This is a genomic window from Brachybacterium phenoliresistens (genome assembly GCF_000576425.1).
GTDB lineage: Bacteria > Actinomycetota > Actinomycetes > Actinomycetales > Dermabacteraceae > Brachybacterium > Brachybacterium phenoliresistens.
In genome coordinates this window covers 112538-168627 of sequence record NZ_KK069990.1, presented here as the reverse complement: position 1 = coordinate 168627, position 56090 = coordinate 112538, and the positions used below count along the sequence as shown (strand labels likewise).

The following is a 56090-nucleotide window of genomic DNA, read 5'->3' as shown; positions in this document are numbered from 1 at the left end:
CGCCGAGGACGTCGAGCGCCTGACCCGCACCGCCCAGCTGTTCCGGGAGATCAACCTGGGCGCCACCGCCATCGGCACCGGGATCACCGCCGATCCGCGCTACGCCCAGATGGCCACGGCCGAGCTCTCCCGCATCACCGGCATGCCGTTCGTCGTCTCGGCCGACCTCGTGGAGGCGACCAGCGACACCGGCGCCTTCGTGACCTTCTCCGGGGTGCTCAAGCGCATCGCCGTGAAGATCTCCAAGATCTGCAACGACCTGCGCCTGCTGTCCTCTGGACCGCGCGCGGGCCTGGCGGAGATCACCCTGCCGGCCGTCCAGCCGGGCAGCTCGATCATGCCCGGCAAGGTCAACCCCGTCATCCCGGAGGTCGTCAACCAGGTCGCCTTCGAGGTGATCGGCAACGACCTCACGGTGACCTTCGCGGCCGAGGCCGGTCAGCTGCAGCTGAACGCCTTCGAACCGGTGATCTGCTTCAACATCCTCGAGTCCACCCAGGTGATGACCGCGGCGATGACGACCCTCGCCGAGCGCTGCATCCGCGGCATCACCGCCAACCGCGAGGTGCTGGACGGCTACGTGCGCAGCTCCATCGGCCTGGTCACCGCCCTGGTTCCGGTGATCGGCTACGCCTCGGCGACCGAGATCGCCCGCGCGGCCCTGGAGACGGGACGCCCCGTGGCGGACCTCGTCCTCGAGGCCGGCCTGCTGGACGAGGCGCACCTGCGCACCCTGCTGTCCCCGGAGTCGATGACCACCCCGCACCGGGCCACCCCCACCGGGACCATCCCCGTGGTCCACGATCCCGCCACGGAGTCCGGGGAGATGGCGCATCTCACGATCGACGATCCGGGGTCCACCGTCTGAGGCGGCGCCCCGGGCCTCCCCCGGCCCGTCCTCCGGCATCCCCAGGCGTGGCGCCCCGTGCCCCGGCCCGCGCGCAGGAGTAGCGTGGCGCTCGCCGGATGTCGATGCCGGGAGAGAAGGGGACGATTCGTGGAGCAGAACGCAGGGGGAGGCCGTCACGAGAGGGGCCCGTCGCGGCGGGGACTCGTGATCGGAGCGACCGGAGCGCTGGTCGTCGCCGGGGCGGCCGGGGCCGTCGGGGCCGGCGCGCTCATCAGCGGCCATGATCTGGGGCTCGGCGGGCTGCTGGGCGGCTCCGGCGGCGGCCCCAGCGACGGCGGCGGAGAGGGCGACCCCACCACCCCGCCCCCGCCGGACCCGGCCGGTGACCTGCGCGCCCTCGTCGCCGAGCTGCCGGACCAGGCCGCCCACGTGCCCGAGGCCGCCACGCTGGACCTCAACGGCGTGCTGCAGCGCGACATCGTCGTGCCGCTGGCCCCGGGGGCCCGCGGGCTGAACGAGGCCGTGGACATCTGCATCAACAAGCTCCTTCGCGAGGCGCTGTACGCCGGCGATCCCGCCGCGCTGAGCGTCGCCGGGCGCGTCGTGGCGGCGGGCCCCGGGATCCTCGGCGTGCTGCTGGACGTCACCGATGGGGCCGGCTCCTCGACCGCCCTGGTCTGGTACCGCGCCGAGGGCGACCGCGCCCTCGCCTCCCCCGCCCTGATCGAGTACGCGCAGTGGCACGCCTTCACCCAGCTCGTCGCGCAGGCGGGAGCGGAGGCCGGACTCGACGCCGATCCCCTCGCCGAGCAGCTCCAGCAGCAGCCGCGCCCCTGGGGCAACGGGCCCTCCCTGCTGCCGGCCGCGGACGGCTCGCTGCACGTGCTGTTCCCCGCCGCGAGCGTCGGCGGCACCCGGCAGGAGGCGCTGCTCACGCTGCCGGCCGCGAGCGCGGAGCCGCTGTGGTCGGAGGTCGGCCTGGCCGTCGCCCAGGTCGTCGCCTCCCCTGCCGACTTCGACCCTGCCGCCGTCTCCGTGCCCGGCGGCGACGAGGTCAAGGGCTCGAAGTACTGGGACCTTCCCGACGTCGTCACCGAGGCCCAGCCTGCGCGCGAGAGCGACGGGGCCGGTCCCGTCACCCAGCTCGCCCCGCTCAGCGGCCCGGGGGTGCGCCCCTCGACCGCCGTCGCCCCCGATGCGGGCCGCCTCGACGCGGTCGCCCTGACCTTCGACGACGGTCCCGCCCCGGATCTCAACGAGACGCTGCGGGAGGCGCTGCTGTCCGCGAAGCATGCGGCGACGTTCTTCATGATCGGCCAGTCCGTCGCCGATTGGCCGGACCTGGTCACCCAGACCTCGGCCGACGGCTACGAGATCGGCTCCCACTCCTGGTCGCACCCGCAGCTGACGCGTCTGGGCGCGGAGAAGCTCGCCGGGCAGCTGAGCCGTCCCGCCGAGAAGATCGCCGAGGCCACCGGCCGCAAGCCCTACGTCATGCGGCCGCCCTACGGGGCCCGGAACACCGAGACCGACCGCGCCTGCGGCGTCGAGGGCGAGAGCGTGCACATCTGGGACGTGGACACCCTGGACTGGCAGACGAAGAACCGGCAGAAGAACATCGACGCCGTGGTCAGCGGGACGCGGCGCGGCTCGATCATCCTCATGCACGAGATCCACCAGGCCTCGGTCGACGCGGTCCCGGAGATCCTCGACTGGTTCACCGAGCGCGGCATCACCACGCTGACCTGCGCGGAGCTCGGCCAGAACCAGATGTTCGCCGGGAAGCACTACATGGCGGGGCTGGTCGACGCCGAGACCGAGGAGCGCACCCCGAAGGTCGAGCCGGATCCCTCCGACGGCGGGGGCGAGTCCGGCGACACGGCCGGCGACACGTCCGGCGGCGCCGAGGACGGCGAGGGCTGAGCCTGCTGCGCCCGGGCCGGGCGATCGTGCCCGGGCCGCGCCCGGAACGGGGCGGCCGGGGCCCGGGCCCGGAGAGCACCCGCAGACAGGACGGGGCGGGACCGCGATCGGTCCCGCCCCGTCCTGTCTGCCCGTCTCAGCGGGCGCGTCCCGAGGGGACGCTCACTCGTCGGCCTCCTCGGCCTTGCCGCGCATGACCAGCCGCGGATCCGGGGTGCCCACGACCTCGTGGTCCTTGTCCTCGTACTCGAACTGCGAGAGGAAGTAGCGCATGGCGTTGATGCGGGCGCGCTTCTTGTCGTTGGAGCGGATGATGGTCCACGGGGAGAACTTCTTGTCCGTGCGGCGGAACATCTCCTCCTTCGCCTCGGTGTAGGACTCCCAGCGGTCGAGGGACTCGAGGTCCATCGGCGAGAGCTTCCACCGGCGCACCGGGTCCAGCTGGCGGATCGCGAAGCGCGTGCGCTGCTCCTTCTGCGACACCGAGAACCAGAACTTCGTGACGTGGATGCCGGAGTCGACGAGCATGCGCTCGAAGTGCGGCACCTGCGACATGAACGTCTCGTACTGCTCCGGGCTCGCGAAGCCCATCACCCGCTCCACCCCGGCGCGGTTGTACCAGGAGCGGTCGAACAGGACCATCTCCCCCGCCGTCGGCAGGTGCTGCACGTAGCGCTGGAAGTACCACTGCCCCCGTTCGCGGTCGCTGGGCTTGTTCAGCGCGACCACGCGCGCGGTGCGCGGGTTCAGGTGCTCCGTGAAGCGCTTGATGGTGCCGCCCTTGCCCGCGGCGTCCCGCCCCTCGAAGATGATGATGGCCTTCTGGTCGTTGTCCTCGAGCCAGTACTGGAACTTCAGCAGCTCGACCTGGAGCTTGTACTTCTCGAGCTCGTACACGTCGCGGTCCATCCGCGTGTCGTACGGGTACCCCTCCTGCCAGGTGTACACGGGATTGCCCTGCGGGTCGATGAGGTCGGGGTCCGGCGTGTGGCCGTCCTGGACCGAATAGCCCTCCTCGCGCAGATGCTCGATGTACTCCCGCAGGCTCGTGTTGTCCGGGATCTTCACTGCGCACACTCCTCGCATCCGGGTCGCGGGCGGACCGCTGTGCGGACCGCCCGCGACCATGTCATCGGCGTCAGACTACGGGGCGGAGATGTCGCCGAGGTGAACTCCGCGAAGGTCCCCGCCCGCGGGGATCAGTGCGCGAAGTGGCGCGTCCCCGTGAGGTACAGCGTCACCCCCGCGGCGCGGCAGGCCTCGATGACCTCCTCGTCGCGGATCGAGCCGCCGGGCTGCACGATCGCGCGCACGCCGGCGTCGATGAGGATCTGCGCCCCGTCGGCGAAGGGGAAGAACGCATCGGACGCCGCGACGGCGCCCCGGGCGCGCTCGGGCGCCTCCTCGCCCTCGGCGTGCTCGCCCAGGGAGTTCGCGCGCGAGACGGCCAGGCGGCAGGAGTCCAGGCGGTTGACCTGCCCCATGCCGATGCCGACGGCCGCGCCGTCCTTGGCCAGGAGGATCGCGTTGGACTTCACCGCGCGCACCGCGCGCCAGGCGAAGGCGAGGTCGACGAGGGTGGCCTCATCGGCCGCCTCCCCGGCGGCGAGCGTCCAGGCGCCGGGCTCGTCGCCCTCGGCGTCGATCGCATCGGCGTCCTGGATCAGGCTGCCGCCCCAGATCTCGCGGACCTCGACGGGGCGGCGGTAGGCGCCCTGGAGGCGGAGGATCCGCAGGTTCTTCTTGCTGCGCAGCAGCTCGAGCGCCTCATCCTCGTAGCCGGGCGCCAGGATGACCTCGGTGAACACGGGCTTGACCTGCTGGGCCATCGCGAGGGTGACGGTGCGGTTGGTGGCGATCACGCCGCCGTAGGCGGAGACCGGGTCGGTGCCGTGGGCGCGGGCATGGGCCAGGGCGATGTCCTCGCCCTCGGGGGCCACGGCGATGCCGCAGGGGTTGTTGTGCTTGATCACGGCCACGCAGGGCAGCTCGTGGTCGTAGGCGGCGCGCACCGCGGCATCGGCGTCGACGTAGTTGTTGTAGCTCATGGCCTTGCCGCCGAGCTGCTCGGCGCCGGCGATGCCGGGCTCGTCCTCGTCGGAGACGGCGACGCGGGCCCGCTGGTGGGGGTTCTCGCCGTAGCGGAGGCTGCGCAGCCCGACGGACTCGGCGTCCTCGTCGCTCATGTCCAGGATGTACGTCTCCGGGTCGAGGTCCTCCTCGTCCTGGTCCTCGGCGTCGGCGACCGGCAGGTCGAGCTCCTGGAGCTGCTCGAGCATCCAGTCGCTGATCGCGGAGTCGTACTCGGCGGTGCGGGTGAACGCCACCGCGGCCAGCTCCTGGCGCTCGTCCAGGCTGAACCCGCCGGCCACCACGGCCTCGGCGGCGGTGCGGTAGTCCTCGGGATCGACCACCACGGCGACGGAGGCGAAGTTCTTCGCGGCGCCGCGCACCATCGACGGGCCGCCGATGTCGATCTTCTCGATGATCTCGGCGAAGGTGCCGCCGGCGGCGACGGTCTCCTCGAAGGGGTACAGGTTCACGACGACCAGGTCGAAGGGCGCGATGCCGTGCTGCTCGAGCTGGGCGACGTGGTCCTCCAGGCGGCGGTCGGCGAGGATGCCGCCGTGGACCTTGGGGTGCAGGGTCTTCACGCGCCCGTCGAGCATCTCCGGGAAGCCGGTCACGGCGGCGACGTCGACGACGTCGATCCCCTGCTCGCGGATGGTCGCGGCGGTGGAGCCGGTCGAGACGATCTCGACGCCGGCATCGGCCAGCGCGCGGGCCAGCTCGGGCAGTCCGGTCTTGTCGTACACGGAGACGAGGGCGCGGCGGATGGGCTGCTTGTCGGTCACGATGCTCCTTGGGTGAGGCGGTTCGGCGGGTCGGTCGGCACGGGCGGGCGGTGCGGCGGGATCGGTCAGCGGGGCCGGGTGAGATCGGCGACGACGTCGACGAGCATGCGGCGCTCGAGCACCTTGATGCGCTCGTGGAGGGAGGCCTCGTCGTCCTCGGGCAGCACCTCGAGCGCGGCCTGCGCCAGGATCCGGCCGGTGTCGACGCCGGCGTCGACCTCGATCACGGAGGCCCCGGTCACCTTCACGCCGTAGGCGAGGGCGTCGCGCACGCCATGGGCCCCGGGGAAGGACGGCAGCAGCGCGGGGTGGGTGTTGATGATGCGGCCGGGGTGCGCCTCGAGCACGGCGGGGCCCAGCAGCTTCATGAACCCGGCGAGCACCACCAGCTGCGGCGCGTACCGGGAGATCGCCGCGGCGAGAGCTCCATCCCAGGCCTCCCGGTCGGGGAAGTCGCCGAGCCGGACGATCTCGGCGGGGATGCCGGCGGAGGTCGCGTGCGCGAGGCCCGCCGCCTCCCTGTCGGCGATCACGCCGACGATCTCGAAGCTGCTGTCGCCCGTGCGGGACGCCTCCAGCAGGGCAGCGAGGTTGCTGCCGGTTCCGGAGATGAGGACGACGACGGGTACAGGTGCCACGCTCTCCACAGTAATCCAGGGCCCGGTCACCGGGCCCGGATGGCCGATGGGCGGGCGGGCCCGTCCCGAGGCGTGGATGCTGCGGCGCCGAGGCGTGGACGCCTCCGTGCGGAAGGTCGCGTCGTGGACTCGGCCCACGACCGCGCGCAGAGGGCTCAGCCGCCGACGAGGCGTCCGATCCAGCCCGAGACCGACTGCTGCGCCTGCTGCTCGCACTCCGCGCGCGCCTGCTCGGTGATCGCGCTCTGGCGGCACTCCTGCATCTCGACCATCGGCTGGTAGAAGATCGCGCTGGTCAGCGACGACAGCAGCATCATGCCGACGGCGGGCAGGCCGAAGACCAGAGCGATCACAGCGGTCGTGCGGCGGCCCTCGCGCCAGCCGCGGATCGCCACCAGCACGAGGAAGACCCCGGCCACGAGCCCGGTCACCCCGGCCAGCAGCGCGTACGGCAGCGGGGACATCATCAGCACCCAGGAGGCGAGAAGGCTGATCGTCAGCCCTCCCAGCGCGCGGCGGTACGCGGTGGCGGAGGCGGACGGTTCGGGCGCCGGTTTCGAGGAGGTCACCCGGCCATTGTGCCCTGCGCTCCTGGGGCGGACCCGGGACGGCGACCCGGCGACCGCCCGCGGCGCGGGGCCCTGCGCGGTACACCGGTCCCCCCGGCGGGGCTCCTCTCCCTGACCTCGGTACGGCCGATGGCGCCGGGGGCGGCGTTCTCCTGCACGCCTCGACTGCACCGACTGCACATTCCCGCAAGGAGAGATATGTGCAGCCCAAGACATTCTCGCAATACGGTCGATGCTTGTCACTTCTTCACAATAGATCGGGGGGATCTTCGCCGGTTCTCTGCGCGACGGAACCGGCCCCAGCATGCACGGACCGACTCCGCTTCTCCTCCCCACACCCGCCTTGTCCACAATTCCCAGGAGTTTTCCTCTGAGGCTTGTGGGCGGGCCCGGAAAGGAGGACAATGGACCCATGTACCGCTCCAGCGTCGCCGAGGTTCCGGATTCCGGGAAGACCCGCTCCGGGGATTCCTCGGCGCCCTCGGGTGCGGAGGGCGATGCCCTGCACCGGGCCGCCCAGGCTGTCGCGGCGCTGGATGCCTCCCCGGGGGCGCGGGACGTGCTCGGCGCGGTCCTGACCACCGTCCTCGCCGCCTTCGCCCGGACGCCCGGGGTGCACGATCCCCTGCCGGACACGGCGCCGGGCTCCCCGCAGGAGGCGCTCGCGGTGGTCGGGGGCCTCAGCACCCTCTCCTCGGGGCTCGCGGCGCTCGAGGCCCGGTGGCAGACCACCGCCGCCCGTCGCATCCGCGAGGCCGATGCCGAGCGCGGCGTCGCCCGTGCGCGCCAGGGCGCCGGCGCGGCCCAGGAGCTCGCGCTGGCCCGTCGGGTCTCCCCGGCGGCGTCCTCCTTCTCCCTCGCCGCCTCCCAGCGGCTCGTGACCCAGATGCCGCGGACCCTGAGCGCGCTCGCCGACGGGCGCTGCACGCAGCGGCAGGTCCGGGCGATCTGCCGCGGCGTCTCCCGTCTCGCTCCGGAGGCCTGCCAGCAGGTCGACGAGCAGATCCCGGCCCTCCTGCCCCGCCTCGACGGGATGGGCGAGGACCGGATCACCGCGCTGGTCTCCGAGCTGGTCCAGGAGCTCGCGCCCGAGGGGGCGCGGTTCCGGGCGGCGAGCGCCGCCCGAGGGCGCGGCGTGAGCATGTCACGGCGCGAGGACGGCATGGCCGCGGTGAGCGTCCGGATGCGGGCGGTGGACGCCTCCGCCGTCATGACCGCGCTGCGCGCCGAGGCCGAGTCCCGCCGCGCCGCAGGCTCCACGTACGGGGTCCGCGCCCTCGAGGCCGACGTCCTCGTCGAGTCCGTGCTGGGCCACGTCGCCTCGCTGGGCACCGGTGCCGGCTCCCATCGCCTCGACGTCGGCGTCGAGATCACCGACCGCGCCCTCTTCGATCCCCACGACATGACCTCCACCGCGCGCCTGGAGGGCTACGGAAGCATCCCGGCGCACATCATCCGCGACACCCTGCTCGGCCGGCCTCCCGGCACCTTCGACTCCGACCCGGACCGGGTGCTGGACGGACAGGCCGATGCGATCTTCCGCCGCCTGTACACGCATCCGGCCACCGGCGAGCTCATCGCCATGGAGTCCGTCGGCCGCACGTTCACCTGCGGGCTGGCGCGCATGATCCGGCGACGCGACGCCACCTGCCGGATGCCCTGGTGCAACGCGCAGGTGCAGCACCTCGACCACGTCGAGGAGCACTCCCGCGGCGGCCCCACCAGCTTCGCCAACGGCCAGGGCCTCTGCGCACGGTGCAACCTGCTCAAGGAGCAGGGGCACTGGACCGTGCGCCCTTCCGACGGCGCGATCATCCTCGGGCCGGCCGCGACTGCCGCCGCAGCGGAGGGCTCCTCGACCGCGTCCGTGTGCTCTCCCGTCCCCTCGCTGGCGCCCGGCGACCCGGCTCCGCCCTGCGGGGCTCCGCCCGACGCGGAGCGTCCCTCGGCCGATCCCCCGGCGGAGCAGATCGAGGACGGCGCCGTGCCGCAGCGGCTCTTCCTGGACCGGCGGCCGGGGACGATGATCACCTGGCAGAGCCCGCACGGGGCGATCGGGCAGTCCGCCTCACCGCGCCTGCGCCCGCCGGTGTCGCGGCCGCGGACCCCGTCCATGCGGCCGCCCGGGGAGCGATCGGATCCGGGCCCGGAGACCGGACCTCACGGGACGCAGGAGCTCCCGCCGGGAGCCGAGCCCCCGTCCTGATCGCCGCAGGCGCTGCGGGCGGGCCCTGCCTGTCCTCGGGGTCAGGAGATCACGAGGTCAGCGAGAACGGTCGTCCGACCACACGTCCACGTCCTCCTCCGCGCCGTCGCCCACGGGCGAGGCCGGCGCGGCATCAGCATCAGCATCAGCATCGGCATCGGCATCGGCATCAGCATCAGCAGGATCGTCGTCGCCCGCCGCCTCCGGTTCGGGCTCGTCCTCCGTCGTGCCTCGGCCTCCCAGCCCGATGCGGGACGCGAGGCGGGCGAGGCGGCCTCCGCCGGTCTCCGCCTCTCCGCCGGACGGCTCGCCGTCCTCCTCGGCGTCCTCCCCCGCGACGGCGGCCGCCGGAGCGGGCTCGGACGCGTCCGCATCGCCGCTCTCCTTCGCCTCGGCCGCCTCGACCCGCTCGCGCAGGCGCGCGACGCCGTCCTGCACCAGGGTGACCAGGCCGGTGGCGAGGACGCAGAGCACCAGCCCCGTCGAGGCGACCACGACGATCAGCAGCGGCAGCAGCAGGTCCTGCACCTGCGGCCCGAGATGCACGAGCCTGCCCTGACCGATCGACCCGGTGGAGAGCCCTGCCAGCAGCACCACGCCCACCATCACCACGGCCGGGTAGGCGACGTAGGCCGTGATCCGGTCGCGCAGGTCCTCGCTCTCGAGGTCGCGGACCAGCTGCACCGCACCGACGGCGACGATCGCGGCCGGCAGCACCACCAGCGCCCGGAGCGCCGGCGGCGCCGACCCCGGGTCGGGAAGCGCGCCCAGCAGCGGGAACAGCGGCATCACCCCGGTGTCGAATCCGCCCAGGTCCAGGCCGGTCCCGGTGCCCAGCGTCACCGAGCCTCCCAGCAGCACCGTCAGCGCCCACAGCGCCAGCAGCGGCAGCATCGCCAGCTGCAGCAGCGTCAGCACGAGCCCGCCCCACAGGCCCGCGTCGAGCTGCGCGAACAGGGCCGCGACGTTCCGGAACCGCAGCACCACCATGGCCATCAGGCCGAGCATGCCCAGCGCCGCGAGGCCCAGCAGCGCGATCGCGGAAGACCGGGCCACGGCATCCCAGGGGCGCGGGAACAGGTCGAGGATCCGCACGGCGGGCACGCCGTCGCGCTCCTCCCGGCGGATCGACAGGGCCAGCCCCGACAGCCCGCCGAGCACCGCGACCAGGGCGCCGGAGACCACCGCGGACGTCGCCACGGGATCCATCAGCTGGCCGCGTCCCAGCTCCGCGAGCACTCCCAGCCCGCCCGCATAGACCACGACGGCGGCGCCGAGCGCCGCCCCGGCATCGCGCAGACCGCGGGGCCGCAGCCCGCCGGTGTCCCCCACCAGCTGCAGTCGCCGGCCGGTGCGGAGCATCCCCGCAGCGCAGAGGGCCACGAACACCAGGGTCAGCCCGAGCGGCGTGAGGGTCAGCACCCCGTCGATCACGCCGGTGGACAGCACCGTCCCCCCGCCATGGCCGACGACCAGCACGTTCAGGGCGATGAGGACGGCGTCCAGCACGGTCATCGAGGAGCGCGAGGCCGCGAGCTGCGCGATCAGGGAGGGCACCAGGACGATCGCCACGGCGGAGCCGAGGGCCCCGAGCCCGGACGTCGCGCCGGCGATCATCGGGGAGACGCTGCGCTGGAGGGGATTGCTCACGGGAAGGACCGTCCTCGGGGTGGGAAGCGCTGGGACCTGGACCGCCCAGCCGGAGAGCGACCCCATCGTCGCACCCGCGACGCGCCCGGTCTGGGAGGTCCGTCTGTGTGCTGCGCCGCGACCGCCCCCGTCACGGCCCCGGCCCCAGCTCCCGGGCGCATAATGGCCAGGATGTCCACGATCCAGATCGCCACCGCCGACCAGGCGCGCGAGGTCACGCTGTCCGTGCGCACCCTCCGTCTCGAGGAGCACGTCGACCTCGGAGGCCATGTGCCCCGTGATGCCTCGGCGGCGTGGATCCACCACGGGCAGGGGATGGTCGCCCGGGGTGAGGCGGTGCGGATCGTCGCCTCGGGGCCGGGACGCTTCGCCGATGCCGGCGCGGCCTTCCGCGCGCTGGCCGACCGGGCCGTGGTCGACGACGAGGTGTCGGTGCGCGGCAGCGGTCTGGTGTCCTTCGGCACCTTCTCCTACGCCGACTCCTCCCCGCGGCCCTCGACGCTGACCATCCCCGCCGCGGTGCTGGGCAGCGTGGACGGGGAGGCGTTCCTCACGCTGATCGCAGCCTCGCGCCACCCCGACGCCCCGCCCGCGCTGCCGCCGGCCCGTGACTGGCGCGAGCTGTTCTCCGCCGTCCCCGACGGCCCGCGAGCGCGCATCGACCTGGACCCCGACCACGCCCCCGACGACTACCAGGGGCTCGTGGCACGGGCCGTCGCGCACATCCGCGCCGGGGACGCCGGGAAGATCGTCCTGTCGGAGTCCTCCACCGCCACCGCGGACGTGCCGCTGGAGCCCGCGGTGCTGCTGCGGCGCCTCACCCGGCGCTATCCCTCGACCTGGGTCTACCGGGTGGGCGATGTGATCGGCGCGAGCCCCGAGATGCTCGCGCAGACCGAGGGGGGACGGGTCTTCAGCCGGGTCCTGGCCGGGTCCCGTCCCGTCGCCGACGGCGAGGAGCTCGCCGAGCAGGACCGTCGCGCCTTCCGCTCCGACGCCAAGGAGCGCGAGGAGCACCGCTTCGCGATCGACTCCGTCACCGAGCGCCTCGCGGGCCTCGCCGAGGACGTCGCCGCCTCCCCCGAGCCGTTCGTGCTGCGCCTGCCCGGCATCGAGCATCTCGCCTCCGACGTCTCCGCGCGCCTGCGCGAGAACGTGACGAGCCTGGACGTGGCCGCCCGGCTGCACCCCTCCGCCGCGGTCTCCGGCACCCCGCGGGAGGCGGCCGATCGGATCATCGGCCAGCTCGAGCCGCGCGACCGCGGCGGCTACGCCTCCCCCGTGGGATGGATGGATGCCGCCGGCGACGGCCAGTGGGCGATCGCCCTACGCATGGCGCACCTCGTCGACGAGCGCACCGTGCGCCTGCAGGCCGGCGGCGGGCTGGTCGCCGCATCGGATCCCGTCACCGAGCACGCGGAGGTGCTCGCCAAGTACCGGCCGATGCTCTCCGCGCTGCGCGGAGCCTGAGCCCCGCAGCAGCGGCGCGCGTCCCGGTCAGTCCGCGGCGGTCAGGGTGACCTGGACCTCCCGCTCCTCGCCGTCGCGGAGGAAGCGCACCGTGTGCGTGGAGCCGACCTCGAGGCCGCGCACCACGCCGGTCAGGGCGGCGGCGCCGGTGATGGGCACGCCGTCGGCCTCGGTGATGAGATCCCCCTCGCGCAGCCCGGCCTCCTGCGCCGCCGAGCCGCGCTCGATCCCGACGATCTCCGCCCCGGTGGAGGTGACGTCCCCGGTGGTCGCGGAGCCGTCCCGGGCGGAGACGCCGAGGAAGGCGTGCCGGGCGGTGCCGGAGTCGATGAGCTGGTCGGCGATCAGGCGCACCGTGTTCGACGGGATCGCGAAGCCCAGTCCGATGCTCCCGGCCGTGCCGGACTCGTCCGTCGCCAGCCCTGCGATCGAGGAGTTGATCCCGATCACCTGGCCCTGGGCGTCCACCAGGGGGCCGCCCGAGTTGCCGGGGTTGATGGCGGCGTCGGTCTGCAGGGCGGAGGTGTAGGCGGCATCGGCCTCCGGCTGCTGAGGATCCCCGCCGGACTCGCTGGTGGTGGTCACCGGCCGGTCCACCGCCGAGATGATGCCGGTGGTCACCGTGTTCTCGAGGCCCAGCGGCGTGCCGACGGCCATCACCGCCTGGCCGACCACGACGCCGTCGGAGTCGCCGAGCTGGGCGGGCTGCAGGCCCTCGGGCGGGGAGTCCAGCCGGATCACGGCGATGTCCGTGGACGGGTCGGTGCCCACCACGCTCGCGGTGAGGATGCGGCCGTCGGTGAGGCTGACCAGGATCTGCCCGGCGCCGGCGACGACGTGGTTGTTGGTGATGATCGTGCCGTCCACGGAGTAGATCACCCCGGTGCCCTCGGCGGTTCCCGAGCCCGTGCTCACCTGGATCGCCACGGTGCTGGGCGAGACCGCGGAGGCGACGCTCTCCCAATCCGGGCCGCCCGAGGTGCTGGACACGGGCACGGAGGTCGTGGCCTGCTCGGTCGCGGCGGCGGTCGACGGCGCGGAGGCGCTCGGTCCGGCGAGCGAGGGAGAGAGGAGGGTGTCGTAGGCGACCACGCCGCCGAGCGTCGCCCCGGAGCTGAGCACGGCGCCGGCGAGCACGAGCCCGACCACGCCGCCCCACGTGGGGCCGCGTCGAGCCGGCGGCGCCGCGGCCGACGGCGCGAGCTCCGGCTGCGGGCCGAGGCCGTGCGGTCCCTCGGCCCCGAGCGGCGCGTCCGGGCCGTACCGCGACGGTGCGGCGGTGCTGTGCGGCGCGTCGGCGCCGGGGGCCCGGTCGTCGTCCGCGGAGCGCTGTCCCTGCGTGTTCGGGTTCTCGTCCCAGTTCCACATGCCTGGCATCACACCATCGCAACCCCAGCGTCCCCTTCGACGCAGCTGTGGCTCTGCTGTGCGACCAGCACCCTCCGTCCCGTCGACGCCCCGGCCGGCGCCGGGGCGGTCAGCAGCGCGGGCAGCTCCGAGGCCGCGACGGTGCGGGCCGTGACCCCGAGGGCCCGGGCGGCGGCGGCGATGTCCGTGCCATGGGGGGTGGTGAAGAACCGTCGCATCAGGTCCGCGGGGGCGGCGGCGTGCTCGAGACCGGTGAAGATCCGCCCGCCGCCGTCGTCGACGACCACCACGTCGAGATCCGGTACGGCCTCATCGGGGCCGATGACCAGCCCGGTCAGGTCGTGCAGGGCGGTGAGGTCGCCCATCAGCGCGCGCACCCGGCCCGGGGCGCCGCGGCGCGCGAGGGCGTACCCGGTGGCGGTGGAGATCATCCCGTCGATCCCGGCGAGACCGCGGTTGGCCACGACGGTGCCGCGCATCGGCCCGGCGTGCTGCTCGAGGTCGCGCACCAGGCTCGAGGAGCCCAGCACCAGCACATCCTGCGGCCCCGTCGCCTCCCAGACGGCGAGCGCCGCCCGCACCTGCCAGGGCAGCTCCACGGCGGGGGCGGCGGAGGCGGCCGATGCCTCCTGCCAGGTGGAGAGGTAGGTCTCACGGCCCTCGGGATGCGGGTCCCGGGCCTGCACCGCCGGCACGACCCGGCGGGCGCGGCGGGCGGCATCGGCCCAGCGGTCGGTGGGATCCACGACCAGGACGTCGACGTCCGCGGCGCCCAGCAGGGCGCCGAGGACGGGCCGGGACAGCGTGGGATGCCCCAGCACGATCGCCTGCCGCGGCCGCAGCGGATGGTCCGGCTCGGCCATGGCCTCGGCCAGCAGCCGCGGGTAGCCGGGGATCGCGCAGTCGCCGGAGCGGGCGCCGGAGCTGGGCTCGGCCAGCAGCGGGAGCCGATGGCGGCCGGCGAGCTCGAGGGCCGCCCCGCCGGCGCCGTCCCCGGCGACGACCACGGCGCGCTCGGCGAGCTCGACCGTCTCCGGACGGGGCGGGGCGGCCGGAGCCCTGCGGGTGAGGACGATGCGCTCGCGGGCCCCGTCGATCGGGCCGACGGCAGGGGCTGCGTCGGTGGCAGGGGCGGCGGCAGGGGCGGCGGCGGCAGGGGCGGCGGCGGAGGAGCCGGCGGCGCCGGGCACGGAGCCGCCGCGCGGGACGAGGGGGTCGCGCAGGCCGAGGTTCACGTGCACCGGCCCCGGGTCCGCGCCGGTGGCGATCGCGACCGCCCGGGCGAGGGTGCTCACGGCGGTGCGCAGCTCGACGGCGGTGGCCGCCTCCCGGGTCGGGGCAGGAAGGTCCGCCGACCAGCGCACCGCCTCGCCGTACAGGCCCGCCTGCCGGGTGGTCTGGTTCGCCCCGGTGTCGCGCAGCTCGGCCGGCCGGTCCGCGGTCAGCACGATCAGCGGCACCCGGGAGTGGTGGGCCTCGAGCACAGCGGCGTGCAGATGCGCGGTGGCGGTCCCCGAGGTCGTCGCGACCACGCCCGGATGCGCGGGATCCTGCCGCGAGATGCCCAGCGCGGTGAAGGCCGCCGCCCGCTCGTCGATGCGGACGTGCGCGCGGATCCGCGCCTGCACCTGCGGGTCGGCGAGCCCGTGGACCAGGGGCGCGGACCGCGACCCCGGGGCGAGCACCGCTTCGCGCACCCCCAGGGCCGCCAGCGCCCGCCAGATCGCGACCGCCTCGTCGACCGCCCCGGAGCCGGTGGGGGCGGGAGCATCGATCGAGGTCTCGGGCCACGGAGCGGCCCCGTCCGCGGGGTCGACGGCGTGCGGGGGCACGGAGGGCGAGGTCATAGGAGCCAGCGTAGTGCGCGCGGCGGGGCGTGCTCGGGCCGCGCGGCGCCGGCCCCGTGGGGCGCTCAGGCCGCGAGGCGGGCGGTGCACTCCTCGAGCCGGCGCTGCCACGACCGCGCCCGGACGGCCGATGCCGCGTGCCGCGCGAGCAGCTCCGGGTCGACCGCGGGCCGGGTCACGGGGATGCTGCCGGCCTCGGAGCGCAGTGTCTGCTCCGTGAGGTCCCCGGTGAGCAGGGAGGCGGTCGCCAGGCCGCAGGCCGAGGGCAGCTCGGGCAGGGCGGCGGCGAGGGCGATCCCGGCCCCGATGCCGACGCTGGACTCCAGGGCGCTGGAGACGACCACGGGGAGCCCGGCCTCCTGCGCCAGCTGCAGGCAGCGTCGCACCCCGCCGAGCGGCTGCACCTTCATCACCAGCAGGTCCGCGGCGCCGGCGCGGGCCACGCGCAGGGGGTCCTCCGCCCGGCGCACCAGCTCGTCGGCGGCCAGCGGCACGCCGACCCGGCGCCGCAGCGCGGCCATGTCCTCGAGCGAGGCGACGGGCTGCTCGACGTACTCGAGGCCGCCCGCGGCGCGGTCCAGGACGGGGATCGCGGCGAGCGCCTCCGGGAGGGTCCAGGCGGCGTTGGCGTCGATCCGGATCCGGGCGTCGGGGCCGAGCTCCTCGCGGACGGCGGCCAGCCGCTCGGCGTCCGCGTCCAGGCTCGTCCCGGGATCGGCGACCTTGACCTTGGCGGTGCGGGCGCCGAGGGAGGCGGCGATGCGGCGGGCCTGCTCCGGCGCCACCACGGGGATGGTCGCGTTGACGGGGACGCGCCCGCGCCGCGGAGCGGGCCGCTCGTGGAGGGCGTCCTCGAGGGCCGCGCGCAGCCACGCCGAGGACTCGCCGGCGTCGTAGTCGGCGAAGGGGGAGAACTCCGCCCACCCGGCCGGTCCGTGCAGCAGCACTCCCTCGCGCACCGTGATGCGCCGGAACCGCGTGGTCATGGGGATCGACCAGGCCGCCGCCCCGTCGATCCCGAGCGCGCGCAGGGCCGCGGGGACGCGCAGCCGCGAGGCCTCCGGGTCCGGGGCGGGAGCGGGGGCGGCATCGGCCGCAGCGCCGGGGCCGGGGGCTGGGACGGCACCGGGAGCGGGAGCGGGACACGGGGCGGAAGGGTCGCGATCAGGGGCGGGGTCGGTCACGACGCCACCCTACGGCCGGCCCGCCGGCCGCCGCCGGGAGAGGGCACGGAGAGGTCACGACGCCCGGGGACGCCGGCAGGTCCTCCCCGGTGCCGGGGAGGGGACGTAGTCTGGGCGCATGCGCGAGATCCAGCAGTCCATCATCGAGGAGATGGGCGTCAAGCCCGTCATCGACCCGGAGCAGGAGGTCCGCGACCGCGTCGACTTCCTCGTCCAGTACCTGCAGGCCACCGGATGCGGCGGCTTCGTCCTCGGCATCTCCGGCGGCGTCGACTCGACCCTCGCGGGTCGGCTCGCGCAGCTGGCCGTCGAGCGCCTGGCCGCCGAGGGCGTGGACAAGCAGTTCATCGCCGTGCGCCTGCCCTACGCCATCCAGCACGACGAGGCCGACGCCCAGGCCGCCATGGACTTCGTGGCCGCCAAGCGCGAGGTCACCTTCGACATCGCCCCCGCCACCGACGCCCTGGCCGAGCAGTTCCGTGCCGCGACCGGCACCGAGATCCGCGACTTCGACAAGGGCAACGTCAAGGCGCGCATGCGCATGGTCGCCCAGTACGCGCTCGCCGGCGCGCAGAACCTCCTCGTGCTCGGCACGGACCACGCCGCCGAGTCCACCACCGGCTTCTTCACCAAGTTCGGCGACGGCGGGGCGGACGTGCTGCCGCTGTTCGGCCTGGACAAGGGTCAGGTGCGCGCCCTGCTCGAGCACCTCGGCGCCCCCGAGGCCCTGTGGAAGAAAGTCCCCACGGCGGATCTGCTCGACGGCATCCCCGGCCGCACCGACGAGGACGAGCTCGGCATCACCTACGACGACATCGACGCCTACCTCCAGGGCGAGGAGATCGACGAGGAGGTCGCCGCCTCCCTCGAGCGCCGCCACCGCCTCACCCGCCACAAGCGGACCACGCCCGTGACGATCTTCGACACCTGGTGGAAGAGCTGATCCGAGCGCTCCGCGGCGCGGCGATACCCTGAGCCCATGCCCGCAGATCCGCTCCCGCTCCCCGCCCAGGTCTCCGACGTGTTCGACCCCGCCCGCTGGCGGGACATCGGCGAGCAGGAGCTGGGCGGGCCGCCGCTGCACGATGTGACCTACCACCGCGCCGTCGACCGCTCCGACCCCTCCGCCCCGCGCGACCTGCCCTGCGTGCGGATCGCCTTCGACCGGCCCGAGGTGCGCAACGCCTTCCGCCCCGGCACCGTCGACGAGCTGTACCGGGCGCTGGACCACGCCCGCCTGGACACGGGGGTCGGCGTGATCCTGCTGACCGGCAACGGCCCCTCCCCCAAGGACGGCGTGCACGCCTTCTGCTCGGGCGGCGACCAGCGCATCCGCGGCCGCGCCGGCTACGAGTACACCGAGCAGGAGGATTCCGCCGAGGCCCGCTCCGGCAGCGCGGGCCGCCTGCACATCCTCGAGGTGCAGCGCCTGATCCGCACGATGGGCAAGGTCGTCATCGCGGTCGTCAACGGCTGGGCCGCCGGCGGCGGGCACTCGCTGCACGTGGTCGCCGACCTGTCGATCGCCTCCGCCGAGCATGCGCGGTTCAAGCAGACCGATGCGAACGTCGGCTCCTTCGACGGCGGCTACGGCTCCGCCTATCTCGCCAAGCAGGTCGGGCAGAAGCGGGCCCGCGAGATCTTCTTCCTCGCCGAGGAGTACTCCGCCCAGCAGGCCTGCGACTGGGGCGCCGTGAACCGCGTGGTCCCCCACGCCCGCCTGGAGGAGGAGGCGCTGGCGATGGCCGCGACCATCGCCACCAAGTCCCCGCAGGCGATCCGCATGCTGAAGTTCGCCTTCAACCTCGCCGACGACGGGCTGATGGGCCAGCAGGTCTTCGCCGGGGAGGCGACCCGCCTGGCCTACATGACCGACGAGGCCGTCGAGGGGCGCGACGCCTTCCTCGAGCGCCGCGACCCCGACTGGTCCGCCTTCCCGCACCCCCAGGGATGAGCGGCGCCGCGACCCCTGCCGCCTGGCTGCGGCCCGCCCCGTGGGACGGCACCGCGGCATCCCTCGCCGAGCATGTGCGCGCCATCGGCGCCGTGATGGACGGCTCGGCCCGGCTGTGGCTGGGTCCCTTCGCCCCGCCCGCACGGCTGCCGGAAGGCTTCGAGGAGACGGCCCTGGTGGTGCCCACCTCCGGGTCGACCGGCACGGCCAAGGCGGTGGCCCTGAGCCGCCGGGCCCTGCTCGCCTCCCAGGATGCGACCGCCGCGCTGCTCGGCGCGACCGCGGCGCCTCCGGCCGCGGCCGAGGCGCACGGCCACGGCTTCTGGCTGCCGCTGCTGCCGCCCACCCACATCGCGGGCGTGCAGGTGATCGCCCGGGCGCATCGGACCCGACGGCTGCACGGCCTGGACCGGCCCGCCCTGCCGCAGCCGCTGCCGGATCTGTCCGCCGGCTTCGACGCGGAGCTGTTCGCGCGGCTCGCCGCGCCCGCGCTCGCGCAGGCCGAGGAGGCCGGCCTGCCGGCCCTCACCTCGCTGGTGCCCACCCAGCTGGGACGGGTCCTCGCCGACGACCGTGCCACCGCGCTGCTGTCCCGCTTCGCCGCGGTGCTGGTCGGCGGCGCCGCGACCGCCCCGTCCCTGCTCGCCGCCGCCCGGGAGGCCGGGGTGGCGGTGCGCACCACCTACGGCTCCTCCGAGACGGCCGGGGGCTGCGTGTACGACGGCGTGCCGCTGCCGGGGGTCGAGCTCTCCCTCGCCGACGACGGCACCGGCCGCCTCCGGATCCGGGGGCCGATGCTGGCCCTGGGCTACCTGCGCCCGGACGGCACGGGCGACGGGGCCGGCGTCCTCCACGAGGACGCCCCTGCCCGCCCGGCGGCTCCCGAGGAGTCCGCCGCGTCCGCGGAGCCCCTGCCGGCGCGCCGCGTGCTCACCACGAGCGACCTCGCCCGCCTCGACGGCAGCCGCCTGCGCATCCTGGGGCGGGCCGACGACGTCATCATCACCGGGGGCCGCAAGGTGCTGCCGCAGGACGTCGAGTCCGTCGTGCTCCGCGACCCCGAGCTCGCGCCGCTCGTGCGCGCGGTGGTCGTGGTGGGCGTGGAGGATCCCGAATGGGGGCAGCGACTGGAGGCGCTCGTCGTCCCCGCGGGCGCCGAGGGCGATCCGGCCGCCCTGCCCGCCCGGATCCGCGCCGTGCTGCGCGGGGGTCCGCTGCCCGCCCATGCCGTGCCCAAGACGGTGCACCTGGTCCCGGAGCTCCCGCTGCGGGGCATCGGTAAGATCGACCGGGCCGCCGCCCGCGAGATCGCGCAGGCGTCCTCGCGGTCCTGAACCGCTTCCCCTCCATCGAAAGGTCTGCCGTGGCCACCCTCCAGCAGTGGGTGCAGGGCGCCCGTCCCCGCACCCTGCCCGCCGCCCTCTCCCCCGTCGCCGCCGGTACCGGGGCCTCGATCTGGGTGACCGGGCTGTACTGGGAGCACGTGATCCCTCGCGCCCTGCTGGCGCTGGGCGTGGCCGTGGCGCTGCAGATCGGCGTGAACTACGCCAACGACTACTCCGACGGGATCCGCGGCACGGACGACGACCGGGTGGGCCCGTTCCGCCTGGTCGGCTCCGGGGCCGCGGAGCCGGCCGCGGTGAAGCGGGCGGCGCTGCTCTCCCTCGCCGTCGGGGCCGTGCTCGGGCTGGTGCTCGTGGCGATCTCCGGCATCTGGTGGACGCTGGTCCTGGGGGCCGCGGCGATCGCCGCCGCCTGGTTCTACACCGGCGGGAAGCGGCCCTACGGGTACCTCGGCCTCGGCGAGGTGTTCGTGTTCGTGTTCTTCGGCCTGGTGGCCGTCGCCGGCACCGTCTACGCGATCACCGGCGCGGTGAGCTGGGTGGCGGTCCTGGTGGCCTGCGCGATCGGTCTGCTGGCCGTCGCGATCATGCTCACCAACAACCTCCGCGACATCCCCACCGACCGCGGATCCGGGAAGCGGACCCTCGCGGTGCGCCTCGGGGACCGCGGCACCCGGATCCTGTTCGCCGGGGTCACGCTCATGCCCTTCGTCCTGATGATCCCGGTGATGGTCGCGGTCCCGTGGACGGCGCTGGTGCTGCTCGCGCTGCCCCTGGCGATCCTGCCGGCCCGCGTGGTGCTGCGCGGCGCCGCCGGACGGGCCCTCATCCCCGTGCTCGGCGCGACCGGGCGCCTCGAGCTGGTGTTCTCAGTCCTGCTTCTGCTGGGGTTCGTCCTCTGAGCCGTCCGGGTCCCCGGTCGAGTCCAGCAGGGCGTCCTCCTCGGCGGCGTCCTCGTCCGGCGCCTCCCCGGAGCGGCGCTCCCGGCGGGCCTCATCGGCCGCCTTCCAGCGCTGGGCGGCGCCCTCGCGCGGACCGCGCAGCAGCAGGATCGACAGCAGCATCGCGATCAGCGCGGCCAGCGCGCCGGCGAGCAGATAGTGCATCCCCGCGTAGATGAGCGCGACCCACACGAGCAGGAAGATGCCCAGGCGCAGCACCGAGTAGAGCAGGACGTCTCGCATCGGGCCAGGGTAGCGGTGCCGCCTGGGACGCGCCCAGCACGCTCCCCGGCCCGGAGGGCACAATCGCCCCCATGAGTCTCGTGCCCTCGCAGCTGTCCGCCCGCGCCGTCGACGCGGTCCGTGCCCTGGCGGGCCGGGACGCCGAGGGCGAGGATCTCGACGAGATGCTCAAGCAGATCCAGCGCACCTTCGTCACCTTCCGCCTCGAGTACAAGTTCGGGCTGGACGAGATCACCACGAAGGTCGGGATCCTGCGCGAGCAGTTCGACCTGACCTACGACCACTCCCCCATCGAGCACGTCAAGACGCGACTGAAGTCGGTGGACTCGATGATCGAGAAGACCGTCCGCAAGAACTGCGAGCCGACGCTCGAGGCGATCCGCGCGAACATCCTCGACATCGCGGGGATGCGTGTGACCTGCCCGTACGTCGAGGACGTGTATCTCGTGGCCGATGCCCTGCGCCGGCAGGGCGATCTCACCCTGCTGCAGGTCAAGGACTACATCGCCGAGCCCAAGCCCAACGGCTACCGCTCGCTGCACCTCGTCGTCGAGGTGCCGGTGTTCCTGGCCGACCGCACCGTCCAGGTCCCGGTGGAGATCCAGATCCGCACCATCGCGATGGACTTCTGGGCCAGCGCCGAGCACGAGCTGCGCTACAAGTTCGCCGGGGACGTGCCGCCGGAGCTCTCGCGCACCATGAGCGAGATCGCCGGCACCGCCCGCAGCCTCGACGAGCAGATGACGGCGCTGCGCGCGGAGCTCGCCCCGCCCTCGCCGCGGCCGGGCCCCGACCAGGAGGACCGCTCCCGCGATCGCTGAGCGGACCGGGACCTCCCGCCGTCACCGACCGGTCCTGCGGCGCCTACACTCGAAGCATGCCCCGCGCGATCCTCGCCCTCGTCTCCATCGCCCTGTCGATCTTCGCCCTCGCGGACTGCATCCAGACGACGGACGATCGCGTGCGCGGCATCCCGAAATGGGCGTGGATCGTGCTGATCGTCATCATCCCGTGGATCGGTCCGATCACCTGGCTGCTGGTCGGCACGGACCGGTCCGGACCGGCCGGGGCGGGGCGTCCCGGCCGTCCGCGCCGCGAGGGGCCGATGGCCCCCGACGACGACCCGGAGTTCCTGCGCAGCCTGGACGAGCAGATCCGCCGGGAGCGCCGCGAGCGCGAGAAGGGCTCAGGAGCGGGCGAGGACGGCGACGGCGGGAGCACGCCGTCCGGCGAGGACGGCGAACCGCGCAGCACCTCCTGACCGCCGGCGGCGCGCCCGTCGGCGTCCTGCAGCGGCCCCGGGGACGGCGCCGGTCACAGACCCGAGCAGCCGGTCACGGAGTCGAGCAGCCGGTCACAGACCCGAGTACGAGTGCAGACCGTTGATGACCGTGTTGACGACGGTGTAGTTGAAGATGACGCAGACGAAGCCGGCCAGGGCGAACCAGGCGGCCTTGTTGCCGCGGAAGCCGCGGGTCGCCCGGGCGTGCAGGTAGCAGGCGTAGACGACCCAGGTGATGAAGGTCCACACCTCCTTGGGATCCCAGTTCCAGAAGCGGCCCCACGCCTGGTTGGCCCAGATCGCGCCGAAGATCAGGGTGAAGGTCCAGCCGACGAAGGCGACCGCGTGGATGCGGTAGCTGAGGGCCTCGAGGGGCTTGGCCCCGGGCAGCCGGTCCAGCACCGAGCCGACACGGCCCCAGACCGGGGCACCGGCGCCCGCGTCCTGGCCCTCGGCCTGCGCGGCCGGGGCATCGGACGCCCCCGCGGCCCCCAGCCCGGCGCGCGCCGCCTCGTAGCGGGACTGGATCAGCTGCAGCACGGCGACGAGCGCGCCGAGGCCGAACAGGCCGCTGGACAGCACCGCGATGATCACGTGGATGACCAGCCAGTGGGAGTTCTGCAGGCTCGGGGTGAGGGTGGCGGCCGGGACGATCCAGAAGGTCTGTGCGACGAGCATGACGATCAGGACCGGCAGGATCACGAAGGTACCCAGCAGGCGCAGGTCCCCGCGGCGGATCGAGAAGATGAGGAACATGAGCACGACGACCGCGGCGCCGCTCATGGAGAACTCGTACATGTTCGCCCACGGCACGCGCTGGGTGACGACCCCGCGCAGCACGATGCCGGCCAGGTGCAGCAGCACCGCGACGCCCGTCATGCCGTAGGCGAAGGTCAGCGCGCTCATCGTGCGCGGCGCCGGGGCGCCGCCCCCGTCCCCTGCTCCGGCCGACGGGAAGACCCCGCCGCCGGCCTCCGGGACCGCTGCCGACGCGGCCCCGACCAGCTGCTTCTGCGCGAGGCGCTGATCGCTGCGGCGCTGCGAGGCGGCCGCGAGATCCGCGGAGAATCCGATGAGACCGAGGATGTACACCACGATCGCGACGACGATCAGGAGGTTGGACACCTCCGCGAGCTGCTCGTTCACGATTTCCTGCTCCTTGACGTGGGCGCCGGCGGCGCGGGGGCGGCGAGGCGTGCGGCGAGTTCGCGCACGTCCTCATCCAGTCGGGGGTCCTCGCTGCGTGCGAGGCCGGCCACCTCCAGGATCGCACCATCGGCGTCCGGTCTCACCCGCACCCACACACGGCGGCGCGGCACGAACAGCGACAGGATCAGCCCGCCGGCGGCGGACAGCGCCATCACCAGCGTGAACTTCTGGAAGGGGTCGTGCTTGATGTCGAAGGCCGCGTAGCGGCGCACGCCGTCGAAGGACAGCGTCGAGCCGTCCTCGAGGGCGTACTCCTGGCCCGGGTACAGGCGGATCAGCACGGGGCTGCCGTCCTCGCCCGTCACGGGCTCGAGGCTGGAGACGTCGATCTGGTAGGCGTTCTGCGGGACCCCGGCATCCAGCCCGAGGTCGCCGGTGTACACCGTCAGCGCGAGCTGCGGGTCGATCAGGGCGGGGAACTGGGAATGGGGCCCGGACTCGTCGATCTCCCCGGTGGGCAGGAAGAACCCGACCACGGCCATCTGCTCGGGCTGGGCGTCGGGCGCCTTGAGGACGAGCTGGCTGGTGTAGCCCATGTCGCCCATCGGGATCGTGATCAGCGGCCCTTCGGCGACCACGGCGCCCTCGGCGTCGCGCAGCGTGATCTCCGGGGCGTAGCCGTTGCCCAGCAGGTACAGGCTCGCGCCGGGGACCTCGAGCGGCTGGTTCACCCGCACGGTCTGCTCCGCGGTGCCCGTGTCCGGCGTGGTCACGGTCATGTCGGCCTCGAACAGGGTGGGCTGGCCGAACTGGTGCTCGTTGGTGCTGGTGGAGTACTCGGCGCGGAACTCGTCCAGGGTGAAGCGGAACTCGGGCAGGTGCGAGGCATCGAACCAGGGCCCCGGGTCGAAGGAGTCGTACTGGGTGAGGGAGTTGGAGAACCCCTCCCCCTCGACCACGGTGATCTGCCCGCGGTACTGGGTCAGGTGCCCGCCCGCCACGCCGATCAGGACGCCCAGCAGCGCGATGTGGAAGATCAGGTTGCCGGTCTCGCGCAGGTAGCCGCGCTCCGAGCTCACCGACCGCGCGCGCTTCTCCTCCTGCACGACGGTCCGGTAGCGGCGCCCGCGCAGATCCGCCCGGGCGCGCTCGACGAGCTCGTCGGCATCGACCCCGGGCAGCTGCACCCGGGTATGGCCGACGAAGCGGCCCAGCTTCGCCGGGGTGCGCGGCGGCGCGGCGCGCAGGTGGCGCAGGTGGACCAGGGCCCGCGGGATCACGCATCCGATGAGCGAGATGAACAGCAGCAGGTAGATCGCGCTGAACCACGGCGAGGAGTACACGTCGAACAGGCCCAGGGTGTCCAGGATCTCGGCGAGCTTGCCGTTCTCGGCCAGGTAGGCCTCGGTCTCGCCGGGGTTGACGTTGCGCTGGGGGTACAGCGACCCGGGCACGGCGGCGATCGCGAGCAGCATGAGCAGCACCAGGGCCGTCTGCATGCTCGTGAGCTGCCGCCACAGGAACAGCGCCGTGCCGCGCAGGCCGAGCTTCGGCATCGCCGGCGGGGCGTCGCGGCCCGAGGTGAAGTCCTCTGCCGCTCCGGCCCGGCCGGGACCCGGGGTCCTCGCCCGGGCGGTCTGCTCGCCGCCGTCCGGGCCGCGCTCCGCGGCCGCGTCCTGGTCCTCGCTCTGCGTTCCCACCGTCGTCCCGTCCTCCTGCGCGTCCATCACACCACCGGCTCGAACCCGGCGATGGCGACCTGCAGGGTCGACATCCATGTGCTCCACTGCCCCGTCAGCAGCAGCACCCCGATCGCGATCAGCAGGGCGGCGCTGACCAGGCCGATGGACCGGCGGTGGCGCGCCAGGGCGCGGCTGGCGCCGAGCGCCCGCTGGAACAGCAGGGCGAACAGCACGAAGGGGATCCCCAGGCCCAGCGAGTACGCCAGCGCCAGCACGGCGCCGCGCAGCGCGGAGCCGCCGTCGAGGCTGAGGGCGACCACGGCCGCGTAGGTCGGGCCGATGCACGGCGTCCAGGACAGCCCGAAGACGATGCCCATCAGCGGCGCGCCCCACAGCCCCGCATCGGGCCGGCGGGAGATCCGCTTCTGCGCGGTGAGGGAGGGGAAGACGCCGAGGAAGACCAGTCCCATGAGGATCACCAGCACGCCGCTGACGCGGTTGACCCACACCTGGTGGGCCTGCAGCAGGTGGCCCAGGGCCCCGACGAAGCCGCCGAGGGCCATGAACACCGCCGCGAACCCGGCGACGAACAGGAGGCTGCCCAGGAGCATGCGGGAGGGGTCGGGGCGCGCCGTGGCGCTCGGCCCGGCGACGGCGCCGACCTTCCCGGACCCGCCGGAGCCGGCGACGCCCTGGGTGCCCAGGCCCGAGACGTAGCCCAGGTAGCCGGGGACGACGGGCAGCACGCAGGGCGAGAGGAAGGCGACCAGGCCCGCGGCGGCGGCCACGGCGATCGCCAGCCACAGCGATCCGCCGAGGACCGTCGCCCCGAAGGCCTCTCCGATGGTGTCCAGCCTCATTCGGCCAGGACCGTGTCGATCATGGTGCGCAGCACCGAGGGGTCCGCGGCTCCGGAGATGCGGGCCGCCACGCGGCCCTCGACGTCGATCACGAGGGTCGAGGGCACGGCGTTGGGGGCCACGGAGCCGCGCAGCGCGTACAGGATCGTCGCGTCGAGGTCCGGGAGGGAGGGGTAGGGGATCTGGTACTTCTCCTCGAAGGCCTGCGCGGGCCCGGCCTCGTCGCGCACGTTCACGCCGAGGAAGCGCACGCCCTGGTCGGCGTACTCCTCGGCGATGGCCTTGAGGTCGGGCGCCTCGGCGCGGCACGGAGGGCAGGAGGCGTACCAGACGTTCAGCACGAGCACCTCGCCGCGGGCGTCGACGCTGGAGAACGCCTCGCCGTCGTAGGTGGTGCCGGAGAACTCCAGGGGCTCGCCGCGCTCGTCGGCGGGGATCTCCGCGGTCACGCCGTCCCCGGCGACGTAGCCGGAGTCGTAGCGGCCGGAGGTGTCGGTGCCGCAGGCGGCCAGCAGCAGGGCCCCGCCGGCGGCGCCCGCCGCGGACAGCGCGGTGCGGCGGGTGATCGCGGGGCTGCCGGAGCGCGCGAGGCGCAGGCTGCGGGAGGGGCGCGCGCTCATGCGAGCTTCCCGCCGGTGGCGTCGACGGCCCCGTCCAGCAGCGCGGCCGCGGGCTCGGCGTAGCTCACCTCGGACAGGTGCGGGCCGACGAAGTGCAGGCTGGTCACGGAGCACAGGCTGCACTCGCGGCGGCCCGGGTGGTGCCACAGCGGCCTGCCCTCGGCGCTGCGGCGGATCAGCCAGATCGGCAGCTGGTGCAGGACGAGCACGGCCTCGCGCCCCTCGGCGCGGTCCCGGGCGTCGTGGATGCTCTCCATCACCCGGGCGACCTGGTCGCGGAAGGGCTCGCCCCAGGAAGGGCGGAAGGGGTTGGCGAAGTGGCGCCAGTTGCGGGGGTCCTGGAACCGCGCCGCGCCGTGGCCCATGCGGTGTCCCTCGAAGACGTTGCCGGACTCGATGAGGCGCTGGTCGGCCTCGACGGGGAGATCATGGGCGGCGGCGATGGGGGCGGCCGTCTGCTGCGCCCGCAGCAGCGGGGAGGCGCGCACGAGGGCGACGTCCGCCGGAGCGAGGTGCTCCCCCACGCGCTGCGCCATCTGCTGGCCGCGATCGGACAGGCGGTACCCGGGGAGCCGTCCGTACAGGACCTTCTCCGGGTTGTGCACCTCGCCGTGGCGGACCAGGTGGACGGTCGTCGTGCTCATGCGCCTGTGCTCCTCATCGGCAGGGCTCCTCGACTGCTTCGGGGCCGGCTCACGGTACCAAGCGGAGCTAGGAATTCTCTGGCGGGGTGCCGAGCCTCACGGGAGCCCCCTCCGGAAGGGTCTTGGCGAAGATCCGGCCCAGCTCGAGGAGGTCCTCGCGGCCGATGACGTCGACCAGGTGCGCGCGCACGGACGCGACGTGCACCGGGGCGGCGCTGCGCAGCAGATCCATGCCCGCGTCGGTCAGCCGCGCCTCCCGCCCGCGGCCGTCGGCCACGCAGCGCACCCGCTCGACGATGCCGCGCTTCTCGAGCCGCGCGACCGTGTGGGTGAGGCGGCTGCGGGAGTGGACGACCTGGTCGGCGAGGTCGGACATGCGGATGCGGCGCTCGGGCGCCTCGGACAGCCGGACGAGGATCTCGTACTCGCCCATCGTCAGGTCGATCCGCGGGTCCTGCTCGAGGGCGTCCCCGAGCCGCTCCCACAGGAGGTTGACGCCGTACAGGAAGCCGCGCCAGGCGACCTGCTCCTCGGCGCTGAGCCACCGGGGCTCCTGCTGCTCGCGCGCGCCCTGGCCGTCGGGGGCACCCTGCCCCTCGGCCGCGCCATGTCCTACCATCGCGTCTGTGGTCGCCATCACATCCCACCCTTCATCCCGGACCGACCGTTGCATCGGGCCGATTTATAGTTTAGCTTTCAAGCAACGGCTTGGCGAGTCCGCTGGGCCACCCGATCCGCACCATCATCGAAGGAGCATCCCATGACTGCATTCGACGGACTCACCCCCGGCACCTGGACCCTGGACCCCGCCCACACCGCGGCGGGCTTCACCGTGCGCCACGCCGGCATCTCCAAGGCCCGCGGCCAGTTCGGCGAGGTCGAGGGCACCCTCGTCGTCGGCGAGGGCGCCTCCGAGCTGCGCTTCGAGGCCGTGCTGAAGGTCGCCTCGATCACCACCGGCAACCCCGATCGCGACAACCACCTGCGCTCGGCCGACTTCTTCGACGCCGAGACCTTCCCCGAGATCCGCTTCGTCTCCACCGAGGTCCGCGGCGACTCGCTGGTGGGCGACCTGACCATCCGCGACGTGACCAAGTCCGTGACCCTGGACTTCTCCTACGAGGGCACCGCGACCGATCCCTTCGGCACCTACCGCGCGGGCTTCACCGGCGAGACCAAGATCTCCCGCAAGGAGTTCGGCCTGACCTGGAACGCCGCCCTCGAGGCCGGCGGAGTGCTGGTCTCCGACGAGGTGCGCATCTCCATCGAGTCCGAGTTCGTGGCGCCGACGGCCGCCTGAGTCCTCGCCGACCGCGCGCCCGACGGCGCGAGAAGGCCCCGGGAGCACATGCTCCCGGGGCCTTCTCGCGTCCGCGCGCCCCGCTCGCGCCGGCCGGACGCGGGTACCCTGCCGAGGTGAGCACCCCGACCCCTCCCCCTGCCCGGACCGACGCCCGCGTGCTGTACCTGACGCGCGCAGGATGCCACCTGTGCGAGGTCGCCCTGCCGCGGGTCCAGCAGGAGGCCCGCCGCGCCGGCACCACGGTCGAGGTCCGCGACATCGACGCGGAGGGCGAGCTCACGGCGGACTGGAACGATCATGTGCCGGTCGTCGTCGTCGACGGAGCCGTGCACGCGCGCTACGAGGTCGACGCCGCCGCGCTGCGCGCGGCGCTGGCCCCGCGCCCCTTCTGGAGGCGCTGGCTGGGGCGCTGAGGGCCTGCGGCGCCGCGGCCCGCCCCGGATGCACGAGGCCCCCGGTCGGCGGTGCCGTCCCGGGGGCTCGAGGTCACTTCTTGTTGCGACGCTGGTGGCGCGTCTTGCGAAGCAGCTTGCGGTGCTTCTTCTTCGCCATGCGCTTGCGACGCTTCTTGATGACAGAACCCATCGATGCCTCAGTTCTGCAGGCACGGTGCCTGCCTATGGTGCTGATCGGACGCACGCTGCCGAAGCCCGTGCCACAGTCGACCGCTCATTCTACACGGGCCGTGCTGTGCCTCTACCGGCGGGTGCCGCATGCCACGTCGAGGTCCGCACCCGTCGCGGAGGCCCGCGAGAGCAGGTCGTCCACCGGGTCGACGACGAGCTCCTGGGCGGTGGCGCGGACCCGGGCGCGCAGCACCCGGCGCGCCCTGCCCCGGTGCCAGGCGCCGACAGCGGCGGCGATCCCGGAGCCGGCCACCGCCAGCAGGATCCCCACGGCCACGCCCAGCACGATCATCGCCGTGGGCAGCGGGATCGGGATCCAGAGGTCCTCGATCATCGGCATCGGCGGCGGCGGGATGCCCAGGAAGGCCAGGCCCGCGTTCAGGGCCAGCCATCCCAGACCGATCACCCAGGTCGCCAGGGCGAGCCACTGCAGCACGCCGAGCACCGGCCACCACCACCCGGTGCTGCGGGCCCGCAGATCGGCGCCGGCGACGACCTGGTCCAGCGCATCGGGCAGATCCTCCTCGTGCGAGCGGGCCGTCCGACGTACGGCGGCCCGCCACGGATCGGTGCCGCCGCGGGAGGAGGCGTCGGCCAGGCGCCGCAGCCCGGCGGAGGCCTGGGCGCGGGCAGCGGCGTCGGCGCGGGGCAGGGACGTCCGGGCGAGCGCCTCGTCCGAGGCGTCCGCACCCCGGCCGCCGGCCCGGCCGCTGCGGGCGCCGGAGGTGCCGCCGCCGGCCCCCGCGCCCTGGCCGATCCGCAGGCGCACCAGCGGATCGGCCCGGAAGCGGCGCATCCAGCGCAGCACGGGCCAGCCCACATGCCCGGCGGCGCGATAGCGGTAGGAGGCGCCGACGGCCCGGGCGACGGGCTCGATGCGCGCGGCCACCGCCAGATCGGCGGCGAGCGCGGCCGCGTCGGCGGGTCGCACCGCGGAGGGCAGGCCTGCCGGGTCCGCGGCCTCGCGCAGACCGAGCGCGGCCTCGCGGACGTCGGCGCGGCGGCGCAGAGTGATCGCCTCGTGCCCGCGCGCGATCTCGACGAGCTGGGCGCGCAGCGTCTCCAGGCCCTCGCCGGTCTGCGCGGAGACGCCCACCACGGGGGCGCGCTCGAGCCCGTCGCGGCGCAGCAGGGAGCCCAGGCTCGCCAGCACCGCGTCCCGCTCCCCCTCCCGCACCAGGTCGATCTGGTTCAGCACCGCGAACGTCACGGCGTCGTGCCCCGCGAAGGGCGCCACGAAGTCGTGGTGGAGGACGTCGTCGGCGTACTTCTGGGGGTCGGTGACCCAGACGATGACGTCCACGAGCCCGGTCATCCGCTCGGCGATCTCGCGGTTGCCGCGCTCGACGGAGTCGAGGTCGGGCAGGTCCAGCAGGATCATGCCTCCGGCCGCGGGATCGCCGTCCGTGAGGGCGCCGCTGCCGTCCAGGACATGGCGGTCGGCGACGCCGAGCCAGTCCAGCAGGGCGTCGGATCCCTCCTCGCCGAGGACCGCGGCGACGGGGACGGCCGTGGTCGGCCGGCGCACCGCGGCCCGCGTGATCTCGCGGCCCACGAGGGCGTTGACCAGGGAGGACTTTCCGGATCCGGTGGCGCCGAAGAACCCGACGACGGTGTGCTCGGCCGAGAGCGCGCGGCGGTCCTCGAGCCGTCCGAGCACCTCGTGGGCGCGGTCCAGCACGGGATCGGGGGCGATCTGCGCGAGGCTGCGGGCGGCGCGCTCGAGGGCGGCGGCGCGCTCGGACAGGCCCACGGCATCGCGGCGGCGGCTCATGCCGGGTCCTCGGGGGTGTCGCGGACCGCCGGCGCGGCATCCGAGGGCGCGGCCTCCGAGAGGGCGGCGTCCGAGGGCGCGGCCTCCGAGGGCGCGGCATCCGAGGGCACGGTCTCCGAAGGGGCGGCGTCCGGCGGCGGCGCGGCGACCTGGGCGGCGAGGGCCGCTAGGGCCCGGGCGTCCTCGTGCAGCTGCTCCGCATCGGTGCCGGCGCCGAAGGTCTCCAGGCGCTCGTGGAACGCCTGCGCACGGGAGGCGACCAGGGCGTCGAGCCGCTCGGCGAGGCGCGCGCGAGCGATCCGGGCCAGGCGGCGCACGGCCTCGTCCCCGAAGATCGTCTCCAGCAGCTTCTGGCCGATCACCGCGGTGGCCGCGCCGGTGCCGATCTCCAGCCCGGTGGGGATGAAGGCGGTCGAGGCGAAGACCACCACCATCAGCGCGACGCCCACGGCGTTCACCCCCAGGGAGAGCACGCGGGCCTTCGTGCGGCGGTCCGCGCCCTCCTCGCGTACCAGGTCGAGCACGTCCCCCTGCCAGGCGCGCACCGCGGCGGAGGCCTCCTTCGCGAACCCCTCCGGCAGCCGGGAGAGGTCCTGGCCCTGCGTGAGCAGCCGCCCGGAGGCGCTGGTGCGCCAGGTCGCCTCGACCTGCTCGGCGGCGCGGCCGGCCTCGTCGACGACGACCTGCACGAGCCCGGTCTCCAGGGCGTTCTCGGCGGCGACGGCGGGGGCCGGCTCGCTGCGCAGCATCCGGGCCAGCCCGTCGCGCATCCGCCCCACGAAGGTCTCGACCCCGCGGAAGAACTCCCCCGTGCCGACCACGTCCTGCCAGCGGGCGAGGACCTCCCCGCGCAGCAGGGAGCCGTCGCCCATGACCTCGTCGATCCGCTCGCGGGCCTGGGCGAAGGAGCTCGCCACGTCCGCGCGCAGCCGCTCGCGCTGCTCCTCCTGCTCCCCGACGCGGCCGGCGACCGCATCGGCCGAGCGCCCCAGCGAGGCGATGGCCCCGGCGAGGGTGCGCCGGGCGATCACGGCGCGCGAGCCCGCGTCCCGCGCGAGCTCGGTGACGAAGCCGCGGATCTCGGCGATCGCCGCCGGCGGGATCATCCCCTCGGGATCCACCGCGGACTCCTCCACGAGGAACAGGCGGGAGTCCTCCAGGCCGTCGCGGGCCAGCAGGCCGCGCAGGTCCTCCGCCAGCTCCTCGGCGACCCCGGGGCGCGGGGGGATCCGGTTCATCACGACGGCGACGGTCACGTCGCGGGAGGAGGCGGTGCGCAGCACCTCCCACGGGACGGCGTCGGCGTAGCGGTTGGCGGTGGTGACGAACAGCCACAGGTCCGCGGCGCGCAGCAGCTGCCGGGCCAGCTCCCGGTTGCCGGCGGCGACCGAGTCGATGTCGGGCGCGTCCAGCAGGGCGAGCCCGCGGCCGATGGCGGTGGTCGCGTGCAGGGACAGGCTCGTCGCGGCGAGGTCGTCGGCGCCGTCCGGGGTCGCGGGGGCGGGCTCGTCGGCGCGGACGCGGGCCAGGCCCGGCAGGATGCGCGAGCCCTCGAACCAGGCGGCGTCCTCCGGATGGTGCAGCAGCACCGGCCGGCGGGTCGTGGGGCGGATCGCCCCGGCGCGGCTGACCGGGCGGCCCACCAGGGCGTTGACGAGGGTCGACTTGCCGGCGCCGGTCGAGCCGCCGATCACCACCAGCAGCGGCGCGTCCAGGGCCTCCAGGCGGGGGCGCACATGATCGGCCAGCTGGGTGAGCGCGGCGGCGACCTCCTCGCGGCCCTCCTGCGCCCCGTCCACGGGGAAGGGCAGGCGCACCCCGCGCAGGTGCTCCGCGAGGGCGTCGAGGGCGGCCGTGTCGGGTTCCGGCCCCGGGGCGTGGATCATGGCGCCATTGTGTCAGGGCCGCGCGCGGGACCGGGGCGAGTCAGTCGAGGTAGGGGTCCAGCCCCCATTCGGGGAAGGCCCCGCGGCGGGCCGCCTGCACGGCCCGGTCCACGGCGTCCTCGGGGTCGTAGCCGGCCGACCACGGCCGCCGGGCCAGCGGCACGCCGTCGCCGAAGTGCTCGCCGCGGCGCAGCTCGGCCATGCCCATCGGCCCCAGCAGCTCGCGGGATCCCTCGAGATACGCGGCCGGCAGCGGATCCTGCGGATCCAGCGGCTCGCCGGTGACCACGGCCAGCAGATGCGCCCAGGAGCGCGGCACCACGTCGATCACCGAGTAGCCGCCCCCGCCCAGGGAGAGCCACCGGCCCTGGGTGTGCTCATCGGCGAGGTCTCGCAGCAGGATCATCGCCTCGCGCTGCGCCTCGAGCGTGACCCGGAGATCCGCGAGCGGATCCACGCGGTGCGTGTCCGCCCCGTGCTGGGTGACCAGCAGCGTCGGGCGGATCGCCGCGACCAGCGGCGGCAGCACCGCCTCGATGGCGCGCAGCCAGCCGCTCGCGTCGGTGCGCGGCGGCAGGGGGACGTTGATGGCGCTGCCCGGGGCGCCGGGACCGCCGGCGTCCTGGACGAAGCCGGTGCCGGGGAAGAGATGCTCCCCGGACTCGTGGACCGAGAGGGTGACCGCCCGCGGCTCGTCCCACAGGGCCAGCTCCACCCCGTCGCCGTGGTGGACGTCGAGGTCGACGTAGAGCACCCGCTCCTCCCCCTGCGCGAGGGCATGGGCGATCGCGACCGCCGCGTCGTTGTACACGCAGAAGCCCGCGGCCCGGGAGGGCTTCGCATGGTGCATGCCGCCGGCGAAGTTCACGGCACGGCGCACCGTGCCGGCGCGGATCGCATCGACCGCGGCGAGGGTGCCGCCGACGATGCGGGCGCTCGCCTCGTGCATCCCCGCGAAGGCGGGCACGTCGTCCCCGCCGATGCCGAAGGCGATCAGCTCGTCGCGGGAGGACAGCTCCTCCGGGCGTGAGGCCCGACGCACCGCCTCGAGGTACTCCGGCTCGTGCACGAGGGCGAGCTGGGCGTCCTCGGCCACCTGCGGGGCGATCAGCTGCACCCCGGGCCGGTCCAGCAGTCCCGCGGTGCGGGCGAGCAGCGCGGTCAGGTGCAGCCGGATCGGCGCCATCGGGTGCATCGGCCCGAAGTCGTAGGCCAGGAGGGAGGGATCCCACACCACGCCCGCGGTCCCGGCGGGGGCCGGCGTCCCCCGCCCCGCGGCGTCGCCGGGTCGGTCGATCGGCTCGAGAGCACTCATGCGGTGAGCCTACCCACGTCGTGCTGCGGACCTCGCCCGCCGCGGCCCGTCCTGGACCTGCCCGCTGCCGGACCGCCGTAGACTTCGCGCGGAGCACGGAGGGAACGAGGGAAGCGAGGGACATGAGCCAGGACGATCCGGTCGTGCCGTCGCGCGCCGTGGTCCTGCGCGCCCTGGACGCCTTCCAGGACCGGGTGCGCCGGATGGTCGGCAGCGCCGCCCGATCCTCCTCCTCGCGCCTGGCCCTGCTCGTGTTCACCGCGATCATCGGCGTGTTCACCGCCCTGCTCTCCCTGCCCATCGCGACGGTCGAGGGCACCCGCACCCCCTTCGTGGACGCGCTGTTCACGGCGGTCTCCGCGACCACCGTGACCGGGCTGGTCACCCTCGACACCGGCACCCACTGGTCCACCTTCGGACTCACGGTGATCATGGTGTCGATGAAGGTCGGCGGGCTCGGCGTGCTGACCCTCGCCTCCCTGCTGGGGCTGTCCGTGATGCGGCAGATGGGCCTGGCCCAGCGCGTCATCACCGCCTCCGAGACCAAGGCCGAGAAGCTCGCCGAGGTCGGCAGCGTGCTGCGGACCATCGTGATCACCTCGACGTCCTTCGAGCTGCTGACCTTCCTGGCGCTGGCGCCGTTCATGCTCGCCACGGACCACCCGGTGGGCGAGTCGATCTTCCTGGGCATGTTCTACGCCATCAGCGCCTTCAACAACGGCGGCTTCGTGCCGGAGGCCGCCGGCACCGCCCAGTACGTCGCCGACCCGTCCTTCGGGATCCCGGTGGCCCTGGCCGTGTTCGTCGGCTCCCTGGGATTCCCCGTGATCCTGGTGCTGGTGGCGCGGTGGCGCACCCCGCGGCGCTGGTCCCTGCACGCCAAGCTGACCCTGTCGACCTCGGGCATCCTGTTCGGCGCCGGCTTCCTGGGCTACCTGGTGATGGAGTGGTCCAACCCCGCGACGCTGGGCCCGCACGACGTGGGCACGAAGATCCTCGCCTCGGTCTTCGCCGCGGTGATGCCGAGATCCGGCGGGCTGTCCACGATCGACATCGGCGCCCTGAACGACGACACGCTCCTGTTCACGGACCTGCTGATGTTCATCGGCGGCGGCTCCGGATCCACCGGCGGCGGCATCAAGGTGACCACCTTCGCCCTGCTGATCCTCGCGCTGGTGGCGGAGGCCCGCGGCGACCGCGACGTCGAGGTGTTCGGCCGCAGCATCCCGCAGGAGACCATCCGCCAGGCCATCGGCGTGCTGTTCATGAGCGCCGCGGTGGTGTTCGTGGCCACCTTCGTCATGCTGCGCCTGACCAGCTTCGAGCTGGACGAGGTGCTCTTCGAGTCCCTCTCGGCGTTCGGCACCGTCGGGCTGTCCATGGGCATCACCGCCGACCTCCCGACCTCGGCGAAGTACGTGCTCATCGTGTGCATGTACGTCGGCCGCATCGGGCCGATGTCCCTCGGCGCGGCCCTCGCGCTGCGCTCCCGGGCACGCCGCGTGCGCCTGCCCGAGGAGAGGCCGATCGTCGGCTGATCCCCTCGCCGGGCCCCGGGGCGGCGCCCGCGGCCGCCGTCCCGGCGCTGCGACGTCCCGGCGCGGTGTACGGTTCCCTGCGAGAGAGAGCCGGTCCGGCGCCCCGCAGGATGCCGGACCGGGACGCCGAACCAGGAGGAGGACGCGTGGGAGATCGCAGCGTCGGACGCAGCGGAGTGCTCGTGATCGGCCTGGGCCGCTTCGGAGCGGCCCTCGCCGAGACCCTCGAGAAGCTCGGCACGGACGTGCTGGCCATGGACACCCGCCGCGACCTCGTCCAGGAGTTCTCCGGCCGCCTCACCCACGTGGTCGAGGCCGATGCCACCCAGATGGACGCCCTGCTGCAGGTGGGCGCGGCGGACTTCGCCGTCGCCGTGGTCGGCGTGGGCTCCTCCCTCGAGGACAGCGTGCTCATCACCGCGAACCTCGTGGACCTCGGCAAGCCGGTGATCTGGGCGAAGGCCATCAGCACCGCGCACGGCAAGATCCTCGAGCGCATCGGCGCCCACCACGTCGTCTTCCCGGAGGCCGATGCCGGCCAGCGGGTCGCGCACCTGGTCAACGGGCGACTGATCGACTACATCGAGTTCGACGACGGCTTCGCGATCGTGAAGATGCACCCGCCGCGCGAGACCCAGGGCTACACCCTCGAGGAGTCCGACATCCGGGCGAAGTACGGGGTGACCGTGGTGGGCGTGAAGTCGCCGGGCCGCGACTTCACCTACGCGACCCCCAAGACGATGGTCACGCCCCACGACCTGCTCATCGTCTCGGGGCACACCGAGCTCATCGAGCGGTTCTCCAACCGGCCCTGAGCCGGTCGCCCGGGATCGCTCAGGGCAGGTCGACGACCTGTCCGGCCCAGCTGAACCCGCCGCCGAAGCCCAGCAGCAGCGCGGTGTCGCCCGAGCGCACGCGCCCCTCGGCGCGCAGCTTGGCCAGGGCCAGCGGGATGGTCGCGGCCGAGGTGTTGCCGGAGACGATCACGTCGTCGGCGACCACGGCGTCCTCGCGAAGGCCCAGCGCGGCGGCCAGCGGCTCGATCATCCGCAGGTTGGCCTGGTGCGGGACGAACGCGTCGATGTCCGACATCTCGAGACCGGCGGCGGCGACGACCTTCTTCGCGATCTGGGGCGCCTGGCGCAGCCCCCAGCCGAGGACCTTGCGCCCGTCCTGGGAGAAGTTCCCGCTGGGCGGGGAGATGCGCACCGCATCGGCGAGATCCGGCTCGGTCCCCCACAGCACGGGAGAGAGCCCGGCGGACTCCGCGGGGCGCAGCACCGCGGCGCCCGCCCCGTCCCCCACCAGGATGCAGGTGGTGCGGTCGGTGTAGTCGGTGACGCCGGAGAGCTTCTCCGCCCCGATCACGAGGCTGGTGGTGGAGCTGCCGCAGCGGATCGACTGGTCGGCCACCGCCAGGGCGTGCTCGAAGCCGGAGCAGGCGGCGTTGACCTCGAAGGCGACGGGGCCGGCCATGCCGAGGGCCTCGGCCACGCGGCCGGCGGCGCTGGGCGAGCGCTCCTCGTTCGAGCAGGTCGCCACGATCACCTGGGTGACCTCGCGCGGGTCGATGCCGGCATCGGCCAGGGCGTTGCGGCCCGCCGCGATCGCCATGCTGGCGACGGTGTCCGCCTCCCCCGCGATGCGGCGGGTGACGATGCCGGTGCGCTGACGGATCCAGGCGTCGCTGGTCTCGACCATCGCCTCGAGCTCCTCGTTGGTGAGGACGCGCTCGGGCTGGTGGAAGCCGGTGCCGACGATGCGGCTGCCGGGCTGGTCGCGGAAGGTCATGGGTCTCGGGCTCTCGCTCAGGCGCCGGTCATGGCGCGGGACTTGGCGGCCGCGGCGTCCATGGCCGCGGCGATGCCGGCGCGGACGCCGGCACGGTCGAGGGCGGCGACGCCCTCGGCGGTGGTCCCGCCGGGGCTGCACACCGCGGCCCGGGCGAGCGCCGGGTGGTCCCCGGACTCCATCACCAGCGTCGCGGCGCCGCGGACGGTCTGCTCCACCATGCGCGTGGCGAGATCGCGGGTGAGGCCCTGGCGCACCGCCTCGTCGATCATCGCCTCGAGGATGTAGAAGACGAAGGCGGGGGCGCTGCCGGCGGCGCCGATCACGGCATGCACCTGGTCCTCCCGCACCTCCTCGACGACCCCGGAGGTGGCCAGCAGGGCCCGGGCCAGCTCCCGCTGGGCCGCCGGGACCGCGTCGGCGTGCATGAGGGCGGTGACGCCCTCGCCGATGGCCATCGGCGTGTTCGGCATGGCGCGGGTCAGCCGCTCGTGGCCGGGCAGTAGCGCGGCCAGGCGCTCGAGGGAGACGCCGGCGGCCAGGGAGATCACCAGGGTGCGCGCCTCGAGGTGCTCGCGCCCCCCCGGCAGCACGGCGTCGACCTGGTACGGCTTGATGCCGAGCACGAGGACGTCGGCGCGGGCCACGTCCTCGAGGGTCCCGGCGCTCGCGCCGAGCGCGGCGGCGGCGCGCTGCGAGGACTCGGGCGAGGAGTTCACGATCAGGGCGTTCTCGGCGCGGACCCCGGCGGACAGGGCGGCCGTGAGGAAGGCCCCTCCCATGTTCCCGGCGCCCACCATCACGAGGGAGAGCGCGCTGAGGTCCGGTGCTTCGGTGGTGGCTTCGTCCATGACCTCACACTACGGCCGACGGGCCCGCGGCGGCGCGCCCTGCCCGCGCCTGCGCACGAGATCACGCCCGGCCCCGGGCGCCGGCGCGGCAGCGCGGGGGCGCCTCAGGCGCCGGTGCCCCAGTGGGGCGGGACGTCCTGCGCCAGGCGCGCGTCGTTGCTCTCGTCGGTCCCGGGCTCGGGGGCGTCCTCGGCCACCCGGTCGGGGAACAGCGGGGCGCTCCGGCCCGGCGCGGAGGCGGGCTCCTCGTCCTCCCAGGGGATCGGCTTGCCGGTGACCGAGGAGATCACGACCTTGCGGCCCGTGCTCACTGGCGCTCCTGGAAGCGGCGGATCGCGCTGGAGACGGAGACGTCCAGCAGCACGGAGCGCTGCTCGAAGCCGAGGAACCCGCGCACCTCCGCGGCGAGCTGCTCCTCGAGCCGCGCCCGTCCGTCCGAGCAGATGTACTCGACGACCTGGTCGAGGTCCTCGCTCGCGTAGAACGAGAGGGGGTGGCCCGCGGGGATCTGCGGCCGCGGCAGCCGGTGCCGGATGGTCGCGGCGCCCTCCGAGGCGCTGCGCTCCCCGTCGGCGCGCAGCTGCGCGAGCGCCCGGTCCACGGCGCGGCGGATCCGCTCGGCCTCGCCGTCGGGGTCGATGAACAGCGCCCACGACCAGACGCGCTCGGTCGCCCAGCCCAGGGCCTCCAGGCGCTCCGCGCGCAGCCGGTCCCGTTCGCGCTGGCTGCGGGTGCCGACGTAGGTCTCCCCGTCGGTGTCCACCGCGACGAGGAAGCGGCCCGGCAGCTCGGGGTGGCCGAGCGCCAGCTCGATCCGGTCCTCGGTGAGCCCGAAGTCGGCCTCGACGTGCAGCCCCAGGCGCCACAGGCGGTCGGCGAGGTCGCCGAGCAGGGCGTCGGTCTCCAGGGCGCGGGCGGTCGGTGCCGACCCGGCCTCGGTCGGGAGGGCGCCGGCCTGCGCCGGCTCCGCCGCGGGGTCGGGCTGCGGATCCTCCCCGGGCTCCGGCTCGGCGTCCGCGCCGTCGGCTGCTGCGGCGTCGGCGGCCGCGTCGTCGCCCTCGCGCGCGGCGGCCTCGGCGGGGGCCTCGGCCTGCTCGGTCCCGTCGGCGGCCGCCGCCGCGGCGGGGTCGGCGTCGCCGTCCGTGGCCGCATCCGGTCCGGGCGCGGGGTCGGTGGGCTCCGCGTCCGCGGCATCGGCGGCGAGCGCGGCCTCGATCTGGGCGTCCAGCTCCTCCTCGGTGAGCTCCTGCGACGCATCGGCCGCGGGGTCCTCGTCGGTCTCCGCGGGGGCGGGCTGCTCGGCGGCGGCCGCCGCGTCGACGGACACGACGCCGACGGGCGCCTCGGCGCCGGTCTCGGGCAGCACGAGGTCGTCGGGCAGGCCGGCGAGCACGCGCAGCAGGGAGCGGAGGTCGCGGGCACCGTCGGTGCGCAGCCGCGACGGGTCGAGGTCCTCAGGGGTGATCGAGGAGACCACCGTCGTGCGCCCGCGGGCACGGGTGATGACGGAGGCCAGCGCCTTGCGGCCGGCGGGCTCGGAGAGCGGGCCGAAGCGGTGCAGCAGGCGGCCGTGGGGGGTCTTGCCGAAGCCGATGCTCACGATGACGTCATCGCGCACGACCCCGGTGGCCTGCGCCGCCGGCAGCACCGTGAAGTACTCGCGGGCCCCGGCGTCGAAGAAGGCCCGCAGGTCCGGCACCACGGCGACGGTGTGCATGACCCGCTCCATGACGCGGCGGGCGTGCTCGGCGGTGAGGGTGAGCACGGCCAGGGAGCGTTCGGGCCGCGTGCGGGCATGCTCGATGACGAGGTCCGTCACCCGGCGCAGCTCCGCCTCGGTGCTCTCGACGTACTCCATGCCCGCGGTCACCGGCCCGGTCCCGCCCTCGACGACGATCAGCCGGTCCGGCTCGATGCCGAAGGGGCTGGGAGCGGCGAGGATCCCGGGGACGGGGCTGCGGCGCTGGGCGAAGGCGCGCAGGCCCTCGGTCGCCGGGCGCGCGTCGCGCCGCAGCGGCCGATGCGTGGCCACGGCCAGCATGTCGTCCAGGATCACGGGCGCGGACTGGCCCGAGTACTCGAGCGGGTCGCCGACGACCACGGTCTGCTCGGCGCGGGCGATCGCGCTGAGCGCCGCGGCGGTGGGCAGGCGGCCGCCGTCGGCGATGATCACGACGTCGAAGTGCCGCCCCCGCGGGACGATCTGCGGGACGAGGTACGGGGAGGCGAGCCAGGTGGGGCGGGCCCGGAACAGGATGTCCTCGTACTTCGCGGCGAGGTCGCGCACCGAGACCGTCGCCGAGCGGGCCAGCTCCGCGATCGCGGCGCGGGAGGTGTCCGGGAAGGCCTTCATGGTCTCCACGAGGACGTCGTCGCTCGCGGCGCGCACCCGCGAGGAGGACCCGGCGAGGTGCTCGACGTCCAGCCGACGGAAGCGGTCCGCGACCTGCGACAGCGAGGTGCCGTCGTACTGGGAGATGGTGGGCTCCGCGCCCGCGATGAGCTCCAGGACGCTGCGCCACCAGGCGAGGTCCAGCTCCGCGGCCACGGCATCGGCGCCGACGCGGCGCTCGCGCAGGTCCTCGACCAGGTCGCCGAGCCCGTCGAAGCGCAGCCGCCGCTCGAGGGTGGTGCGGCGCGGGAGCGGCTCGAGGTCCTCGCGGTCCGCGTGCAGGCGCTCCAGCCGCTCGGCGAGCACGTCGACGTCGGTCGCGGCGAGGTCGGCGCCCTCCGGCGTGCCCTCGAGCAGGACGTCCAGCTCGTCGACGACGGACTGCAGGGTCCCGGCCAGGTTCTCGGCGGCGGGGAGGGTCTTGGGGACCGAGGGCACGGCGGCGGGATCCGCCGCCGCGCGCCGCCAGCGATCGCGGACCACCTGGATGTCGCGGAGGGCGGTGTGGAGGTCCGGGGCGAGGGAGGCGGGGCGCTGCAGGGAGACCGCGCGGCGGCGCAGCGCACGGCGGGTGCGCCAGCGCAGCTCGATGCCGTGCTCCTGGCGCCAGGGCTTGGTGCCGGTGGCGGCGACCATGTCCTCGAGCTGCGCGTCGAACACGTCGACGTGGAACATGGCGAGCACCTCCCGGACCTGTCCGAGCAGGCGGATCCGGGCCACGAGGTCCTTCAAGGTGCGGGCGTCCTGCAGGCCGATCTGCGACCCGGTCGCGGCGATGGCGCGGCGCAGCGCCGGCACCAGGTCCTCCCGCAGCCGCGTCACCAGCGCGAGGGCGCGCTCGGACTGGGTCGAGGAGCTGATGGAGGCGCCGAACCAGGCGGTGTCCTCCGGTCCGGTGCTCAGCAGGCCGACCGCGGCCGCCTCGCGGAGGGAGTCGGCGAAGGCCTGCCGCTGCTCGCCGACCATGCGGGAGGCGACCTCGGCGTCCAGGCGCACGGCGGTCCGGGGCGCGGGCCGCAGCCGGGTGAGGGCGGCCAGCGCCGACAGCGCGTCGTGGGCGGAGACGCCCCAGGGCTCCTGCACGCGGTGCATCGCCTCGACGTGCCCGGTGAGGGTCTCCCGGGCCTGGACGAGCTCCGGGGGCTCCTCGGCGTCGATGGGCCGATGCACGGAGCCGGCGCCCCGCAGGCTCTGCAGCAGCGCCGCGGAGGCGTTGCGCTGCAGGGCCGGGTCCGGGGAGAGGTCGAACAGCAGGTCGCCGAGGCCCCGGGATCCGGCATCGGCCTTCAGCTGGGAGAGGTGGCGGCGGCGCTGGGAGACGACCAGCACGCTGCGGCCGCGGGCGTTGAGCTCGGCGGCGAGGTCGACGACGAGGTCCAGGACCTCCGCGCCGGGCGGGGTGGTCAGGGCCAGGTGCGCGCCGCCCAGGACGTGCTCGAGGGCCTCGTGGCGGTCGGGGTCGACGGCGGCGACGAGCTCGTGCTCGGGCACGGGCTGCGGGGTCGATCCCGCCTCGGCGAGCTTCCGCCGTGCGTCGGGGTCCCCCGCGAGCGCGGCGACGAGGTCGTGGTCGATCCACTCGGGGCGATCCGCGGCGAGATCATCGGCCAGGGGGCCGGCGGCGTCCATGAGGTTGCCGACGACCAGCGCGTGGGAGACGCGGAAGCCGGGCAGCGGCTGGCCGAGGGCCCGGAAGGCGTCCAGCACCGGGTTGGGGTCGAAGCCGTAGGCGCCGTCGGTCGTGCCCAGCAGCGCGCGGGCGTCCACCGCGACGCCCGCCTCGCGCAGGGCGCGCAGCAGCACCGGGTTGAGGTCCACGGTGGCGTCGAGGTCGAGGTCGACGTCCTCGCGGGCGTTGCCCCGCAGGCGCAGGGTGATGGGTCGCACCAGCACGGGGGCCTGCAGCGGCCGGCCGCCGTCCTCGGGGATCCAGGTGGCCTCGCCGATGCCCAGGTGGCAGGTGGTCAGGCCGACCTCCTCCGCCTGCCGCTGGGCGGTCTCGCGGATCGCCCGGGCGTGGGCGCGCGCGTCGGCCAGCGCCCCCACCTCCCGCACCAGGGAGGACAGCCGGGTGGGGCCGCGGCCGGCCAGCAGCTGCGCCAGGCCGGAGGGGTGGGAGTGGGTGAGGTCCAGGACGTGGTCGCCCTCGCGCATGTGGGTGAGGAAGGAGGTCGCGCGGGTGGTGCCGGCGATCTGCTGGGACCAGCGGTCCAGGGCGTCGCCCACGCGATCGGCGCGGCTCAGCGGCACCAGGTCCGATCGGCGGGGCGGGAGGTCGTCCTCGTCCTGCTCGGGGGCGACGTCGGCGTGCACGGCCCCGGTGTGGTGGCGCACCGCGAACTCGACATCGCCCTCGGGGCGCGCCTCGCCCCCGGGGCGCGCGGCCTGGTCCTCCGGCGCGGCCGGCGTCCCGGCGGGGGCTCCGGCGCCCGGGGTCTCGAGGGTCTTCGCCGGGCCGGCGCTGCGCGGACGCTCCTGGCGCACGGGCTCCGTCGCGGGCTCGGTCCGCTTCCTCGAACGCAGCTTCTTCCACATGGTCACGACGGTACCGGGCCGGGCGCCGCCGGGACCGGAGGCGTGCCGTGGCCGGCGGGAGGTGTACGGCACGCGCCGGATCAGACCTCGTGCAGGCGCACCGAGGTCTCCTGGAGGTGGCGGCGCAGCTCCTCGTCCAGCTCCCCGGCGATCACGAGGTCGGTCAGGGCGCCGATGGGGCAGATCCCGGCCATGGCCCGCTCGCCGATCTTGTCGGCGGTGGCGAGCCCCACCACGCGGCGGGAATGACCGATCATCGTCCGCGTCACCCCGGCCTCCGCATCGGAGTGGCAGGTCAGACCGGCCTGCACGTCCAGGCCGATCATGCCCACGAACATGATGTCCAGCCACAGGTCGCGCATCGTCGCGGTCGCGAGCGGACCGGTCAGCTCGAAGGAGTGCGGCTCGGCGACCCCGCCGAGGACGACGGTGCGGATCGCGGGCCGCAGCACCGCGTCGATCGCGATGTTCAGGGCCGCGCAGACGACGGTCAGGCCCGGACGGCCGTCGCGGGAGTCCATGTCGGGGCGGGAGACGACGGTGCGGGCCGTCGCGGTCGTGGAGCGGCCGCCGTTGAAGCCGACGATCTGGCCGGGCTCGACGAGCCCGGCGGCGAAGTCCGAGACCCGCTCGCGGGCATCGGCCGCCTGGTCCCCGGCGCGGGCGTTGATGGCCAGCGAGTAGGCGACGTCGATCGCGACGATGCCGCCGTGGGTGCGGCGGGCCAGCTGGGCGCGCTCCATCTCCACGAAGTCGCGGCGGACCGTCGACTCGCTGATCCCGAGCTCCTGGGCGACCTCGCTGACGCCGAGGCGCTTGTCCCGCGCGAGCATCGCCAGCACCTGGTCCCACCGGGAGCTCTTGTCCATCATCGTCGGGTCCTTCCGCCGTGGTCTGGGTCGATCCTCAGTATGCGGGACACGCCGGATCCGGCTCTTTCGGTTGTCCGAGACCATTTCGTGACCTACGGTGGGTGGCGTCGGCCACAGTCAGGCCGGTGCTTCGACAGGAGGAGACATCCATGAAGTTCGACGACGCGCTGAACAAGGCCAAGGATCTCGCCAGCGAGAACCCGGACCAGGTGGACGCGGTCACCGAGGCCGTGACCGACAAGATCAAGGAGAGGACGCCCGACCAGGTCGACGGCTACGTCGACCAGGGCGCCGAGGCCGCTCGCGATCAGCTCGGGCTGGGTGGCGACGAGCAGCAGAACTGAGCCTTCCGGCTCTCCGAGCCTCCGGGCTCCCACTGGATAGAGGAGCGCCCGATGCCGCAGCATCGGGCGCTCCTCGCCGTCCGGAAGGCGGGGCCTCCGCTCAGCGTCGCCCGGAGCGACCCGCCCGCAGCGCGATGACCACGCCGATCACCACGATCACCCCGAGGCCCAGGAAGACCGGCAGCAGCGCGTCGTTCCCCTCCTCGACCTCGGGAGCGGCCTCGGCCGCAGGCTCGGAGCTCGGCGCCGCGGTCGTCTCGACGGCCGGGGATTCCTCCGCGGGGCTCGCGCTCTCGGTGGGCTCCTCGGTCGCGGCGTCATTCTGGACGGCGATCGCGAAGGTCCCCTCGATGGGGTGCCCGTCGGAGGAGACCACCCGCCATTGCACCGTGTAGTCGCCCGCGGGGAGCGGCTCGTCGAGCGCCAGGGTCGCCGTGGTCCCGTCGATGGTCGGCGTCTCCTCGAGGACGGTCTGCTCCTGCGCGTCGACGATCCGCACCACCGGGGAGACGTCCATGACGTCCGCGGAGAAGGTCAGCGTGATCGCCTCGGGACTCGCCTCCAGCTGGGCGCCGTCCTCCGGGTCGGAGGAGACCAGGTGGTCGTGCGCGAACGCGGGCGCCGCGGCGCCCATCACGAGCAGGACGGGCAGCAGCGCGAGGGCGAGCAGCGCCGGCAGACGACGGAGGGAATGCGGAAGTTCGAGGATCACAGGGCCGCACCCTAGCCCTCGGGGCTGGGATCCCGGGTCAGGAATCTCGCGCCGGGGACCGGTCGCGGAGGCCCGTGCCCGCCGCGCCCGGCCCGGACCCGCGGCGGGACCGCCCCGCGGGCGAGGGCGCCGTCGAGCACCGCACGGGCCGACGTGAGGACGGGCATACCCTGGGGCACCGCGGCGGCGCGGCGCGGACCGTGGACTACGATGGTGCGCGGCGTGCCGCGAGAGCGGCCCCATGCCCCCGTAGCTCAGGGGATAGAGCACCGCTCTCCTAAAGCGGGTGTCGGCAGTTCGAATCTGCCCGGGGGCACAAGAGAAAGCATCGGATCGGGCGGCGACGGAGTGAGGCAGAGCACGCGGGAGGACCGACGAGCGTGGTCGCGGTTCTGCTGCGCGCTCGCCGCGGGCGGCATCGCGGCCGTGATCGCAGGGGTTCTCCATCACTCCACCGAGACGAGAGAAGCCGTCGAAGCGCTCTGCACGCAGGTCGCCCAGCACGCGAACCCCGGGAGCGACATCGATGTCCGTTCCACCGAGCGCCTCAGCGGCACGCAGTATCTGATCTCCGGGACGATCACTCGTCCGAGCACGGCAACCACCGGCTTCGACTGCGTCGCCTCGTCGGACCTCCATGGCGGCTGGGGCGCGGAGATGGGACGCCGCGCCGCACCGAAGTAGCACCGCTCCGGGCCGCGGCGTCCCCAGCACCGCAGCCTCTGTCAGCTCCGCAGATCAGCGCCGAGCACGGCGACGCGGCAGCAGCGCGAGCGCCAGCGCGCCGGCGACCACCGTCGCCGCCCCCGCGCCGGCGAGGATCATCGCCTGCGGGGCGAGGTCCGCGGCCAGCCGTGCCTCGAACACCTGCAGCAGGGGGCCGATGAAGTCCGCCTGGTCCAGGCGGTCCGGGACCAGGGTCTCGACCTGCACGGTGAGCAGCCAGACCGCCGCCGCGGCGAGGATCGCCGCGACGCCGGCGCCCGCGAGGGCCGCCCGCCGGTGGCCGGCCACCAGCACGGCGAGCACGGCGCAGGCCAGCGCCGCCCAGCCCAGCCGCGGGCCCCACACGTCCAGGACGGCGAGCTTCTCCAGCACGCTGCCGCCGGGGATGGTCGCGATCGTGAACGGCAGCGACTCGGGGGCGTCCAGGTCCAGCAGCGGCACCACCTCCTCGACCCGGGTGAGGAGGGCATCGGCCGCCGGGGCGAGATCGACCACCACATCGTCCGCCCCCGGGGTCAGCAGCGCGTGGTGGACCTGCACCATCGCCGCGCGCCACATGGTGTCGTACGCCTCCGTCTCGGAGAGCCTGGCGGCCTGCTCCTGGGCGACGGGCTCGACGCGGTCCGCGATCCAGCCGGGGATCCGCCCATCGTCCAGCAGGGCCGCGACGGCCTGGTCGGTCAGGGTGGTCCGGAACTCCGGGTCATCGGCCAGCGGCTGGGTGATGGCGAGGAAGCCGTCCTGGTCCACCACATGGTCGGCGATCCAGAGGGCCGGCAGCCACAGGGCTCCCAGCACCGTGGCCGCGAGCAGGAGGAGCGAGGCCAGGGCATCGCGCAGAGAGGTCATGGACGGCACCGTAGCGGCCCCGCCTGGACGGCCCCGGCGCACCCGGCGGCTCGGCCGGGCGGCCGCCGCGACGCGCACGGCCCCGCACCGGGCAGGTGCGGGGCCGTGCGGGATGCGTCGGTGTCAGCGAGGTCCGGTTCAGCCGATCCGGTAGTAGGACCAGTCGCCGGAGTAGATGTCGCGCTCGGTGGTGTCCACGCGGGGGTTGCCCGCGTCGACGAAACGACCGTCGCCGGCGTAGATGCCGATGTGGCCGGGCTTGTACACGAGGTCGCCGGGGCGGGCCTCGGAGCGGGAGATCCTGGTGCCCTGGGCGACCTGCGAGCCGGCGGAGTGCGGCAGCGAGATGCCGTGCTGGCCGTACACCCACTGCACGAAGCCGGAGCAGTCCCAGCCGCTGGGGTCGTCGCCGCCCCACACGTAGGGGACGCCGATGCCCGAGCGGGCGGTGGCGAGGATGCTGCTGCCCTTGGCGGCGGAGGGCGCCGGGGAGGACTTCTCCTTCTCCTCGGACGTGGAGGAGGACTCGTCCTCGGAGTCGGAGGACTCCTCGGAATCGGAGCGGGAGGAGGACTCGTCGGAGTCGGACTCCTCGGAGTCGGAGCTGTCGGAGTCGCGGGAGGACTCGCCGGAATCGGAGGAGGACTCCTCGGACTCGTCGGCCCCGTCCTCGGAGGACTGCTCCTCGGAGGAGTCCTCGGCCTGCTCGGCGTCCTCCTCCGGGGCCTCGACGACCTCGGGCTCGGGCTCGGGGACGGTCACGGTGAGCGCGGGGGCCTCGAGCGCGACCAGGCCGGTCGCCTCGGTCTCGGCGGCGGCGTCGACGGCGGGGATGTTCACGGGCTCGACGGCGGCGGGGACGATCACGGCCGGCGCGGCGGCGGCATCAGCCTGGACGTCGGCGGTGACGGCGTCGGACTCCCCGTCGGCGGTCGCGGCGGCGGCTCCGCCGAAGAGCATCCCGGCGGCCACGGCGGCACCTGCGGCGGCGCGCCCAGCGCGCACGACCGGCGTCACCGTCCGCATCGGGCGGCGATGGGTGTTCTTCGCAGTATTCGACACGATGTCGCTCCCCTGCCCCGAGCGTTCCGCTCCCGCGCACTGTGCTGATGTGGACCCCAGGCTCGGTGCGCGGTGGGCTGCCGGGCGGGGATGCCCGGACATGGTCCGGGCACGTGCTCGACCCTATGCGGCGCACCCCCGCGCGCCCCGCTCAGGTACAGGGTCTGGGGAAGAGCTTGACGCTTCCTTTACTGCCGGGTGAGCGGCGTCACAGCGAGCTGACCTGCGACGTGATCGGAGACCTCGAGGACCTCGCCGTCGGCGACCTGCAGCGCGTAACCGCGGCCCAGGCGCTCCGCGTCGACGTCCACGCCCGGCCGGAGGCCGTGACGTGCGAGCTCGTCCAGGACCTCGGACTCGCTCTGCGCCCATTCGCCGATCCGGTCGAGCCGGACGGACATGCGGGTGCCGTCGGGCGCATCGCCCAGCAGCACGCTGAGCAGCTTGGGCCGGTCTTTACCCTCGGGGGTGAGGGCCGTCTCCTGCGCCGGGAGGTCGGCCAGGCCGAGCTCCGCCAGTCCGGGGATGGGATTGCCGTAGGGATCGAGGTACGGGGCATCGATGCGCTCGGCGATGCGCTTCTCGACCTCGAGGCTCATCACGTGCTCCCAGCGGCAGGCCTCCTCGTGCACGAGCGCGTACTCCAGGCCCAGGTGGTCCAGCAGGTGGCGCTCGGCCAGACGGTGCTTGCGCATCACCGAGGTGGCGCGCGACCAGCCCAGCTCCGTGAGACGGATGTGGCGCTCCTCGTCGAGGTGCAGCAGGCCGTCGCGCTCCATGCGGGCGACGGTCTGCGAGACGGTCGGGCCGCTGTGCCCCAGACGCTCGGCGATCCGGGCGCGCATGGGCGGGATGTGCGCCTCCTCGAGCTCGAAGACCGTCTTCAGGTACATCTCGGTCGTATCGATCAGGTCGCCGCTCACGTGTGCTCCTCCGCCTGCCGTATCTCGCCGCTCCCGCCGGAGCGCATCACCGACGATCCTACGTCCCCGCGCCGACGCCCGGGCCCTCTCGCGCTCTGCCCGCCGCGAAGCGGCCCGCGGTCGGCCCCGGGGAGGCCCCGGGGAGGCCCTGGAGAGGACCGGGCGTGCACGGGAGGGCCGCTGCCTCGGCCGGCCCGGCCCGGCTCGGCCCGGCTCGGATGCGACGGGACCCCGCCGGCAGGTGCCGACGGGGTCCCGGGTGCGGCGCGCGGCCGCGGAGGATCGGGGCGGGTCAGAGGCCCGCGATGATCTCCCGCATGAGCTCCGCGGTCTCGGTGGGCGTCTTGCCGACCTTGACCCCGGCGGCCTCGAGGGCCTCCTTCTTCGCCTGCGCGGTGCCGGCCGAGCCAGAGACGATCGCGCCCGCGTGGCCCATGGTCTTGCCCTCGGGGGCGGTGAAGCCCGCGACGTAGCCGACCACCGGCTTGGACATGTTGTCCTTGATGTAGGCGGCCGCACGCTCCTCCGCGTCGCCGCCGATCTCGCCGATCATCACGACGCCGACGGTGTCGGGATCGGCCTCGAAGGCGGCCAGCGCATCGATGTGCGTGGTGCCGATGACCGGGTCGCCGCCGATGCCGATGCAGGTGGTGAAGCCGATGTCCGAGAGCTCGTACATCATCTGGTAGGTCAGGGTGCCCGACTTCGAGACCAGGCCCAGCTTGCCGGGACCGGTGATGTTCGCCGGGGTGATGCCCGCGTTTGACTTCCCGGGGCTGATGATGCCCGGGCAGTTGGGGCCGATGATGCGGGTGGCGCCCTTGGCCTGGGCGTAGTTGAAGAACTCCGCGGAGTCCTTCACCGGGATGCCCTCGGTGATCACGATCAACAGCTCGATGCCCGCGTCGATGGCCTCGATCGCGGCGGCCTTGGCGAACTTCGGCGGCACGAAGACGACCGAGACGTTCGCGCCGGTGGCCTCCATGGCCTCGGCGACCGTGCCGAAGACGGGCACGGAGACGCCGCCGTCGAACTCGACCTGCTGGCCGGCCTTGCGCGGGTTCACGCCGCCGACGATGTTCGTGCCCGAGGCGAGCATGCGCTGGGAGTGCTTCATGCCCTCCGAGCCCGTCATGCCCTGCACGATGACCTTGCTGGAGTCGTCAAGGAAGATAGACATGGTGGGAGGAGCTCACTTTCCGTTCGCGGCCAGAGCGGCGACCTGCGCGGCCCCGCCGTCCATGGTGTCGGCCAGGGTGACCAGGGGGTGGTTCGCCTTCTCGAGGATGGCGCGCCCCTCCTCGACGTTGTTGCCGTCCAGGCGGACGACCAGCGGCTTGTTCTCGCTCTCGCCGAGCTTCTCGAGGGCGCCGACGATGCCGTTGGCGACCGCGTCGCAGGCGGTGATGCCGCCGAAGACGTTCACGAAGACCGCCCGGACCTGCTCGTCGCCGAGGATCACCGAGAGGCCGTTGGCCATCACCTCGGCGCTCGCGCCGCCGCCGATGTCGAGGAAGTTCGCGGGCTTGACCCCGTGCTCCTCGCCGGCGTACGCGACGACGTCCAGGGTGGACATGACCAGCCCCGCGCCGTTGCCGATGATGCCGACCTCGCCGTCGAGCTTGACGTAGTTGAGGTCCAGCGCCTTGGCCTTGGCCTCGAGCGGATCCTCGTCCTTCGCGTCCACCAGGGCGGCGTGGTCCTCGTGGCGGAACTCGGCGTTCTCGTCCAGGGTCACCTTGCCGTCGAGCGCGACGATGTCGCCCGCACCGGTCTTGACCAGCGGGTTGACCTCGACGAGGGTGGCGTCCTCCTCGCGGTAGACGTCCCACAGCTTCTGCAGCACGGGGGCGACCTTGGCGCCGGTCTCGGCGTCGAACCGCGCCGCCTCGACGATCTCCTTCGCCTTCGCCTCGTCGATGCCGACGTTCGGGTCCACGGCCACGCGGGCCAGGGCCTCGGGGCGCTCGACGGCGAGCTGCTCGATCTCCACGCCGCCCTCGACCGAGCACATGGCCAGGTAGTTGCGGTTCGCCCGGTCCAGCAGCAGCGAGAAGTAGTACTCCTCGGCGATGTCGGCACCGGCCGCGATCATCACGCGGTGCACGGTGTGCCCCTTGATGTCCATGCCGAGGATCTCGGCGGCCTTCGCCTCCGCCTCCTCGGGGGACTTGGCGATCTTCACGCCGCCGGCCTTGCCGCGGCCGCCGGTCTTCACCTGGGCCTTGACCACCACGACGGGGGTGCCCAGCTGCTGCGCCGCAGCCTTGGCAGTTGCAGGATCCTCCGCGACGACTCCTCCGAGCACGGGCACTCCGTGCTTCTCGAAGAGATCACGGGCCTGGTATTCGAACAGGTCCACGGGATTCTCGTCCTCTCGCTGTCGACAGCGGACGGCGGGCCGTCATCGGCCGGGGAGCCGTCCCTGGGAACATCTCCACCTTAGTCGCGGCCGGCCGATGGTACGGACACGGCGGTGTGATCCGGCACCCCGTTCACCCTGTGGTCGTCTCGCGGGCACGGTCTCGTCGCCCGTCGGGCCCCGCCCAGCGGACCCGGCTACCATGCCGGGGTGCCCCGACAACCCCGCAGCTTCGTCCAGCGCATCCGCGACCAGCTCGGTGCCAGCCTTGTGATGCTGCTCGTGCTGTTCATCCTGCTGCGCGTCGTCGGCGTCCGCTCCACCGTGGCGAGCTTCGTGCTCTCCCTGGTGATCACGGTCGGCCTGAACGTGGCGCTGTCCTACTACCACGAGCACCGGGCGTCCCGTCCCTCGCCTCCGCCGCGCGGCGGGGGCGACATCCGCTGGCGCGACGACGATGACCCCCGACGCTGAGCGACGCCCTCGAGGAGGAGAGCATGGCTGACTGGAGGACCTACGCGAAGGCCGCCCGGAACACGGCGCGCAAGCAGGCCCCGGACCTCGCCCGGCAGGCGCAGGAGTCCACCCGGCGCAGCTCGCAGCGCGCCGGCGCCTATGCGCGGGCCGCGGGGAAGGCGCTGGACGAGGGCACCCGGGATTCGCGGCGCCGCGCCCGCCGGGATGCGGCCGCCTACGCCACCGTCGCCGGGCGCAGGATCCGCGAGGCGAACCTCGGGCGCCGGCTGCTCGCGGCGTTCCGCGACGCGGTGCTCATGGGTCTGTCGATCCTCATCATCTGGTTCGTCGTCACCCGCACCGGCGTGCAGATCCCGATCCAGGTCGTGCTGGTGCTGGTCCTGGGGATCATGGCGCTGCGCTTCGGCTGGGTGCTGCTGGAGTCCCTGCGCTCCGAGGACGAGGACCCGGACGACGAGGACCCGGACGGGGACGACCTGGACGGGGACGACGCCCCGCGGCGCCGCGATGTCTGAGCAGCCGCCGGCCGGGCTGCATCACCTGGAGCTGTGGACCCATGACCTCGGACCGGCCGAGGCGTCCTTCGGATGGCTGCTGACCCGCCTGGGCTGGACCGCCGAACGGGTCGAGGGCTGGGACCGGGGGCGGATCTGGCGGCATGCCTCGGGCCCCTACATCGTGCTGGAGCAGTCCGGGGACGGCCGCGGCACGCGGCACGACCGCCTCTCCCCCGGCCTGAACCATCTGGCGCTGACCTGCCCCGACGGCGAAGCCCTGGACGCCCTGCGCGACCAGGCCCCCGCGCACGGCTGGACCGAGCTGTTCGCGGACGCCTACCCGCACGCCGGCGGAGCGGACCACACCGCCTGGTACGCCGAGAACGCGGAGGGCTTCGAGGTCGAGGTCGTCGCCCCGCCGCTCAGAGCTTCGTGATCGGGGCGTAGCGCAGCAGCAGGCGCTTGCGCCCGTGCGGGGCCTTGAACTCCACCTCGACCTGCGTCTTCTCGTCCAGCCCCGAGACCTCGGTGACCGTGCCCATGCCGAAGGAGTCGTGGGTGACCCGGTCCCCCACGGCGAGGGAGGGCAGCTTGGCCGTGGGCGTCGGGGTGCGGCCCGAGCCGAAGGACGGGCGGCTGACGTCGCGCCGCCCGCCGCCCACGCCGACCCCGGTGACGGAGGGTCCGCGGCGCCCGCCGCCGTAGCCGCCCGAGCCGCCGTACCCGCCGGAGCTGCCGTAGCCGCCCGAGCCGGAGAACCCGGCGCCCGAGAGGGTCGAGCCGGCGCGCGCCACGTCCAGGGTCTCCTCGGGGATCTCGTCGAGGAAGCGGCTGCCCGGGAAGAACTGCGGGGCGCCCCAGGTCGCGCGCATCTGGGCGCGGGTGATGTACAGCTTCTCGCGGGCGCGCGTGATGCCGACGTAGGCGAGGCGGCGCTCCTCCTCGAGCTGCTCGGGGTCGGTGAGGGTGCGCTGGTGCGGGAAGGTGCCGTCCTCCAGGCCGGTGAGGAAGACGACGGGGAACTCGAGGCCCTTGGCGGTGTGCAGCGTCATCAGGGTGACGAACTGGTCCTCCTGGCCCGGGAGCTGGTCCGCGTCCGCGACGAGGGAGACCTTCTCCAGGAACTGGTCGATGAGGGTCGCCTCCGGGTCGTCCCCGGCGAGCAGGGCCGCATCGGGCGCGACGTCCTCGCCGGGAGCCGCATCCGCCCCGGCGCCGGGCGCCGCATCGGCGCCGGCGGCGCCCTCGGGCCCGGCGGTCGCGTCCTCGCCCTCGAGGTCCTCGAACTCGCTGCCGGCGGCGGCGACGGCCTCCATCTGCGCCTCGAACTCGGCGGCGACGCTGACCAGCTCGGCGAGGTTCTCCAGCCGGGACTCGTCCTGCGGGTCGTCGCTCTTCTGCAGCTCCTCGTAGTAGCCGGACTTCTGCAGGATCGCCTCGAGCACCTCGGCCGGCCCCTCGCCCCGCTCGAGCAGCTCGCCGAGCTCCTCGAGCATGGCCACGAACCGGCGCACGGCGCTGAGGGAGCGGGTCGCGATGCCCGGGGCCTCCTCCGCGCGGCGCAGAGCCTCCGCGAACCCGATCCGCTCCTGCTCGGCCAGCAGGGCGATCGCGGCCTCCGCCCGGTCGCCGATGCCGCGCTTGGGGACGTTGAGGATACGGCGCAGGTTGATCTCGTCGGCCGGGTTGGTGAGGACGCGCAGGTAGGCGATGGCGTCCTTGATCTCGCGGCGCTCGTAGAAGCGGGTCCCGCCGATGACCCGGTAGGGCAGGCCGACGCGGATCAGCTGGTCCTCGAGCGCGCGGGACTGGGCGTTGGCGCGGTAGAAGATCGCCACGTCGGAGGCCTTGCGGCCGGCATCGACGAGGGCGTCGATCTGGCGGCCGATGTACCGCGCCTCGCTCTGCTCGTCGTCCGCGACGTACAGCGTGATCTTCTCGCCGGCGCCGTGGTCGGTCCACAGGTTCTTCTTGCGCCGCCCCTGGTTCTCCTCGATGACGGCGTTGGCCGCGGTGAGGATGTTCTGCGTGGAGCGGTAGTTCTGCTCGAGCACGATGGTGCGGGCCGAGGGGAAGTCCTCCTCGAACTCGACGATGTTGCGGATCGTCGCGCCCCGGAAGGCGTAGATCGACTGGTCGGAGTCGCCCACGACGGTGAGGTCGGCGTGCGGGTCGTCCCCCACCAGCTCGCGCACCAGGGCGTACTGCGCGGGGTTGGTGTCCTGGTACTCGTCGACCATCACGTGGCGGAAGCGGCGGCGGTAGCCCTCGCGGATCGCGGGGTTCTCGCGCAGGAGGTTCACGGTGAGGCCGATGATGTCGTCGAAGTCGACGGCGTTGGCCTGGCGCAGGCGCTCGGTGTACGCGGTGTACACCTGGGCGATCGAGCGGTCCCAGGGGTTCTTGGACGCCTCGGCCTGATCGGCCCAGTCGATCGGGTCGACGAGGTCGTTCTTCAGGGTGGAGATGCGGCTGGCGATGCCCCGCGGCGGGTTCTTCTTGACGTCGAGGCCGAAATCCTTGGCGATGTTCGTGATCAGCCGCAGGGAGTCCGCGGAGTCGTAGATCGTGAAGGAGCTCTTCAGGCCGGCGGCCTGGGCGTCGCGGCGCAGGATCCGCACGCAGGCGGAGTGGAAGGTCGACACCCACATGCTGCGCGCGACGGGGCCCACCAGCTCGGCCACGCGCTCCTTCATCTCGGCGGCGGCCTTGTTGGTGAAGGTGATCGCGAGGATCTCCCCGGGCAGGGACTGCCCCGAGCGCAGCAGGTGCGCGATGCGACGGGTGAGAACGCGGGTCTTGCCCGAGCCGGCGCCGGCGACGATGAGCAGCGGGCTGCCGCGGTGCTCGACGGCCTCGCGCTGCGGCGGGTTCAGGCCCTCGACCAGCTCGGCGAGGCCGGCCCCGACCTCCTCCGGCGCGGCCCAGGGACGACGCGCAGCGCCCGCGGGGCCGTGCGGCCCCGGGCCCGTCGCGCCGTGCGCCGGGGCCCACTGCGGGTCCCGGTCCTCCGGCGGCGGCGGGACGTCCTCCGGATCCGGCGGGGCCTGGTCGTCGTCCGGCGGGGGCGGGAGCTCGTCCTCGCGCGGCGGGGCGTCGGCGTCCCTCGGCGGGGCGTCCTCGTACGGCGGGGCGGCATCGGGCGCCGCGGGGGCGTCGGCGTCCGACGCGCTCGCGGGAACCGCCCGCACCCCTTCCAGGCGTCGGAAGGCATCGGGCAGCGAGAAATCGTCGAACAGAGTCATGGCTCCCCCAGGATAGGCGCGCGCCCGGACGCACGAGCGCCCCGCGCCGTCGCTGTGGACGACCGGCGCGGGGCGGCGGGGGGCCGGGGCCGCTGGTCCTGGGGGCGCCGCGGGCCCGGCCGGGCCCGCGGGCGGCTCAGGCGCCGATGTGGAACACGGCGATGATCACGTTGATCACGATCCCGGCGGGGATCGCGAACCACACGGCGGCCGGGGTCTGCGGCCCCTGGCGCCGCGCCACGAAGGCGCTGATCGCCACGATCAGGGCGAACACGAGCTTGAGGGTGTACCAGAGGTGGCCGCCGCCCCCGGTCGCCATGCCGATCGCCATCAGCACGACGCCGAACGCGAGCGCACCGGCGGCGGCATGGAACATGCCGGGGTTCGGCTCCTTGGTGCGCGCGGCGGCGACCCAGGTGCCCAGCGCGACGGCCCAGCAGAGGAGGTGGAGGACGACGAGGATCCCGATAAGAGCTGACATGGTGTCAGCATACTCGGGGGCCGCCGCTCCGGCCCGGACGTCGCTCCCCCGCGTGCGAGAATCACAGCCATGGCCGAACTCGACCTCCCCGAGGACCTCGTCGCGGATCTCGAGCGTCGGCCGCGGGCAGGCCGGCGCCGCGTGATCACCGCCGCGGCCTCCGCCGTCCTCCTGGTCCTCGTCCTGGCCCTGGGGCTCCCCTGGCTCGCCGGCGCCTCCTGGCCGCAGATCCTCGCCGAGCTCGGGCGCCT

The 56090-nt window shown here is 74.1% G+C and carries 52 protein-coding genes and 1 tRNA gene (2 of these 53 running past the window's edge); 21 read left to right on the top strand and 32 right to left on the bottom strand.

The window, feature by feature from the left end:
* Together BF93_RS06050 and BF93_RS06045 are read left to right on the top strand one after the other, a co-directional pair.
* Positions 1-868 carry the 3' portion of an aspartate ammonia-lyase gene (locus BF93_RS06050; RefSeq protein WP_084148315.1) on the top strand. It extends 647 nt beyond the left edge of the window, so 868 of the gene's 1515 nt are visible here — the last part of the coding sequence; the start codon falls outside the window, past its left edge; its stop codon occupies positions 866-868.
* Between the two features lie 186 nt (positions 869-1054).
* The gene (locus BF93_RS06045) at positions 1055-2773 is read left to right on the top strand and encodes a polysaccharide deacetylase family protein (protein WP_038371299.1); all 1719 of its coding nucleotides are present in this window, start codon (positions 1055-1057) and stop codon (positions 2771-2773) included.
* A gap of 162 nt (positions 2774-2935) precedes the next feature.
* Here BF93_RS06045 and ppk2 read toward each other — a convergent pair whose 3' ends face one another.
* The 4 genes from ppk2 to BF93_RS06025 all read right to left on the bottom strand — a co-directional run bounded on the left by ppk2 (position 2936) and on the right by BF93_RS06025 (position 6835).
* Positions 2936-3859 carry a polyphosphate kinase 2 gene (ppk2, locus tag BF93_RS06040; protein WP_198025368.1) on the bottom strand — a complete coding sequence of 308 codons (924 nt, stop codon included), beginning with the start codon at positions 3857-3859 and terminating at the stop codon, positions 2936-2938.
* A gap of 113 nt (positions 3860-3972) precedes the next feature.
* A complete protein-coding gene (gene purH / locus BF93_RS06035) occupies positions 3973-5628 on the bottom strand; it encodes a bifunctional phosphoribosylaminoimidazolecarboxamide formyltransferase/IMP cyclohydrolase (protein ID WP_051486606.1) in 1656 nt (551 codons plus the stop codon).
* Between the two features lie 65 nt (positions 5629-5693).
* The gene (purN, locus tag BF93_RS06030; protein WP_051486622.1) at positions 5694-6266 is read right to left on the bottom strand and encodes a phosphoribosylglycinamide formyltransferase; all 573 of its coding nucleotides are present in this window, start codon (positions 6264-6266) and stop codon (positions 5694-5696) included.
* 155 nt (positions 6267-6421) lie between these two features.
* Positions 6422-6835 (bottom strand): hypothetical protein, encoded by a 414-nt coding sequence (locus tag BF93_RS06025; protein ID WP_038371295.1) that lies wholly within the window; start codon positions 6833-6835, stop codon positions 6422-6424.
* Positions 6836-7247: 412 nt separating this feature from the next.
* On the opposite strand from BF93_RS06025, the gene BF93_RS18865 reads away from it, so the two are divergent.
* Positions 7248-9041 carry an HNH endonuclease gene (locus tag BF93_RS18865; protein ID WP_051486605.1) on the top strand — a complete coding sequence of 598 codons (1794 nt, stop codon included), beginning with the start codon at positions 7248-7250 and terminating at the stop codon, positions 9039-9041.
* 57 nt (positions 9042-9098) lie between these two features.
* Here BF93_RS18865 and BF93_RS06015 read toward each other — a convergent pair whose 3' ends face one another.
* Positions 9099-10691 carry a cell division protein PerM gene (locus BF93_RS06015; RefSeq protein WP_051486604.1) on the bottom strand — a complete coding sequence of 531 codons (1593 nt, stop codon included), beginning with the start codon at positions 10689-10691 and terminating at the stop codon, positions 9099-9101.
* Between the two features lie 171 nt (positions 10692-10862).
* Between BF93_RS06015 and BF93_RS06010 the strand changes: the two genes are divergently transcribed.
* Positions 10863-12161, top strand: coding sequence for an isochorismate synthase (locus tag BF93_RS06010; RefSeq protein ID WP_038371294.1), 1299 nt, complete (start codon positions 10863-10865; stop codon positions 12159-12161).
* A 27-nt stretch (positions 12162-12188) separates the two neighbouring features.
* Here the strand turns inward: BF93_RS06010 and BF93_RS06005 are convergent, their stop codons facing one another.
* The 3 genes from BF93_RS06005 to BF93_RS05995 all read right to left on the bottom strand — a co-directional run bounded on the left by BF93_RS06005 (position 12189) and on the right by BF93_RS05995 (position 16425).
* Positions 12189-13538 carry a S1C family serine protease gene (locus tag BF93_RS06005; RefSeq protein WP_156954058.1) on the bottom strand — a complete coding sequence of 450 codons (1350 nt, stop codon included), beginning with the start codon at positions 13536-13538 and terminating at the stop codon, positions 12189-12191.
* A complete protein-coding gene (gene menD / locus BF93_RS06000) occupies positions 13538-15376 on the bottom strand; it encodes a 2-succinyl-5-enolpyruvyl-6-hydroxy-3-cyclohexene-1-carboxylic-acid synthase (RefSeq protein ID WP_084148312.1) in 1839 nt (612 codons plus the stop codon). Before menD ends, BF93_RS06005 begins: the two co-directional genes overlap by 1 nt.
* Before the next feature lie 65 nt (positions 15377-15441).
* Positions 15442-16425, bottom strand: a complete 984-nt coding sequence (locus BF93_RS05995) for an o-succinylbenzoate synthase (RefSeq protein WP_038371469.1) — start codon at positions 16423-16425, stop codon at positions 15442-15444.
* A 253-nt stretch (positions 16426-16678) separates the two neighbouring features.
* On the opposite strand from BF93_RS05995, the gene nadE reads away from it, so the two are divergent.
* Genes nadE through BF93_RS05975 form a run of 4 tightly spaced genes read left to right on the top strand, consistent with a single transcriptional unit; the run spans position 16679 to position 20759 of the window.
* Positions 16679-17503 carry an ammonia-dependent NAD(+) synthetase gene (gene nadE, locus BF93_RS05990; protein ID WP_038371292.1) on the top strand — a complete coding sequence of 275 codons (825 nt, stop codon included), beginning with the start codon at positions 16679-16681 and terminating at the stop codon, positions 17501-17503.
* A 36-nt stretch (positions 17504-17539) separates the two neighbouring features.
* Positions 17540-18514, top strand: coding sequence for a 1,4-dihydroxy-2-naphthoyl-CoA synthase (locus tag BF93_RS05985; RefSeq protein ID WP_038371290.1), 975 nt, complete (start codon positions 17540-17542; stop codon positions 18512-18514).
* A complete protein-coding gene (locus tag BF93_RS05980; protein WP_038371288.1) occupies positions 18511-19848 on the top strand; it encodes an AMP-binding protein in 1338 nt (445 codons plus the stop codon). Before BF93_RS05985 ends, BF93_RS05980 begins: the two co-directional genes overlap by 4 nt.
* Before the next feature lie 29 nt (positions 19849-19877).
* The gene (locus BF93_RS05975) at positions 19878-20759 is read left to right on the top strand and encodes a 1,4-dihydroxy-2-naphthoate polyprenyltransferase (RefSeq protein WP_038371286.1); all 882 of its coding nucleotides are present in this window, start codon (positions 19878-19880) and stop codon (positions 20757-20759) included.
* Here the strand turns inward: BF93_RS05975 and BF93_RS05970 are convergent.
* On the bottom strand, positions 20727-21041 hold the full coding sequence (locus BF93_RS05970) for a DUF4229 domain-containing protein (protein WP_051486602.1): 315 nt from the start codon (positions 21039-21041) through the stop codon (positions 20727-20729). The genes BF93_RS05975 and BF93_RS05970 overlap by 33 nt on opposite strands.
* Positions 21042-21112: 71 nt before the next feature.
* On the opposite strand from BF93_RS05970, the gene BF93_RS05965 reads away from it, so the two are divergent.
* Positions 21113-21862 (top strand): GTP pyrophosphokinase, encoded by a 750-nt coding sequence (locus BF93_RS05965; RefSeq protein ID WP_051486601.1) that lies wholly within the window; start codon positions 21113-21115, stop codon positions 21860-21862.
* Positions 21863-21918: 56 nt separating this feature from the next.
* Complete coding sequence (locus BF93_RS05960) at positions 21919-22302, top strand: PLD nuclease N-terminal domain-containing protein (RefSeq protein ID WP_038371284.1); 384 nt, start codon at positions 21919-21921, stop codon at positions 22300-22302.
* A gap of 93 nt (positions 22303-22395) precedes the next feature.
* Here the strand turns inward: BF93_RS05960 and ccsB are convergent, their stop codons facing one another.
* From ccsB to BF93_RS05930, 6 genes are all read right to left on the bottom strand, one after another.
* Positions 22396-23472, bottom strand: a complete 1077-nt coding sequence (gene ccsB, locus BF93_RS05955; protein WP_038371283.1) for a c-type cytochrome biogenesis protein CcsB — start codon at positions 23470-23472, stop codon at positions 22396-22398.
* Positions 23466-25172, bottom strand: coding sequence for a cytochrome c biogenesis protein ResB (gene resB / locus BF93_RS05950; RefSeq protein WP_332248907.1), 1707 nt, complete (start codon positions 25170-25172; stop codon positions 23466-23468). Before resB ends, ccsB begins: the two co-directional genes overlap by 7 nt.
* A 26-nt stretch (positions 25173-25198) precedes the next feature.
* The gene (locus BF93_RS05945) at positions 25199-26014 is read right to left on the bottom strand and encodes a cytochrome c biogenesis CcdA family protein (protein ID WP_198025365.1); all 816 of its coding nucleotides are present in this window, start codon (positions 26012-26014) and stop codon (positions 25199-25201) included.
* Positions 26011-26634 carry a TlpA family protein disulfide reductase gene (locus BF93_RS05940; protein ID WP_051486600.1) on the bottom strand — a complete coding sequence of 208 codons (624 nt, stop codon included), beginning with the start codon at positions 26632-26634 and terminating at the stop codon, positions 26011-26013. Before BF93_RS05940 ends, BF93_RS05945 begins: the two co-directional genes overlap by 4 nt.
* Positions 26631-27278, bottom strand: coding sequence for a histidine phosphatase family protein (locus tag BF93_RS05935; RefSeq protein WP_038371282.1), 648 nt, complete (start codon positions 27276-27278; stop codon positions 26631-26633). Before BF93_RS05935 ends, BF93_RS05940 begins: the two co-directional genes overlap by 4 nt.
* A gap of 67 nt (positions 27279-27345) precedes the next feature.
* Positions 27346-27915, bottom strand: coding sequence for a MarR family winged helix-turn-helix transcriptional regulator (locus tag BF93_RS05930; protein ID WP_232226214.1), 570 nt, complete (start codon positions 27913-27915; stop codon positions 27346-27348).
* Between the two features lie 123 nt (positions 27916-28038).
* On the opposite strand from BF93_RS05930, the gene BF93_RS05925 reads away from it, so the two are divergent.
* Both BF93_RS05925 and BF93_RS05920 read left to right on the top strand, forming a co-directional pair.
* Positions 28039-28578 (top strand): YceI family protein, encoded by a 540-nt coding sequence (locus BF93_RS05925; protein WP_038371281.1) that lies wholly within the window; start codon positions 28039-28041, stop codon positions 28576-28578.
* 116 nt (positions 28579-28694) lie between these two features.
* Complete coding sequence (locus tag BF93_RS05920) at positions 28695-28994, top strand: glutaredoxin family protein (protein WP_038371280.1); 300 nt, start codon at positions 28695-28697, stop codon at positions 28992-28994.
* Positions 28995-29067: 73 nt separating this feature from the next.
* Here the strand turns inward: BF93_RS05920 and BF93_RS19275 are convergent, their stop codons facing one another.
* The 4 genes from BF93_RS19275 to BF93_RS05905 form a co-directional block, all read right to left on the bottom strand.
* Entirely contained in the window at positions 29068-29166 is a 99-nt protein-coding gene (locus tag BF93_RS19275) for a 30S ribosomal protein bS22 (RefSeq protein ID WP_003792170.1), read from the bottom strand.
* Between the two features lie 111 nt (positions 29167-29277).
* Positions 29278-30981, bottom strand: a complete 1704-nt coding sequence (locus BF93_RS05915) for a GTPase (RefSeq protein WP_038371279.1) — start codon at positions 30979-30981, stop codon at positions 29278-29280.
* A complete protein-coding gene (locus BF93_RS05910) occupies positions 30978-32867 on the bottom strand; it encodes a dynamin family protein (RefSeq protein ID WP_156954056.1) in 1890 nt (629 codons plus the stop codon). The genes BF93_RS05915 and BF93_RS05910 overlap by 4 nt, the downstream gene beginning before the upstream one ends.
* Before the next feature lie 40 nt (positions 32868-32907).
* The gene (locus BF93_RS05905) at positions 32908-34182 is read right to left on the bottom strand and encodes an acetoin utilization protein AcuC (protein WP_084148309.1); all 1275 of its coding nucleotides are present in this window, start codon (positions 34180-34182) and stop codon (positions 32908-32910) included.
* A gap of 203 nt (positions 34183-34385) precedes the next feature.
* On the opposite strand from BF93_RS05905, the gene BF93_RS05900 reads away from it, so the two are divergent.
* Positions 34386-35720, top strand: a complete 1335-nt coding sequence (locus BF93_RS05900) for a TrkH family potassium uptake protein (RefSeq protein WP_051486617.1) — start codon at positions 34386-34388, stop codon at positions 35718-35720.
* Positions 35721-35830: 110 nt separating this feature from the next.
* The gene (locus BF93_RS05895; RefSeq protein ID WP_051486599.1) at positions 35831-36535 is read left to right on the top strand and encodes a potassium channel family protein; all 705 of its coding nucleotides are present in this window, start codon (positions 35831-35833) and stop codon (positions 36533-36535) included.
* A gap of 19 nt (positions 36536-36554) precedes the next feature.
* Here BF93_RS05895 and BF93_RS05890 read toward each other — a convergent pair whose 3' ends face one another.
* The 5 genes from BF93_RS05890 to BF93_RS05870 all read right to left on the bottom strand — a co-directional run bounded on the left by BF93_RS05890 (position 36555) and on the right by BF93_RS05870 (position 44161).
* Positions 36555-37511, bottom strand: a complete 957-nt coding sequence (locus BF93_RS05890) for a beta-ketoacyl-ACP synthase III (RefSeq protein ID WP_038371277.1) — start codon at positions 37509-37511, stop codon at positions 36555-36557.
* A 17-nt stretch (positions 37512-37528) separates the two neighbouring features.
* Entirely contained in the window at positions 37529-38362 is an 834-nt protein-coding gene (gene proC / locus BF93_RS05885) for a pyrroline-5-carboxylate reductase (RefSeq protein WP_051486598.1), read from the bottom strand.
* 104 nt (positions 38363-38466) lie between these two features.
* Complete coding sequence (locus BF93_RS05880; protein ID WP_038371276.1) at positions 38467-38673, bottom strand: hypothetical protein; 207 nt, start codon at positions 38671-38673, stop codon at positions 38467-38469.
* Positions 38670-43289, bottom strand: coding sequence for a DUF4011 domain-containing protein (locus BF93_RS05875; RefSeq protein ID WP_038371454.1), 4620 nt, complete (start codon positions 43287-43289; stop codon positions 38670-38672). The genes BF93_RS05880 and BF93_RS05875 overlap by 4 nt, the downstream gene beginning before the upstream one ends.
* Before the next feature lie 80 nt (positions 43290-43369).
* Entirely contained in the window at positions 43370-44161 is a 792-nt protein-coding gene (locus BF93_RS05870) for a DeoR/GlpR family DNA-binding transcription regulator (protein WP_051486597.1), read from the bottom strand.
* 149 nt (positions 44162-44310) lie between these two features.
* Here BF93_RS05870 and BF93_RS05865 point away from each other — a divergent pair, with 149 nt between their 5' ends.
* On the top strand, positions 44311-44505 hold the full coding sequence (locus tag BF93_RS05865) for an antitoxin (RefSeq protein ID WP_038371275.1): 195 nt from the start codon (positions 44311-44313) through the stop codon (positions 44503-44505).
* Between the two features lie 100 nt (positions 44506-44605).
* On the opposite strand, the gene BF93_RS05860 is transcribed toward BF93_RS05865, so the two are convergent.
* Positions 44606-45217: a copper resistance CopC family protein gene (locus tag BF93_RS05860; RefSeq protein ID WP_051486596.1), complete on the bottom strand. Its 612-nt coding sequence runs from the start codon at positions 45215-45217 to the stop codon at positions 44606-44608.
* Positions 45218-45460: 243 nt separating this feature from the next.
* Between BF93_RS05860 and BF93_RS05855 the strand changes: the two genes are divergently transcribed.
* Both BF93_RS05855 and BF93_RS05850 read left to right on the top strand, forming a co-directional pair.
* A tRNA-Arg gene (locus BF93_RS05855) sits at positions 45461-45533 on the top strand.
* A gap of 32 nt (positions 45534-45565) precedes the next feature.
* Positions 45566-45901, top strand: coding sequence for a hypothetical protein (locus BF93_RS05850; RefSeq protein WP_038371274.1), 336 nt, complete (start codon positions 45566-45568; stop codon positions 45899-45901).
* A 54-nt stretch (positions 45902-45955) separates the two neighbouring features.
* Here the strand turns inward: BF93_RS05850 and BF93_RS05845 are convergent, their stop codons facing one another.
* The 5 genes from BF93_RS05845 to sucC form a co-directional block, all read right to left on the bottom strand.
* A complete protein-coding gene (locus BF93_RS05845; RefSeq protein ID WP_038371273.1) occupies positions 45956-46792 on the bottom strand; it encodes a hypothetical protein in 837 nt (278 codons plus the stop codon).
* 138 nt (positions 46793-46930) lie between these two features.
* The gene (locus BF93_RS05840) at positions 46931-47854 is read right to left on the bottom strand and encodes a C40 family peptidase (protein ID WP_038371272.1); all 924 of its coding nucleotides are present in this window, start codon (positions 47852-47854) and stop codon (positions 46931-46933) included.
* Between the two features lie 188 nt (positions 47855-48042).
* A complete protein-coding gene (locus BF93_RS05835; protein ID WP_038371271.1) occupies positions 48043-48777 on the bottom strand; it encodes a metal-dependent transcriptional regulator in 735 nt (244 codons plus the stop codon).
* A gap of 292 nt (positions 48778-49069) precedes the next feature.
* Positions 49070-49957 (bottom strand): succinate--CoA ligase subunit alpha, encoded by an 888-nt coding sequence (sucD, locus tag BF93_RS05830; protein ID WP_038371270.1) that lies wholly within the window; start codon positions 49955-49957, stop codon positions 49070-49072.
* Positions 49958-49969: 12 nt separating this feature from the next.
* The gene (gene sucC / locus BF93_RS05825) at positions 49970-51139 is read right to left on the bottom strand and encodes an ADP-forming succinate--CoA ligase subunit beta (RefSeq protein ID WP_038371269.1); all 1170 of its coding nucleotides are present in this window, start codon (positions 51137-51139) and stop codon (positions 49970-49972) included.
* Positions 51140-51349: 210 nt separating this feature from the next.
* Between sucC and BF93_RS05820 the strand changes: the two genes are divergently transcribed.
* Genes BF93_RS05820 through BF93_RS05810 form a run of 3 tightly spaced genes read left to right on the top strand, consistent with a single transcriptional unit; the run spans position 51350 to position 52549 of the window.
* On the top strand, positions 51350-51613 hold the full coding sequence (locus tag BF93_RS05820; protein ID WP_038371268.1) for a hypothetical protein: 264 nt from the start codon (positions 51350-51352) through the stop codon (positions 51611-51613).
* Between the two features lie 23 nt (positions 51614-51636).
* Complete coding sequence (locus BF93_RS05815; RefSeq protein WP_051486595.1) at positions 51637-52131, top strand: hypothetical protein; 495 nt, start codon at positions 51637-51639, stop codon at positions 52129-52131.
* Positions 52124-52549, top strand: coding sequence for a VOC family protein (locus tag BF93_RS05810; protein ID WP_038371266.1), 426 nt, complete (start codon positions 52124-52126; stop codon positions 52547-52549). Before BF93_RS05815 ends, BF93_RS05810 begins: the two co-directional genes overlap by 8 nt.
* Here the strand turns inward: BF93_RS05810 and BF93_RS05805 are convergent.
* Together BF93_RS05805 and BF93_RS05800 are read right to left on the bottom strand one after the other, a co-directional pair.
* A complete protein-coding gene (locus BF93_RS05805; RefSeq protein WP_038371264.1) occupies positions 52536-55358 on the bottom strand; it encodes a UvrD-helicase domain-containing protein in 2823 nt (940 codons plus the stop codon). The genes BF93_RS05810 and BF93_RS05805 overlap by 14 nt on opposite strands.
* A 136-nt stretch (positions 55359-55494) precedes the next feature.
* A complete protein-coding gene (locus BF93_RS05800; RefSeq protein WP_038371261.1) occupies positions 55495-55839 on the bottom strand; it encodes a hypothetical protein in 345 nt (114 codons plus the stop codon).
* 69 nt (positions 55840-55908) lie between these two features.
* Here BF93_RS05800 and BF93_RS05795 point away from each other — a divergent pair, with 69 nt between their 5' ends.
* A protein-coding gene (locus BF93_RS05795; RefSeq protein WP_051486594.1) for a lysylphosphatidylglycerol synthase domain-containing protein crosses the window boundary here: on the top strand, positions 55909-56090 show its start. 922 nt of this gene lie beyond the right edge of the window; 182 of the gene's 1104 nt are visible here — the first part of the coding sequence; it begins with the start codon at positions 55909-55911; its stop codon lies off the right edge, out of view.

Coding starts and splice junctions, on each gene's coding strand:
- BF93_RS05870 (WP_051486597.1), bottom strand. CDS start 44,161: ATGATGGACAAGAGCTCCCGGTGGGACCAGGTGCTGGCGATGCTCGCG.
- BF93_RS05810 (WP_038371266.1), top strand. CDS start 52,124: ATGTCTGAGCAGCCGCCGGCCGGGCTGCATCACCTGGAGCTGTGGACC.
- BF93_RS06010 (WP_038371294.1), top strand. CDS start 10,863: ATGTCCACGATCCAGATCGCCACCGCCGACCAGGCGCGCGAGGTCACG.
- BF93_RS05935 (WP_038371282.1), bottom strand. CDS start 27,278: ATGAGCACGACGACCGTCCACCTGGTCCGCCACGGCGAGGTGCACAAC.
- BF93_RS05970 (WP_051486602.1), bottom strand. CDS start 21,041: ATGCGAGACGTCCTGCTCTACTCGGTGCTGCGCCTGGGCATCTTCCTG.
- BF93_RS05985 (WP_038371290.1), top strand. CDS start 17,540: ATGCCCGCAGATCCGCTCCCGCTCCCCGCCCAGGTCTCCGACGTGTTC.
- BF93_RS05805 (WP_038371264.1), bottom strand. CDS start 55,358: ATGACTCTGTTCGACGATTTCTCGCTGCCCGATGCCTTCCGACGCCTG.
- BF93_RS05965 (WP_051486601.1), top strand. CDS start 21,113: ATGAGTCTCGTGCCCTCGCAGCTGTCCGCCCGCGCCGTCGACGCGGTC.
- BF93_RS05925 (WP_038371281.1), top strand. CDS start 28,039: ATGACTGCATTCGACGGACTCACCCCCGGCACCTGGACCCTGGACCCC.
- BF93_RS05865 (WP_038371275.1), top strand. CDS start 44,311: ATGAAGTTCGACGACGCGCTGAACAAGGCCAAGGATCTCGCCAGCGAG.
- BF93_RS18865 (WP_051486605.1), top strand. CDS start 7,248: ATGTACCGCTCCAGCGTCGCCGAGGTTCCGGATTCCGGGAAGACCCGC.
- BF93_RS05900 (WP_051486617.1), top strand. CDS start 34,386: ATGGTCGGCAGCGCCGCCCGATCCTCCTCCTCGCGCCTGGCCCTGCTC.
- BF93_RS05945 (WP_198025365.1), bottom strand. CDS start 26,014: ATGAGGCTGGACACCATCGGAGAGGCCTTCGGGGCGACGGTCCTCGGC.
- menD (WP_084148312.1), bottom strand. CDS start 15,376: ATGACCTCGCCCTCCGTGCCCCCGCACGCCGTCGACCCCGCGGACGGG.
- BF93_RS19275 (WP_003792170.1), bottom strand. CDS start 29,166: ATGGGTTCTGTCATCAAGAAGCGTCGCAAGCGCATGGCGAAGAAGAAG.
- BF93_RS05915 (WP_038371279.1), bottom strand. CDS start 30,981: ATGAGCCGCCGCCGCGATGCCGTGGGCCTGTCCGAGCGCGCCGCCGCC.
- nadE (WP_038371292.1), top strand. CDS start 16,679: ATGCGCGAGATCCAGCAGTCCATCATCGAGGAGATGGGCGTCAAGCCC.
- BF93_RS05930 (WP_232226214.1), bottom strand. CDS start 27,915: ATGGCGACCACAGACGCGATGGTAGGACATGGCGCGGCCGAGGGGCAG.
- BF93_RS05815 (WP_051486595.1), top strand. CDS start 51,637: ATGGCTGACTGGAGGACCTACGCGAAGGCCGCCCGGAACACGGCGCGC.
- BF93_RS05905 (WP_084148309.1), bottom strand. CDS start 34,182: ATGAGTGCTCTCGAGCCGATCGACCGACCCGGCGACGCCGCGGGGCGG.
- sucD (WP_038371270.1), bottom strand. CDS start 49,957: ATGTCTATCTTCCTTGACGACTCCAGCAAGGTCATCGTGCAGGGCATG.
- proC (WP_051486598.1), bottom strand. CDS start 38,362: ATGGACGAAGCCACCACCGAAGCACCGGACCTCAGCGCGCTCTCCCTC.
- BF93_RS05960 (WP_038371284.1), top strand. CDS start 21,919: ATGCCCCGCGCGATCCTCGCCCTCGTCTCCATCGCCCTGTCGATCTTC.
- BF93_RS06005 (WP_156954058.1), bottom strand. CDS start 13,538: ATGCCAGGCATGTGGAACTGGGACGAGAACCCGAACACGCAGGGACAG.
- BF93_RS05910 (WP_156954056.1), bottom strand. CDS start 32,867: ATGATCCACGCCCCGGGGCCGGAACCCGACACGGCCGCCCTCGACGCC.
- BF93_RS05890 (WP_038371277.1), bottom strand. CDS start 37,511: ATGACCTTCCGCGACCAGCCCGGCAGCCGCATCGTCGGCACCGGCTTC.
- BF93_RS05895 (WP_051486599.1), top strand. CDS start 35,831: ATGCCGGACCGGGACGCCGAACCAGGAGGAGGACGCGTGGGAGATCGC.
- BF93_RS05980 (WP_038371288.1), top strand. CDS start 18,511: ATGAGCGGCGCCGCGACCCCTGCCGCCTGGCTGCGGCCCGCCCCGTGG.
- BF93_RS05800 (WP_038371261.1), bottom strand. CDS start 55,839: ATGTCAGCTCTTATCGGGATCCTCGTCGTCCTCCACCTCCTCTGCTGG.
- ppk2 (WP_198025368.1), bottom strand. CDS start 3,859: ATGCGAGGAGTGTGCGCAGTGAAGATCCCGGACAACACGAGCCTGCGG.
- BF93_RS05940 (WP_051486600.1), bottom strand. CDS start 26,634: ATGAGCGCGCGCCCCTCCCGCAGCCTGCGCCTCGCGCGCTCCGGCAGC.
- BF93_RS05845 (WP_038371273.1), bottom strand. CDS start 46,792: ATGACCTCTCTGCGCGATGCCCTGGCCTCGCTCCTCCTGCTCGCGGCC.
- BF93_RS05875 (WP_038371454.1), bottom strand. CDS start 43,289: ATGTGGAAGAAGCTGCGTTCGAGGAAGCGGACCGAGCCCGCGACGGAG.